The sequence below is a fragment of the Micromonospora xinjiangensis genome, from assembly GCF_056150165.1.
The window spans coordinates 468,589-525,083 of record NZ_JAXCFO010000003.1 but is presented as its reverse complement, the minus strand read 5'-3'; the positions used below and the strand labels follow the sequence as shown (position 1 = coordinate 525,083).

Genomic DNA, 56,495 nt, shown 5'->3' with positions numbered 1-56,495 from the left:
CACCCGCACCCACCGGCGAAGGAGACCCGCATGATCCTGGCCCGCGCCGACCAGGTCAGCCGCCGTTACGGCGACGTGCTGGCCCTGGACGGGGTCGACCTGACGGTGCACGCCGGTGAGCTGGTCGGCCTGCTCGGGCCGAACGGGGCCGGCAAGAGCACGCTGATGAACCTGCTCGTCGGGCTGCGCCGACCCACCTCGGGTCGGGTCGAGCTCTTCGGCGGCGATCCCCGCGATCCGGCGTACCGGCGGCAGCTCGGCATGACTCCGCAGGAGACCGGTCTGCCCGGCACGCTGCGCGTCGGTGAGGTCGTCGACTTCGTGGCCGCCCACTACCCCGACCCGCTGCCCCGCGCCGAGCTGCTCGACCGTTTCGGCCTGGCCGACCAGGTCCGGCGGCAGACCGGTGGTCTCTCCGGTGGTCAGCGCCGCCGGCTCGCGGTCGCGCTGGCCTTCGTCGGCCGGCCGAGGCTGGTGCTCCTGGACGAGCCGACGACCGGGCTGGACGTCGAGGCCCGCCGCACGCTCTGGGACGCCATCCGGGCGTTCCACGCCGACGGTGGGACGGTGCTGCTCAGCAGCCACTACCTGGAGGAGGTCGAGGCGCTGGCCCACCGGGTGGTGGTGATCGGGCACGGCCGGGTGCTGGCCGACGACACCGTGGACGCGGTTCGCTCCGTGGTCGGCGTACGCCGGGTCAGCTTCGTCGCCGGCGAGGTGCCGGCGCTGCCCGGTGTGGTGCGGACCGAGCGGATCGACGGCCGGACGCACCTGCTCACCACGGACGCCGACGCACTCGTGCGGAGCCTGGTCACGGCCGGGGTGACCTTCAGCGAGCTGGAGGTGCGCCCGACGTCGCTGGAGGAGGCGTTCCTCGCCATCACGGCCGAGGGCCGCCCCGGCGATGCCGCGCCCTCCGGTGTGGACGCGCCGCCGGGCCAGCCGGGCGGCGCCGACGACCGACCCACCACCGCCGCCGCGGGCGGCCGACCGGCCACCGCCTGAGGAGGCGATCGTGCACCTCGCCCTGGTCCACACCCGTTACCAGCTGCTGGAGATCATCCGGATCCCGGTGGCGATCTTCGGCAGCGCCTTCTTCCCCGCCGCCGCCATGCTCTTCTTCGTGGTCCCGTTCGCCGGCAAGGATCCGCTCGGCGCCACGTACGCCACCGCCTCGATGGTCACCTTCTCGGTGATGAGCGCCAACATCTTCCAGTACGGCATCGGCGTCGCCGAGGACCGCGACCAGCCCTGGAACCCGTACACCAGGACGCTGCCGGCCGGCCCGGCGCCCCGGTTCGCGGGCCGGGTGCTGGCCGGCCTGGTGCTCACCTACGCCTCGCTGATCCCGGTGGTGGTGATCGGCGCGACGCTGACCGCCGCGCAGATCACTCCGGTGGCGTTCCTGCTCGCCGCCGCCACGGTCGCCGTGGTGTCGGTGCCGTTCACGCTGATGGGGCTGGCCATCGGCTACTCGCTGCCCAGCAAGGCGGCGATCGTCGTCGCGCAGCTCGTGTTCTTCCCGCTCGCCTTCGGCGGCGGGCTGCTCTCCGCTCCGGACGAGGCGCCCGGGTTCATCGAGGTGATCGCGCCCTACCTGCCCACCCGTGGCGCGGTCGAGCTGATGTGGGCGGCGGTCGGCGACTATCCGGTGCGGCCGCTCTCGCTGGCCATGCTCGGCGTCTGGGTCGTGGTGCTGGCGACGCTGGCGGGCTGGGCGTACCGGCGGGACGAGGGTCGCCGGTTCAGCTGACGATTCGTCCGTTTTAGCCCCGTACGTCGGCTCGGCGATGCCATATTCGGCAGGAGGGCGGTGGTGGCCGCCCCGAGCCGAGAGGGGTCGACGTGAGCACCGTCCCGCCCGGTACGCCGTGCTGGGCCGACCTCGCCACACCGGGTCTGGCCGACGCGAAGCGGTTCTACCCGGAGCTGTTCGGGTGGACCGGGCGGGTGGCGCCGGAACCGGAGGCGGGCGGTTACACGGTCTTCCTGCTGAACGGGCGGGCGGTGGCCGGCGCCGGTCCGCCCGCCATCCCGGACCAGGTGCCGATCTGGTCGACCTACATCGCCACCGACGACGCCGACCTCGTGGCGGGACGGGTGGAGCGGGCCGGTGGCCAGGTCGTGGTCCCGCCGTTCGAGGTCTTCGACCGCGGGCGGATGGCCGTCTTCAGCGACCCGGCGGGCGCCTCGTTCAGCGTCTGGCAGCCGATGGCCATGCCCGGCGCCGAGGTGTTCAACGTCCCCGGCGCGATGAGCTGGAACGAGCTGGTCACCCCCGACCCCGAGGGGGCCAAGGTCTTCTACGAGCTGGTCTTCGGCTGGCAGCCGGACGACCAGGCCGTCGGGTCGATGACCTACACGGGCTGGCGGCTGGGTGCGCGGATCGTGGCGGGAATGATGCCGCCGTTCGCCGACGACTTCCCGGACGATCTGCCGGCGTACTGGACCGTCTACTTCGCGGTCGCCGACGCGGACGCCGCCGCCGCCCGCGCGGCGGCGCTGGGCGGATCCATCCTGGTGCCGCCGCGGGACATCCCGACGGGCCGCTTCGCGGCGCTCCGCGACCCGCAGGGCGCGCTCTTCTCGGTGATCGACATCGGGACCCCCGCGGAGGAGTGACCGGGCCGGGCTGCCCGCGTGATCGCGCTCGATCCAGGATGTGGTGGCCCCGACGCGACGCGGAGGGCACTACGTCCGGGATCGAGCGCGATCGAGGCCGCGCAGAGCGGGACGCGGCGAGGGTGGGTCAGCGGCGGCGGACCGGGACGACCAGCGGTCCGTGCTCGCCGTCGAGGACCCGGACGCTCGCCCGGTAGTGCTCGGCGAGCAGCGGTTCGGTGAGCACCTCGTGGGGAGTGCCGGCGGCGGCCACCCGACCACCGGACAGCAGCACCATCCGGTCGGCGTACTCGCCCGCGATGGAGAGGTCGTGCATCGTCGCGACCACGGTCAGCCCGTGCTCGCGCCGGAGCTGGTCGACGAGGTCGAGCACCTCCTGCTGGTGGCCGATGTCGAGGGCGCTGGTCGGCTCGTCGAGCAGCAGCAGCGTGGCGCCCTGGGCGAGCGCGCGGGCCAGGAAGACCCGCTGGCGTTCGCCACCGGACAGGGTGGCCAGTTCGCGTCGGACGAAGCCCGCCAGGTCCAGCCGGCCGAGCACCTCGTGCACGGCGGCCAGGTCGGCGGCCGACTCCCGACCGAGCGGCGGGATGTACGGGGTCCGCCCGAGCAGCACGTAGTCCAGCACCGACATGCCCGGCGGCACCACCGGGGACTGGGCCACGGTCGCCACGACCCGGGCCCGCTCGCGACGGCGCAGCGACTCGATCGGCGTACCGAAGAGGGCGACGGCGCCCGGCGCGGGCAGCAGGCCGCCGACGGCGCGCAGCAGGGTCGACTTGCCGGCGCCGTTCGGCCCGATCACCGTGACCCACTCACCGGCGGCCACGGTGAGGTCGACCCCGCCGAGGATCGGGGTGCCGTCCAGGGCGATGTGCAGGTCACGGACCTCGACGGCCGGTGCGGCGCTCACGTCAGCACCCGCCGGGCGGTGCGCAGGACCAGGACGAAGAACGGGCCACCGAGCAGGGCGGTCACCACGCCGATGGGGATCTCGGCGGGCGCCGCGACGGTCCGCGCCACCACGTCGGTGAGCGCCAGGAACGCGCCGCCGAAGAGCAGCGAGAGCGGCAGGATCACCCGGTAGCTCGACCCGGCGAGCAGCCGTACGGTGTGCGGCACGATGATGCCGACGAAGCCGATGAGGCCGGTGGCGGAGACGGCGGCGGCGGTGCCCAGCGAGGCCGCGGCGATCAACAGGTAGCGGGAACGCTGCGGGTGCAGCCCGAGGCTGGTGGCCTCGTCGTCCCCGACGGAGAGCACGTCCAGCTCCCGCCGGTGCAGCAGCACCACCACGGCGGTGATCACGGCGTAGGGCAGCACCAGCAGCACGTCGTGCCAACCGGCGGTGGCCAGCCGGCCGAGCAGCCAGGAGTAGACCGCCTGGATGCTGTCGGCGTTCTGTTGCAGCAGGTAGGTCTGGCCGGCGGAGAGGAACGCGGACACCGCCACCCCGGCCAGGATCAGCATCGCGGGTGAGCGGCTCCGGCCGCCCGCCGCCCCGATGAGGTAGGTCAACGCGACCGCCGCCAACGAGCCGACGAACGCGGCGAGCGGGATGGTCAGCGGAAGGTCGGTGAGGGCACCGCCGGCACCGGCGCCGCCGAGGGCGATCACGGCGGTCACCGCGAGCCCCGCCCCGGGCGCCACGCCGAGCAGGTAGGGGTCGGCCAGTGGGTTGCGGAACGCGCCCTGGTAGCAGCCGCCGGCGAGGGCCAGCGTCCCGCCGACGAGCAGGCCGAGCACCGCCCGGGGCAGCCGCAGCTCGGTCACGATGGCGATCTCCCGCTCGGTGAGCCCGCTCTCCAGGTGCACGCCGGGAAGCAGGTTGAGCAGCTCGGCGGCGACGCTGCCCGGAGGCAGGGTGACCGGGCCGAGCGACACCCCGGCCACCAGCGCGACGAGCATCGCGGCCACCCCGGCGGCCAGCCAGATCGGGCGCAGGCCGACCGGCCGGGACGCGGAGGGCGTCCCGGCCGGCCGGGCGGGCGGCGCCGCGGGGGTCACGGGAAGGACCCTGGTCACCGGCGGCGGTCCGTCACGCGGGCACCTTGGCGACCGCGTCCACGATCGCCCGCAGCAGGTCCACCACGCGCGGCCCCCAGCGCGAGGCGACGCTGTCGTCGAGCGCGACCACCTGGTTGTTCTTCACCGCGGTCAGCCCGGACCAGCCGCTGCGCGCCTTGACCGTGTCGGGGCTCTGCTGGCAGCACTTCGTGTCGGCCAGGAAGATGAAGTCCGGGTCGGCCTTGACGATGACCTCCTGGGAGAGCTGCGGGTAGCCGCCGTTCTTGCCCTCGGCGTCGGCCGGGTCCGCGATGTTCTCCAGTCCGGCCATCGCGTAGAGCGAGCCGATGAAGGTCTTGCTGGTCGCGCTGTACAGCTGCGGATTCAGCTCGTGGTAGAAGGTGAGCTTCTCCGACCGCTGCGGCAGGTCCTTGACCAGCTTGGTGATGTCGTCGCGCATCCGCCGGGTCACGTCGGCCGCCTCGGTGGCATGGCCGGTGAGGGTGCCCAGGTCGGTGATCTGCCGGTACGTGTCGTCGAGGGTGGTCGCCGCGGGGGTCACCAGCACCGGGATCTTCAGCTTGCCGAGCTGGTCGACCACCTTGTTGCGGTCGTCCGAGATCACGACCAGGTCGGGGTTGCGGCCGGCGATGGCCTCCGCGTTCGGCTGGAAGCCGGACAGGTCCGTCTTCGGCGCCTCCGCCGGGTAGTCGGAGTTGTCGTCGACCGCGATGACCTGCGGCCCGGCGCCGATGGCGTACAGCATCTCGGTGGCGCTCGGCGAGAGCGAGACGATCTTCTCGGGGCGCTTGTCGAGGGTGATGTTGCCGACCGTGGCCGGGAAGGCGGCGGTGGGCTGGCCGGTGCCGCCGGCGGCGGGCGAGTCGTCGGCCTTCTCGGCGCAGGCGCCGAGGGCGAGCGCGGCGACCGCGAGGGTCGCGGCGAGCAGCCGGGGGGTACGTCTGGACATCGGTCCTCCTGTCGGTCGAGGAGCGTGGTGCTTCGCCGACAGGGACAGGCGCCCGTCCGCGAGGCGCCCTTCCTCGAGAGCGCGGGTCGCGACCGTCCGCAGGCGACCTGGCTCGTTCACCGCCGGTGGGCCGGCGGGACATCACAGTTGCGGGACAGCGCCGGATTCGCACCGGCTTCGCTGTGGAACGGTCGGTAAGACGGTAGCGCACCCCTCCAGGAGGCTGACTGATCAAGAGGCCGATCGACGGCGGTCGACGGTACGGCCCCGCCGGTCCCGTGCCTGGTTACCGGTATGTCCTGATCGAACCGCGTGGTGGGGCCCCGCCGGGGGCGGGACGGGGCCCCACCGGCTCAGGAGGCGGTGATGGTGATGTTGTCCACAGCCGCCTCGACCAGGCTCGCGCCGGAGGCGTCCGCCGCCTGCACGAGGATCCGCACCGTCTGCCCGGCGTACGGGGTCAGGTTGAGGGTCGAGACCGCCCAGGAGCCGTTGCGGTTGGCCGCTGCGCCGGCCTGGTTGAGCAGCGTGGTGGTGCCGCCGCCGTGCACCACGCTGACGCGGAGGTAGTCGGCCGACGAGGAGTTCGAGCCGTGCGCGAGATACCAGGCCAGTGAGAGGGTCAGCGTGCCGCTCGACGGCAGCGCCACCGCGGGCGACTGCGCGCTGGTCACCCCGCCGTCGAGGTCGTAGTCACCGGCCCCGGTGCCGGCCAGCCGCCCGGTGACCAGGTCGTTGCCGCCGGCGTACGGGGTGAGCTGCTTGGCCCCGCTGGACGTGGTCGCCTGGGCGGCGCCCCGCTCCCAGGCCCCGGCGGTCGCCGTGTCGGTGCCGGACGGGTTGATCGTCCAGCCGGTCGCGGTCTCGAAGGTGTCCGACCACACCGTCGTGCCGCCACCGCCGCCGCAGTACTGCGCCTGCTTGCCGATCGCCCGGTACGGGCAGTCGGCGTACTCGCTGAGCATCAGCACCGCCTCCCGGTTGCGGGAGGTCTGCGCCGGGATCACCTCGTCGGGCGGGTAGAACCCGCCGCCGGAGGCGGAGCCCGGGTACATCTCGAAGGTGTACGCCCAGATGCCGTGCGCCGCCCACATCCAGTCGATGCTGGTGCCATCGGCGATGTAGAGGTCGCTGGACTGCTCGGGGGTGTAGCCGTTGGTGGCCGCCATCTGCTGGCCGATGGTGGCGAAGGTGTTGTACTGGTCGGCGGTCATCCCGCTCGGCGTGTTGGCGGTGGTGTAGCCGAAGGGCCAGAGCACGAGCTGCGAGTACGTGTGGAAGTCGATGTTGGCCTTGATCTGCTGGACGCCGCCGACCACCCGACTGTTCACGAAGTTGCGCAGCGCCTGCGTCTCGGGGGCGGAGAAGGCCGACGGGCCCCGGTAGGTCTCCGACGATGTCGAGCCGGACGAGCCGCCGCAGCAGCCCCACTGGTAGCTCCAGTTGCGGTTGAGGTCGGTGCCGACGTACGACGATCCGCTGTTCGGCTGCCGGTTCTTGCGCCAGGAGCGGTAGGACCCGGTGGCGATGTCGTACTCGCTGCCGTCCGGGTTGACCGTGGGCACGATCCAGATCTCCCGGCCGTTGACGATGTTGGTGATCCGGGAGTCGCTGCCGTAGCCGTCCGTGAAGAGGTTGAGCAGGTAGATCGCCATCTCGACGGTCAGGTGCTCACGGGCGTGCTGCTGGGCGTTGAAGAGGATCTCCGGTTCGTTCTCGTCGGCGGCGACGTTGTCGGAGATCTTCACCGCCATGAGGTCGCGACCCTCGTACGAGCTGCCGATGCTGAGCTTGCGAGCGATGGTCGGGTGGTCCGAGACGACCTGGTTCACGACGGCGGTCAGCTCGGCGTAGTCGTGGTAGTTCGAGTCGGCGGGCGGGAAGGCGAACGTGCCCACGTGACCGTCGCCGTGATCGGTGGACGGCGGTGCGCTGACCCGTTCCAGGCGGAAGCCGAGGCGAGTGATCGCCGCGGCCTCGGCCGTCGTGGCCGAGACGTGCAGCACGCCGTGCTCGCTGTAGTCGATGGCCGCGCCGGTGCGGGCCACCGCGTTGCGGTCGGCGAGGGTACGTGGTCCGAGCACCCGGTACTCGGCGGCGGCCGAAGCGCCGGGCTCCGGGCCGGGTCGGGCGGCGACGTGCCCGGTGGTGACGGTGACGAGGCCCAGCCCGGCGGCGACGGCGAGCGCCAGGGCACGGCGGAGACGGAGGGGTGAACGGAAGGCCATGGACAACCTCCTCGATGGCGGGAGATCCCGCTCGGTGGAGCACACTCCATCACCCGTCGCATGGTCATATCAATATGAATCACTTCCTCTTCCATGCCAGGCGGATCATCATCCCGGCAATGATTTTCCATCCATCTAGATATGGCGAAACTTCCCTGCAAGCGCGACACTGACCGGCGACGATGCCCTACTCCAGACCCGCGGAGCACCCATGGCCAGATCACGCCTGAGCGTGGCCGCCCTCGCCGGCGTCACCGCGCTCACCCTCCTCGGCACCGCCGTACCCGCGTACGCGGCGGCCCCCGTCGCGGTAAACCAGACCACCGCCGGGCCGGTCAGCCACGACGAGCAGATCACGTTCCAGGAGTGGTCCCGCTACCCGGACTGGCGGCGAGGCACCCACACCGGCACCCGGGCCGTGCCCGGCGCCCGCCCCGGGCTGACCCTGGCCCGGCCGGCCGGCACCACGGCCTTCACCGACCCGCACACCGGCACCACCCGCACCTGGGAGTACGCCACCTGGACCTCGCCGGTCACCGCGGTCGGCTTCGACGCCACCGAGCTGGTCGCCTCCTGGAACGCGAAGACGCCCGCCGGCACCTGGATCCAGGTGGAGCTCCAGGGCGCCTACAACACCGGTGACAAGACCCCGTGGTACGTGATGGGGCGCTGGGCCTCCGGCGACGCGGACGTCAAGCGGTCCACCGTCAACCGCCAGGGCGACCCGTGGTCGACGATCTGGACCGACACGTTCAGCATCGACGACGCGGCGGCCGGAGTGCTGCTGCGGTCGTACCAGCTGCGGGTGACCCTCTACCGGGCCCCCGGGCAGCAGGCCGCGCCGGTCGTGCACATGGTCGGCGCCATGAGCTCGAACGTGCCCGACCGGTTCACCGTCACGCCGAGCGCCGGGCACATCGCCTGGGGCGTCGAGCTTCCGGTGCCGCGCTACTCCCAGAACGTGCACGCCGGGCACTACCCCGAGTACGACGGCGGCGGCGAGGCGTGGTGCTCTCCCACCTCCACCGAGATGGTGATCGAGTACTGGGGACGGAAGCCGTCCGCCGCCGACACCGCCTGGGTGGACCCGACCTACCCCGACCCGACGGTCAACCACGCGGCGCGGATGACCTACGACTACGAGTACGACGGCGCGGGCAACTGGCCGTTCAACACCGCGTACGCCGCCAGCTTCCCCGGCCTCGAGGGGCGGGTGACCCGGCTGCACTCGCTGGACGAGGTGGAGCGGTTCATCGCCGCCGGCATCCCCGTCATCACCAGCCAGTCCTTCCTCGCCAGCGAGCTGGACGGCGCGAACTACGGCACCTCCGGCCACCTCTTCGTGATCGTCGGCTTCACCGCCGAGGGTGACGTGATCGTCAACGACCCGGCGTCGTCCAGCAACGACGTGGTGCGCAACGTCTACCAGCGGGAGCAGTTCGAGCAGATCTGGCTGCGGACCAAGCGGATCAACGCGAGCGGCGGCGTCTCCGGCGGCTCGGGCGGCATCGCGTACCTGATCAAGCCCGTCCACAAGCCCTGGCCCCACGTGAAGGGCTCCACCAACTGGTAGCCCCCGGCCTCCCCGGCTGAAGCCGGCTGGTCAAGAGGTTCGCGTCACCCGGAGCCCGTCCGGTGACGCGAACCTCTTGATCACCGGGACTCGTCGGTGGGGGGCGCGGCTGTGGTCTCGTCCTCGCCGGCCAGGGCCGAGCGCAGGCGCTCCTTCTCGGTCCGGCGGCGCTCCGCGGCGCTCGCCATCTCCTCGGCCATCTCGTCCCGCCAGCCCTTGAGCAGGAAGAACGAGAGCGCGGCGGAGAAGACCAGCGCCAGCATCAGCTTCAGGAAGACGTTGATGTCGACCAGCCAGAGGGCCGCCAGCACGAGGACGAACAGCCCGATCCGCCCCAGCGTGTACTTGACCGCCGCGCTCACCCGCACCACTCCGTTCTCCGCCGCCGGTCCGTCCGGCGGCACGTCAGCCCGTCCGCCGGGCCAGCCAGCGGACGCCGGCGAACCACACCACCGCGTACACGACGGTGAAGGTGACCGCCGCCAGCGCTCCCGACAGCAGCCCCGGCAGCCCGGCGGCCAGGCCGGCGACCAGCAGCCCGGCGACCACCGCGACCGCGGCGCCGAACACCCCCGCGATCACCCGGGCGGCGCCGAACTCCCAGGCGCGGAAGTCCTCCCAGAAGAGCCAGGCCGGGAGGATGATCGCCAACCACCCGTTCGCCCGCCCGAAGTCACCCGCGCCGAACGAGGCGAACGCCCAGTCGAACAGCACCAGGGCGAGCACGCCGATCAGCCAGCCGGCGAGGCTCACCCCGAGCAGGTCGCCGAGGAAACGCACCCGCCCCTCGGCGTCACGCCGGGGAAAGCCGCTCTGCTGCTCTGTCATCGCTCTACGAGGGTACGTGCCGGTCAGGCCCAGACCCGCTGCGGCTCGGCGCGCCGCTCGGCCAGCGACGGGGCGTGGTCGTACTCGCGGACCACCTGGTAGCGCGTGTCCCGCTCGACGGGCCGGAAACCGGCGTCCCAGATCAGGTCGAGCAGGTCCTCCCGGTGCATGGTGCTCGGCGTGCCGTACGAGTCGGCGTCGTGCGTGATCTTGTACTCGACGACCGAGCCGTCGAGGTCGTCCACCCCGAAGTTCAGGGAGAGCTGGGCGACCGAGAGGCCGTGCATCACCCAGAAGCACTTCAGGTGGGGCACGTTGTCGAGCATCAGCCGGGAGACCGCGAAGGTCTTCAGCGACTCGGCCGGCGAGGCCATCGTGGTGCGTGCCTGGATCCGGTTACGGATCTTGCCGTCCGCGGAGTCGACGAAGTCGTGCTGGTAGCGCAGCGGGATGAAGACCGCGAAGCCGCCGGTCTCGTCCTGCAACTCGCGCAGCCGCAGCACGTGGTCGACCCGGTGCCGGGGCTCCTCGATGTGGCCGTACAGCATGGTGGCGGGCGTCTTCATGCCCTTGCGGTGCGCCAGGGCGTGGATCCGGGACCAGTCCTCCCAGTGGCACTCGTGGTCGACGATGTGCTGGCGGACCTCCCAGTCGAAGATCTCCGCGCCGCCGCCGGTCAGCGACTCCAGGCCGGCGTCCATCAGCTCGTCGAGGATCTCGTCGGCGCTCAGGCCGCTGATCTTCTCGAACCACTGCACCTCGGTCGCGGTGAAGCACTTGAGCTTCACGTTCGGCAGCGCCGCCTTCAGCTCACGCAGCACCTTCGGGTAGTAGCGCCACGGCAGGGTGGGGTGCAGCCCGTTCACGATGTGCAGTTCGGTGAGCTGCTCGTCCTCCATCTCCTTCGCCTTGCGCACCGCCTCGTCGATGCGCATCGTGTAGGCGTCCTTCTCACCCGGCTTGCGCTGGAAGGAGCAGTACGCGCACGACGCGGAGCAGACGTTGGTCAGGTTCAGGTGCCGGTTGACGTTGAACATCACCCGGTCGCCGTTGAGCTCGGTGCGCCGGTGGTGGGCGAGCCGGCCCAGCCAGGCCAGATCGTCGCTCTCGTAGAGCGCGATCCCGTCCTCCCGGGTCAACCGCTCCCCGGCGTAGACCTTCGCCTCGAGCTCACGCTTGAGTCCGGCGTCCATGGCACGTCCCTTCCACCCGCGGTCCCGGTCGAGCGTACGTCGGGCGGGCCGGCGGGCCGCCGGCACGGTCGCGGACCGACCTGGTTCACCACATTCTCAGGCTTCCGTAACCCGACCACGCATCGACAACGCTGCGCCGCCTGAGGTAAGACAGGTGGGGGGACGACACGCTGGTAGCGTCCCCACCGCCGTCCCCACCCCGGTCGGCGGCTGCACGTGGGACGGGGAGCGGCATGGTGAACAGCGGGAACGGGCGACGGCGGCGACGGCGGAGCCCGGTGGTCTCGCCGGTGCTGCGCCCCCGGCTCTGGTCGGCCCTCCTCGGCGCCATCGCCGCCGCGGTGCTCGCCACCCCGGTCTACGCCGACCCCGCGCCACCCACCACCGTGCCGGACACGGGCGCACGCCCCGCCGTCACCGGCACGCTGCAACTGCCCGGCGGCGCGCCCGTCACCGGCACGCCGAGCCCGGGCGCGCCCGTCGGCAACCTCGGCAACGGGCCATTGGCCAGCCAGATCTACGCCGCCCAGACCCAGGTCGGCACGCTCGGCGAGACACTGCTGCAACTGCGGCAGAGACGCACCGAGGCGGAGGCGCGGCTCGCCGAGGCCGACCGGGAGCTGAGGCTCGCCCGTGACGCGCTGGTCCGGGCCCAGGAGCGGGCCGACCGCGCGGCCGCCGACGCGTTCAAGGCCGCCGCGGCGCTGCCACCCGGCGACTTCGCGGAGGATCTCGAAGGGCTCAGCCGCCTCCAGCGGATCACCCGGGGCGAGAAGGTCGAGGGCTCCACCACCGCCGCCACCGGCGAGCTGGCCCGCGCCCGCGCCGCCGAGCAGGCGGCCTACCAGGCGTACACGACGGCCGACGGCGAGCTGCGTTCCCTCCAGACCGAGTTCACGACGGGCGAGCAGGCGCTGCGCGCCGAGGAGGCGAAGCTCCTCAAGCTGCGGGAGGACAACGCCGCGCAGCTCGTCCAGATCGAGCGCCAGCAGGAGGCCGCGGAACAGCAGCTCGGCGCCGGTTACGTGCAGGGGCAGAGCGCCAACGGCCTGACCGCCCACCCGCGGGCCATGGCCGCCGTACGCTACGCGCTCGCCCAGCTCGGTGACCCGTACCTCTGGGCGGCGGAGGGTCCGAACCGGTTCGACTGCTCCGGTCTCATGTGGGCGGCCTACCGCTCCAAGGGAGCGGACTACTTCAACCTGCCGCGGGTGTCCCGCGACCAGTACTACGCGACCCGTGGCCGCACCGTCGAGCGCACCGCGCTGCTCCCCGGCGACCTGCTGTTCTTCGCCTCGGGCAGCAGCTGGACGACGATCCACCACGTGGGCATGTACATCGGCAACGGCAAGATGGTGCACGCCCCGACCACCGGCGACGTCGTCAAGATCTCGACCGTGACGTGGTCCCGCCTGTACGCGGCGACCCGGGTGATCGGCGCGGTGCCGTCGCCCACCACGACCCCGAGCCCGAGCACCACCCCGAAGCCGACCACCTCGCCCACCCCGAAGCCCACCGGCTCGCCGACGCCGAGCCCGACGGGCTCGGCCACGCCCAGCCCCACCGGTTCGGCCACCCCGACGCCGACGAAGACGCCGACGAAGACCCCGACCCCGACGCCGAGCGGCAGCACCACGCCGAGCCCGACCGGCACGCCGTCCTCGACGCCGACCAGCAAGCCGCCGTCGAGCTCCCCCGCCTCCACCAGCCCGTCCGCCACCGGCAGCTCGCAGCCGAGCAATACGCCGTCGGCGAGCGGCTCGGTGAGCCCGAGCAGCGACAGCTGAGCCACAAGCTCCGACTCCGGGTGTGCCGTCGGGGGTAAATGTGGCACCGTGACACCCAGGCACGCCCGGCCCCGGCCGGGCGCGGGTGCGAGTGTCGGGCGGAGGGCGGAGATGGCCGACCAGAAGGATCCGGCGGAGGCGGCGGCGCCCGTCGACGGCGCGGCCACGGCATCGACCGCCGAGGCGGCAGCGCCCGTCGACGGCGCGACCGCCGTGGCGAACGCCACCACCGGCGGTGACAGCAGGCCGGACGACCGGCTCGCCGCGCCGACGCCCGGGGCCACCACGGGCGACAGCCGCGAGGAGCGGGGCACCACGGTGCCGACCCCCGAGACCGCGACGGCCACCACCGGTGGCGACTCCCCGGAGGACGGGCCCACCGCCGGCGACACGCCCGACACGCCGTCGAACGGCGACCGGCCGGGCGCGGCCCCCGCGACGGCCCCGACGGTCGGGGCCGCCGACCGCGAGGTGCACCCGTCCAGCCCGGCCGGAGCCCGGTCGTCGGCGGTCCCGGTGCGTGCCCGGGCGAGCGTGCCCGGCACGGGAGGGACGCGGGGTGGGGCGAGCGCCGGCACCACCTACCGGGCGGCCGACTCCGAGAGCCCGCCCGGCGCCGCTGCGGAGCTGCCGGGCCAGCGGGACGGCTCCGCCGTGCCGGCACGGGCCAGCGCCAGCGTCCCGGGCACGAATCCGCTCGCCGGGGACGAGCCGGCCCCGGCCGCCCGGGCCAGCGCCACGGTGCCTTCGTCGGCCCGCACCACGGTCGGCGCGGCGTCGACCCGGGCCAGCGCCAGCGCGCCCACCGCGAGCCGCACCGGCACGGAGCAGGGCGTCCCGCCCCTGCGCGCCAGCGCCGCCGTGCCGTCGACGGGCCGGACCACGGCCGGCGAGGCACCGGTGCCGGGTGCGCCCTCCTCGGGCGCGGCGAGGGTCTACCGGTCGGGTCCGGTGAACCCGGAGCCACCCGAGCCGGCACAGCCGCCGGAGCCGGCGCAGCCGCCCAAGCCCCCGACTCCGGAACCGGAGCCCGCGCCCGCGCCCACGCCGCCGGTGCCCGGGCCGACCCCGCCGTCACCCGCGCCGCCGCTGCCGGAGCCCACCCCGCCGGCGCCCGCTCCACAGCCGCCCGGGCCACGCCCCACGCCGCCGCCCGGGCCACGCCCCACGCCGCCGCCCGGGCCGCGTCCCACGCCGCCGCCCGGGCCCGTGCCGCCGGTACCGGGACCGCCGGCGCCTCCCCCCGGCCCACCGGTGCCTCCGCCACCGCCACCGCCCGGCCCCATGCCGGCGCCACCGTTCCCACCGCCCCCGGCGACCTCCTGGGCGGCGACGTCCGCCCCGGCCAGCGCGCCGGTTGCTCCGCTGGCCCGTACGGCCGCCGGCGGCGTTCCGGTGGGCGGCGCCGGGGCCACCACCCCCGGCGCCCCGCGCGACGGTGGCCGGGACCTGCTCGGGACGGTCTACGGCGGCGACGGCAGCGAGGGCGCGGGCTTCACCACGGTGGCGCTACCGACCAACGCGGTCGAGAATTCCGGTTCGCTGACCGGGCACATCCTGGCCCAGGGCTGGGCGGACACGCCGGCCGAGCAGTCCCGTACGACCCGGGTGGTGATCGTCCTCGCCGCCGCCCTCGGTCTGCTCGTGGTGATCAGCGTGCTGCTCGTGCTGCTCGCCGACGACGCGGTCAGTGGTCTCGTCGGCAACGTGCTCAGCAGCTGATTCATCGAGCCGGGTGATCAAGGCGGCGGCGGCATGATCGACGTAGCCCTCCGATCGGTGGATGCTCCGGTGGCGCCCGCCCACGGGGTGGTCGGAGGTTGCTCACAGGCACGGCCGGGCGAGCGGAGACAGGTGAGCCCGCCCACTACGGTTTCCCGGCCGGGTGGCGACTCGGCGTGGTCGCCGTACACTTGACGTGATCATTCACCCGGCGCGCGTCCTGCGCGCCCATGGGCGGTCTTGCGGGCGATTCGCGCGGCGTCGAGCTGCGGCGGGCCATCGCGAAGATGCGCCCCGCTCGAAAGGCACTTCTTGACCACCTTTGCTGACCCCAGCACGTTCCCGTCCGCTTTCGACGCGAGTCCCGCCGACAGCGCCCCCACCGGGGCCGACGCGGACCGCACCGACCCGGCGGGTGCCGCCACCATCGGCGACCCGGACTTCGCGGCGCTCGGCCTGCCCCAGCCGCTGGTGCGCGCGCTCGCCCGACAGGGCATCACCAGCCCCTTCGAGATCCAGCGCGCCACGGTTCCCGACGCGCTCGCCGGCCGGGACGTGCTCGGCCGTGGGCAGACCGGGTCCGGCAAGACCCTCGCCTTCGGCCTGCCGCTGCTCGCCCGCGTCGCCGCCGGCGAGCGGGCCCGGCCGCTGCACCCGCGTGCCCTGGTCCTCGTCCCGACCCGCGAGTTGGCCATGCAGGTCAACGACGCGCTGCTGCCGCTCGGCAAGGCGGTCGGCGTGTTCCTCAAGACCGCCGTCGGCGGGGTGCCGTACGACCGGCAGATCGACGCGCTGCGCCGTGGTGTGGAGATCGTCGTGGCCACCCCGGGACGGCTCGGCGACCTGATCGAGCGGGGCGTCTGTCACCTCGACGACGTCGAGATCACCGTGCTCGACGAGGCCGACCAGATGGCCGACATGGGCTTCCTCCCCGAGGTCACCGAGCTGCTCGCCAAGACCCCCGCGAACGCTCAGCGGCTGCTCTTCTCGGCCACTCTGGACGGTGACGTCGACACGCTCGTCAAGCGCTTCATGACCGATCCCGTCACGCACTCCACCGCGCCGCCCACCGCGGCGGTCTCCACCATGGACCACCACGTGCTGCTCATCCCGCCGCACGACAAGTTCCCGGTGGCGGCGTCGATCGCGGCTCGCGAGGGCCGGACCATGGTCTTCGCCCGGACCCAGCTCGGCGTCGACCGTCTGGTCAGTCAGCTCGCCGCGGTGGGCGTACGGGCCGGCGGTCTGCACGGTGGCAAGACGCAGCGGATGCGCACCCGCACCCTCGCCGAGTTCCGTGAGGGCCGGATGAACGTGCTGGTCGCCACCGACGTGGCCGCCCGCGGCATCCACGTGGACGGGGTCTCCCTCGTCCTGCACGTCGACCCGCCGAAGGACCCGAAGGACTACCTGCACCGGGCCGGCCGGACGGCGCGCGCCGGTGAGTCCGGGGCGGTGGCCACCCTGGTCCTGCCGAAGCAGCGCCGCACCACGCTCGCCATGCTGGAGAAGGCCGGCGTCGAGCCGGCCGAGACCCGCGTGCGCGCCGGTGACCCGGCGCTCGCGGAGCTGACCGGCGCCCGGGAGCCGAGCGGCGTCCCGGTCCGGGACGAGCCGGAGCAGCCGCGCCGGCACGGTGACCGGCCGGGCGGCCCGCGCCGCTTCGGTGAGCGGGCCGACCGGCGGTACGGCGACCGGCGTGACCGCCCGCGCGAGGAGCGCTCGTTCGGCGGCCGGGACGACCGTCCGGGGCAGCGCGGCGCCGACGGCCCCCGTGGCGACCGCCGCTTCGGCGACCGCGACGAGCGCCGCTTCGGCGACCGCCCGGCGGCCGACCGCCCGTACGCCGGCCGGCGGTTCGGTGACCGTCCGCAGGGCGAGCGCCGCTTCGGCGACCGCGACGAGCGCCGGCACGCCGACCGCCCGGGGGACGAGCGGCGGTACACCGGCCGGGCCGGTGACGGCCGCGGCGACCGGCGGGGCGGCTTCCGTTCCGAGGGCCGGGGCGGCGACGAGCGCCGCGGCTTCGGCGGTCGCACGCCGACCCGCACCCACTGACGCACCGCGTCCGCACGCCCGGACGCCGCCGCCGAGCCCTCGCTCCGCGGCGGCGTCCAGCGCATGTGCTGCCGGCGACGGTCCGGTCGCGTAACGTCCGGCTCATGCCGAGCATGCCGAAGTCGCTCTTCTGGACCCGGACGGACACCGCGGGCGCCGAGCACGCCCTGCTCGACGACGGTCAGGGCCTGGCGGCCCGGGGGACGATGCTCGCCGTCGACCCGATCCCGTGGACCGCTCGCTACCAGCTCGCCACCGGGCCGGACTGGACGACCACCCGGCTCGACGTCGAGGTGGAGGGCGCGGGCTGGCTGCGCAGCGTACGCCTGGAACGCGCGGCCGACCGGTGGCGGGTGACCACCGCCGAGCAGGGTGACCTCGACGGGGCCCTGACGGCGGCGGGGTACGCCCCGGCGGGGCTGCCCGGCACCGACGACCCGGACCGGCTGGCCGACGCGCTCGACGTCGACCTCGGCGGCTCACCGCTGTTCAACGCGCTGCCGGTGCACCGGCTCGGGCTGGCGAACGCGCCGGCCGACAGCGGGCACCGGATCACCGTCGCCTGGGTGCTGGTGCCGAGCCTCGTGGTGGTCCCCGCCCAGCAGGACTACACGTCGCTCGGGCCGGGGCGCGTACGGTTCGCGAGCGACTCGTTCACCGCCGACATCGACCTGGACGCGGAGGGTTACGTGCTGCACTACCCGGGAGTCGGCCAGCGGGTCGGCCCACGCTGACCGGGCCGAGGAGCGCTCGCGGATGGCGTCGTGCCGGGCCCGTCCGACGACCCGTCGGGGCTCCCTCCGGGACCGCCCGGTCCGACCTCAGGCCGGCCAGCAGCCGCCGGCGAGGAAGCGCTCGATGACGGCGAGGTGCGGGGCCAGGTCGAGGCCCTGCGCCGCCACCCAGTCGTCGGAGTAGTACGTGTCGGCGTAGCGGTCGCCGGCGTCGCAGATGAGGGTGGCCACCGAGCCGGTCCGGCCGGCGGCGCGCATCTCGGCGATCAGCCCGAACGCGCCCCACAGGTTGGTGCCGGTCGACCCGCCCACCCGGCGACCGAGCACCGCCGAGCCGGCCCGCATCGCGGCCAGCGAGGCGGCGTCCGGCACCTGCACCATCCGGTCCACCACCGACGGCAGGAACGACGGCTCCACGACCGGCCGGCCGATCCCCTCGATCCGGGAGCCCAGGCCGGTGCGGACCGACCAGTCGGCGGCGCGGTACGCGGGGTAGAACGCCGAGTTCTCCGGGTCGACGACGCAGAGCCTCGTGGGCAGCCGGCGGTAGCGGGTGTAGCGGCCGATGGTCGCGCCGGTGCCGCCGGTGCCGGCCCCCACGACGATCCACTCGGGCACGGCGTGGCGTTCGTGGGAGAGCTGGGCGTAGATCGACTCGGCGATGTTGTTGTTGCCCCGCCAGTCGGTGGCCCGCTCGGCGTACGTGAACTGGTCCATGAAGTGCCCGCCGGTGTCGTCGGCGAGCCACCGGGCCTCCAGACACGCGCGGGCCGGGTCGTCGACGAGATGGCAGCGCCCGCCCTGGAACTCGATCTTGGCGATCTTCTCCGGCGAGGTCGAGGCCGGCATCACCGCGATGAACGGCAGGCCCAGCATCCGCGCGAAGTACGCCTCGGAGACCGCGGTCGAGCCCGAGGACGCCTCCACGATGGTGGTCCGCGGCCCGATCCAGCCGTTGCAGAGCCCGTAGAGGAAGAGCGAACGCGCCAGCCGGTGCTTGAGCGACCCGGTCGGGTGCACCGACTCGTCCTTGAGATAGAGGTCGATGCCCCACTCCCGGGGCAGCGGGAAGGGCAGCAGGTGGGTGTCGGCCGAGCGGTTGGCGTCCGCCTCGACGGCCGCGATCGCCTCGGTCACCCACGCGCGGCCGACCTCGTCACACCGGTCCAGCTGGGGCACGTCGGCAACGTATCAGGGGCCGGTGAGGTGGATCTATCCCTTCGGCCCACCGGAGGCGCCGGATCCACGCTCGTCCCGGCGACGCTGCCGGCGCTGCCCGGCCCGGCCGACCGCCCGGACCACCGGGGTCAGCCCGAGGGCGAGCCGGGGCGCCGCGTCCAGGAGCCGGACCTGCGCGCCGCGCCACCGGGGCAGCGTCACCACCGGGCGCGGTCGCCGGGCCAGCCGGACGGCGCGGGCGGCGACCCGCTCCGGGGTGAGCAGTGCCCCCGTGAACGACGCCAGGGCGCCCGGGTCGTCGAGCCGGTCGTGCAGCATGGGGGTCCAGATGCCGTCCGGACAGAGGCACGAGACGTGCAGGTCACGGTGGCCGGCCATCCGGAGGTCGGCCAGCGTGCCGAGGCTGAACGCGAGCAGGGCGTGCTTGCTGGCCGCGTAGACCGTCTCGCCGGGTGGCGCCACCAGCCCGGCGAGCGAGACGACGTTGAGCACGTGCCCACGCCCCCGGTACCGCATCACGGCCAGGGCGGCGAGCGTGCCGTTCATCGCGCCGTGCGCGTTGACGTCGAGCACCCGACGTCGGGTCGCCGCGTCCTGCTCCCAGGCGGGGCCGGTCACCAGGATCCCGGCGTTGTTCACCCAGAGCCCGAGACCGCCGCGACGCCGCGCCGCCTCGGCGGCCGCGTCCGCGCAGGCGGCCTCGTCGCGGACGTCCAGGGGTCGGGACCACCCGCCCAGGCCGGTCGCGGCGGCGGCCACCGCGTCCGCGTCGAGGTCGGTGAGGAGGACGGACCAGCCGTCGGCGTGCAGCGCCGCGGCGACGGCCCGCCCCAGGCCGCCCGCGGCCCCGGTCACGACGGCCGCGCCGGACGCTGGCGTGATCACCGGCGCACCGTACCGCCGCCGGTTCGACCGGCGCCAGGGGTGCGGAACCCGGCGGTCAGGCGGCGGGCGGGCCGACCGGCTGCGGCCGGTTCTCCCACTTCGTGGAGAGCGCGATGCCCGTGCGGGTCGAGGCGACCCCCGGGGTCCGGTTGAGCCGCACGATGAGCTGCTCCAGCTCCGCGATGGTGCCGACCCGGGCCTTGAGCAGGAACGACTCGACCCCGGCCATGAAGTAGCAGGACTCGATCTCGGGCATGGCCCGGAACGCCGCGAGGACGTCGTCGGTGTCGGCGCCGGAGTCCTCGACGATGCCGATCAGCGCGGTGACGCCGAGGCCGATCGCCTCCGGGGCCACCTCGGCCCGGTAGCCCCGCAGCACCCCACTGGCCTCGAGCTTGCCGACCCGCTCGTGCACCGCCGGTGCGGAGAGGCCCACCTGACGTGCCAGTTCGGCGTACGAGAGGCGGGCGTTGTTGCGCAGCAGCTCCACGAGGCTGAGGTCGATCGCGTCCACGGATGGTGACCCTAGCTCGTGTGGGCGTAACGCCGGGACTCGGGCATCCGTTGCATATGAGAGAAGACCACAGTTCTCGTACACGCCGTCAAGGGAGCCCGACGCCGGTACCATTGACTAACTTCCCACTCAGTGCGTTTTTCGCGTTTGGCGGACAGGCCAGGTCGCTGGTGCTGTAATTGCCATACGTCCCTCATGACGGCTCTGGGCTCGCACCGGCCGGGGGCAGTGTGTTCAGCCGGGGGCTTCGTCGACGCGAGGAGGGGGCTGTGGACACTGGAGATCGCCTGCTGACACCGGGTGAAGTCGCCGCGCTGTTTCGGGTAGACCCGAAGACTGTGACGAGATGGGCGGCGGCGGGTCGGATCGGCAGCATCCGGACTCCAGGCGGGCATCGCCGGTTTCGGGAATCCGAGGTGCGGGCCCTGCTTGAGGGGGAGGGCATGCTGGACGAGACCGATGATGCGGGCAAAGCGCGAAACGCCGGGCCAGCCGCCTCGACCGGCCCCGGTCCGGCGAACGCCGGGATGTACTGAAGTACGGATACGGAGGTCGACACGGGCCGGATGGCGGCGTCCGGTCCGCGTCCTCGACCGGGGCCCTCAGTCCCGAGCCGCGCCCAGTCGACCCGACCAGCGGCGGAACAGCGTGTGCGGCACGCCCAGCGCGTCCAGCACCTTTCCCGCGACGAAGTCGACCAGCTGTTGGGCGGACGCCGACGCACCGGCGCCGTAGAAGCCGGGGCTGGCGGGCAGCACGACCGCACCGGCGTCGTGCAACGCGATCAGGTGCTCCAGGTGGCTGCGCGTCACCGGCGTCTCCCGGGGCACCACGACCACGGGCCGCCGCTCCTTGAGGTTGACCTCCGCGGCCCGTTGCAGCAGGTCCTTGGAGAGGCCGATCGCGATGCCCGCGCACGCCGCGGTGCTCGCCGGCACGACCGCCATCCCGCGCACCCGGTACGAACCGCTGCTCGGCCCGGCGGCCAGATCGCCGGCCGGCCAGTGCCGCACGTCGGCACCGTCGAGGTCCCGGTCGAGCCAGCCGGCGAGGTCCTCGGCCCAGTGCCCGTCGCGGAACGGACGGCCGGTCTCGTCGAGCAGCGTGAGCCGGGCCGCCCGCGAGACGATCAGGTCCACCGACTCACCGGCGTCGAGCAGGCCGCGTACGACGGCCGCCGCGTACGGGGTGCCGGACGCGCCGGAGACACCGACCACCCATGGTTCGCGCATCTGGGCAGCCTGCCTGGTCAGGCCCGCAGGCCGAGCCGGACCACGAGGTCGAGCAGGGCGAACACGAACAGGGCGATACCGACGAACCCGTTGGCGGTGAAGAACGCCCGGTTGACCTTGCTGAGGTCGGTGGGGCTGACGACCAGGTGCTGGTACGCGAAGGCGATCGCGGTCAGCGCCAGGCCGATCCACCAGAGCCACCCGAAGCCGACGAGCGCGCCGAACCACAGGAACAGCGCGAACGTGACCACGTGCGCGACGGTCGAGGCGTGCAGCGCGAAGCGCAGGCCGTACCGGGCCGGGACGCTGTGCACCCCGATCCGCCGGTCGATCTCGATGTCCTGACAGGCGTAGATCAGGTCGAAGCCGCCGATCCAGAGCCCGACGGCCGCGCCGAGCAGCCAGGCCGGCCCGGAGCCGTCGAGCGTCCCGGTCACGCCCAGCCACGCGCCGACCGGCCCGACCGCCTGGGCGATCGCGAGGATCGCGTGCGGCCAGTTGGTGAACCGCTTGCCGTACGGGTAGACGACCAGCGGCACCACGGCGAGCGGGGCGAGCACCAGGCAGAGCGGGTTGAGCAGCGCGGCGGCGGCCAGGAAGACCACGAGTGCGACCACCGCGCCGGTCCAGGCCGTCCGCACGCTGACCGCCCCGGTGACCAGCTCCCGGCCGGCCGTACGCGGGTTCCGCGCGTCGATCCGGCGGTCCAGGATGCGGTTGGCCGCCATGGCGAACGTCCGCGCACCGACCATCGCGACCGTGATGAGCAGCAGGTCCAGCCAGCGCACGTGGCCACCGTTCACCTGCATCGCGGTGAACGCCGAGAGGTACGCGAAGGGCAGCGCGAAGACCGAGTGCTCGATGGTCACCAGGCGCAAGAAGGACTTCACCCGCCCCGGGCGCTCCACCGGCGCGTCGAGAACCGCCATCAGATCCCGTACTCCTTCCAGCGCTTGTCGACCAGCGACACCACCTCGGGCGACATCCGCATCTCCTCCGGCCAACCCCGGGTGTAGCCCTCCTCGGGCAGCTTGCGGGTCGCGTCGATGCCCGCCTTGCCGCCCCAGAACTGCTGGTACGACGAGTGGTCGAGGTGGTCGACCGGCCCCTCGGTGAGCAGCAGGTCCCGGGCGTAGTCGACGTTGCCGAAGGCGCGGAAGGCCACCTCGTTGTAGTCGTGCACGTCGCAGTCCTCGTCGACGATCACGATGAGCTTGGTGAGCGACATGAGGTGGGCACCCCAGATCGCGTTCATGACCTTCTGCGCGTGCTTCGGGTAGCGCTTGCGGATCGAGACGATCGCGCAGTTGTGGAAGACGCCGGCGGCCGGCAGGTCGTAGTCGACGATGTCCGGGATCAGCATCTTGAGCAGCGGCTGGAAGATCCGCTCGGTGGCCTTGCCGAGGCCGTGGTCCTCCTGCGGGGGCTTCGAGGTGATGATCGAGTGGTAGACCGGGTCGCGCTGCATGGTCATGGTCTCGACGTGCAGCACCGGGAACGGTTCGACCGGGGTGTAGAAGCCGGTGTGGTCGCCGAACGGGCCCTCGGGCAGCCGCTCGCCGGGCTCCAGGTAGCCCTCCAGCACCACCTGGGCGTGCGCCGGCACCTGGAGCGGCACGGTGAGGCAGTCCACCATCTCGACCCGCTCGCCGCGCAGGAAGCCCGCGAACAGGTACTCGTCGATGTCGCTGGGCAGCGGCGCGGAGGCCGCGTACGACACCACCGGGTCGCAGCCGATCGCCACCGCGACCGGCAGCCGCTGGCCGAGCCGCTCGGCCACCGCGTGGTGGGCGGTGGAGTCCTTGTGGATCTGCCAGTGCATGCCGAGGGTGTTGCGGGAGTGCTGCTGGAGCCGGTAGAGGCCGAGGTTGCGCTTGCCGGTCTCCGGGTGCTTGGTGTGGGTCAGCCCGAAGTTGTGGAAGACCCCGCCGTCGCCGGGCCACACCTGGAGGCCGGGCAGCCGGTTCAGGTCGACGTCGTCGCCGCGGTAGACCACCTGCTGGCAGGGCGCGGTCTTCACCCTGCGCGGTGGCAGGGACTTGAGCTGCATGACCTTGCCGAGCCCCTCGCGGATGCCCGACCAGCCGACCGGCAGCTCCGGCCTGATCATCTCGCCGATCCGGGCGCCGACCTCGTCGAGCGACTCGACCCCGAGCGCCATGGCCATCCGCTTCTCCGTGCCGAAGAGGTTGATGGCGACCGGCATCTCGCCCCGGGTCGGCCGTTCGAAGAGCAGCGCCGGGCCTCCCGCGCGGACGGTGCGGGTGACGATCTCGCTGATCTCCAGGGTCGGATCGACCGGAACGCTCACCCGCCGCAACTCGCCCGCGCGCTCCAGCGCCGCGAGGAAGTCCTTGAGGTCGGTGTACGGGAAGCCACGAGCCGCCATACCCGCCAGTCTCCCCCACCGCCACCCGGGCCCGACCGTCCGGGTGGGGGTGCGCGCCCCGCCGCGCCCCACCGTGTTGGTCGACGGGTTTGCGGGACGAATCGGATGCCGGTTCCCGCCGACCTCTTGATCGACGTCGACCTCCGGCCCGGGTCGGGGCGTGAGGTGGACCACAGGGGGTGGTCGGTGGCCTGGATCTGTCGGTGGCGGGCGGCAGTATCCGTGGGCCGTCCGCCCAGGCCGAGGAGGTCGCGATGCCCCGCCGCACGTCCGTGAGGATGAACGCCGTCGAGCACGGCACGGGTGTTCCCGTGCTGGCCCTGCACGGTTGGACGCCGGATCACCGGCTGATGCTCGGCTGCCTGGAACCGGTCTTCGCCGGGCTCCCCGGCTACCGGCGGCTGTACCCGGACCTGCCCGGCATGGGCGCGTCGCCGGCACCGCCCGAGATCGCCAGCTCGGACGACGTGCTCGACGCCGTGCAGGACCTCGTCGAGGACCGGATCGGCGACGAGCCCTTCCTGCTCGTCGGTGAGTCCTATGGTGGCTACCTCGCCCGGGCCCTCGCCCGCTCCCGTCCGGATCAGGTGCGGGGCCTGGCGCTGATCTGCCCCATCGGCACCGCCGTGGAGAACGCGGAGCGCCGGGTGCCGCAGCCGCGGGTGCTGCGTCCGGACCCGGCCCTGCTCGCGGCGACCGACCCACGCACGGCCGCGGAGTTCGCGGAGATGGCCGTCGTGCAGACCCCGGAGACGTTGCGCCGCTTCCGCGACGAGATCCTCGTCGGCCTCGAGGTCGCGGACGCCCCGGCGATGGCCCGGATCCGCCGGCGGTGGACGCTCGCGACGGACCCGGAGAGCGGGGAGCCGTTCGCGCGACCGACGCTGATCCTCACCGGCCGCCAGGATCACTCCACCGGCTACCTCGACCAGTTCGCGCTGCTGCCGCACTACCCGCGGGCGACGTTCGCGGTGCTGGACCTCGCCGGCCACAACCTTCAGATCGAGCAGCCGGTGCTGTTCGACGCGCTGCTGCGGGAGTGGGTCGACCGGGTCGCCGCCGAGAGCTGACCGCCCGTCAGGCCGCCGGCTCCCAGGCGTACGCGGCCACGGGCGGGTCGAGCGGGGCACGGGTGAGCCGGTTGGCGAAGGTGGAGATGGTGTACGCCCCGACGCCGAGCACCACGTCGAGGGCGTGCCGGGGCCGGAAGCCGGCGGTGAGGAAGGCGGCCAGGTCCTCCTCCGGCACCGCGCCCCGCCGGTCGAGCACGGCGAGCGTGAAGCGGCGCAGCGCCTCCAGCCGGTCGTCGGGCAGGGGTGTGCCGGCGCGCAGCGCGGCGATCAGCGCGGGGTCCGCCCGGTGCCGGTTCAGGGCCGCGGTGTGCATGGCGACGCAGAGGTGGCACTCGTTGCGCGTCGCCACCGTGAGCACGACCACCTCCCGCTCGACGGCGTCGAGCGCGCAGCGCTCGAAGATGGCGTTCACCGCGAGGAACCCGGTGAGCAGCTCCGGGGACTCGGCCATGAGGCCGACGGCGGCGGGCAGGTGGCCGAACGCGCGCTGTATCCCCTCGATGGCGGCGCGGGCGGCGGCGGGGGCGGTCTCGGCGGTGTGGGGCGTGAAGACGGGCACGGCGGGTCCTCTCCGGGTGGGCGAGGTGATGGGGCGGGACCGGCGGTGACGTACGATCGTCAACGTGGTTGACGAAATAGTAAACGTGGTTGTCGGACATGGCAACGGCTGATCCCGAGCGGCCCGGCTTCCTGCTGCCCCTGCTGCTGCTGGCCGGCTTCCGCACGCTCATCGACGAGCTGCACGCCGAGCTGACCCGGCAGGGGCATCCCGAGCTGCGGCCCCTGCACGGCTTCGTGCTCCAGGCCGTCGGCCCGAACGGCACCACCGCCACCGAGCTGGGACAGCGGCTGGGCGTCTCCAAGCAGGCGGCCGGCAAGACCGTGGACCGGCTGGTCGCCCTGGGCTACCTGGAGCGCGCCGACGACCCCCACGACGCGCGCCGAAAGCTCGTCCGGATGACCGGGCGGGGGCGCGACGGGCTGCGCCGCTCAGCGGTGATCTTCGAACGGCTCCGCCGTCGGTGGGTGGACACGCTCGGCGCGGAGCGGGTCGCCGCCATCGAGGACGACCTCCGCGCGGTGACCCCCGCCGACCTGTTCCGCCTCGACGTGCCCGGCTGGTTCGGCGCCTGACCCCGACTCGCGCCGCGCGCCGCGCGGATCGGCCTGGCCGACGTGCCCGAGGTGGCCTACCAGGTCACCCCGCGGGTCGACGAGCTGCCCACCCGACGCCGGGCGTCAGCTGAGGCCGCCGTACGAGTGCAGGCCCGTGAAGAAGATGTTCACGCCGAACAGGTTCATGAGCATGGTGAGGAAGCCGAGCACGGCGATCCAGGTCGCCACGTTCCGCTTCACGCTCGGGGTGGCCCGGGCGTGCAGGTAACCGGCGTACACCACCCAGGAGATGAACGCCCAGGTCTCCTTCGGGTCCCAGCCCCACGGCCGGCCCCAGGCGGCCTCCGCCCAGATCGCCCCGGCGATCACCGCGAAGGTGAAGATCGGGAACGCGAAGGCGTGCAGCACGAAGGTCAGCCGCTCCAGCGCGGCGGCCGCGGGCAGCCGCTTCGCCAGCGTGTACGGGAAGCTGCGCTTGCCCTCCTCGTAGCCGCGCCGCATCAGGAACGCGATCGCCGGCACCACGCCGAGCAGGAAGATGCCGGAGCTGAACACGATCGTCGAGACGTGGATGATGAACCAGTACGAGTTCAGGGCCGGCACGAGCGGCACCACCGGCACGTAGAGCACCAGCTCCGCGGTCGCCACCAGCAGCACCATCACGAGGGTGAGGAAGAGACCGAGCCGGCGCAGCGAAGGCCGCTTGGCGAGCACCACGAGCCACGCCGACACCCCGATGAAGGTGACCGTGAGCACGAACTCGTACATGTTGCCCCACGGCATCCGGTCGGCCGCGAGGCCGCGGGTGACCAGCGCGGCGAGGTGCAGTAGGGCGGCGACCGCGGTGACCACCACGGCGATCCGGCCGGCCAACCGTGCCCGGCCGGCGGCGCGCTCGTCCGCGACCGTCAACGGCGGCGCCGTCTCGGTCGGCGGCTCGACCACGCCGCCCGGGCCACCGACACCGGCGCCCACCAGCTCGCGGGCCGGCCGCACCGCGGCGACCCGGCGCCGGTCGTTGCCGAGGGCGTACTCGACGGCGTGGCTGATCATCGCGACCAGGTAGGCGAGGATCGCGAACGTCACCAGCTGGTCGGAGAGTGCGGACATCAGTCGGTCCCTTCCCGCGTCCCGGCCCGGTCGCTGCCGTCGCGATCCGTGCCGACCCGATCATCCGGCCGCCCGTCACCGCTCACGGCGGCGACGAGTTGCGCGAACTCGTCGGCGAACCCTGGATAGTCGGTGCGCGGCAACCCACCGGCCTCGACCAAACTACTACCGCTCGTCGGACTTCCGCTCGCGGGGTCCGCATCTCCGGGCGTCGTCACCCGGAAGAAGACGCGCCGCCGGCGGCCGAACAGCGACCCCATCAGCCCGGCGAGCAGGAACCCGCAGCTCACCAGCAGCAGGCCCGAGCCGGGGTCGTGCCGCACCGAGAGCGTCACGTACCGCTTGGTGCCGAGGAACTCGACGGTGGTGCCGTCGTCCAGCTTCCACGACTCGCCCGGCCTGAGCACCTTGTCGCCGATTTGCTTCACCTTGCCGGTACGGATCTGCCGCTCGTCCAGCTCGTAGACCGATCCGGGGATGCCGGCGTCGAGGCCCAGGTTCCCCCGGTAGGCGACGAGATTGAGCGCCGGGTTGCGCTCGGCCGGATACTGCGAGCGCACGTACGGCGGGGCTTCCGGCGCCGTCGGCAGGTAGAGCCCCGTGAAGGCGACCTGGAGGTTCGAGTCCCGCCGGCCGGTCTTCGGGTCGACGTTCGCGTCCGGGAACGCGGCCAGTCCCTCGCCCGTGAGGCCGGCGTCGCCCGTGGTGAGGAAGGGCTCGTCGCTGACCTGGCTCTTGCCGTAGCGGTCGGTGTAGCGGATGACCGGCGCGTACCCGTGGCCGAGCAGGTAGACGTTGGCGCCGTCCAGCCGCAGCGGCGAGTTCACCGAGAAGTCCGCGCTGCGTGGAGCCCTGCCCGGCTCCTCGACGGTCACCGTGGCGTTGAAGTGGTCCGGCTGCCCCGACTCGAGGAACCGGGCCTCGAACCGGTCCAGGACCAGGCAGAACCCCGGCAGGTGGGCGCTGTCCACCCGCGGGCCCAGCTTCGCCTCCGCGTACTGCTGGCGGGTGTTGCAGAAGGCGTTGTCCTCGCCGGCGACCAGCAGCCGGTTGCCGCTCCAGCCGTACCAGTGACCGAGCGCCACACCGGCCAGCACCACGACCATGGAGATGTGGAAGACCAGGTTGCCGGTCTCCTTGAGGTAGCCCTTCTCGGCCGAGACCTCGTTGCCGCGCACCGCGACCCGCCAGCGGCGCCGGCGCAGCGCCTCGGCGATCGCCGACACGCCTCCCTCGGGAAGCGCCAGCACGGCGTGCTGGGGCAGCCGGTCCAGCCGCTTCGGGGCGGCCGGCGGCGTCGACCGCAGCGCCCGGACGTGGTCGCGCAGCCGGGGCGTGATGCAGCCGATCAGCGACGTGAAGAGCAGCAGGTAGATCGCGGAGAACCAGACCGAACCGAAGACCTCGAAGGCGCCGATCCGGTCGAGCCGGGGCGCCAGGTCGGGGTGCTCGGTGAAGTACTCGTTGACCTTCTCCGGGCTGATGTTCCGCTGCGGCAGCACCGAGCCCGGGATGGCCGCGACCGCGAGCAGGAAGAGCAGGACCAGCGCAGTACGCATGCTGGTGAGCTGCCGCCACGAGTTGCGCAACAGCGCCACGAGCCGGTTGGGGCGGCGGCGCGGCGCCTCGGCCGGGGTGGTGGGCCGCTCGTCCACGACGGTCATCAGATGCTCACCTCACCCACCCCGAAGGTGGTCTGCAGCCAGATCACGACGTTCGTCCATCCGCCGCTGACCAGCGCGAGGCCGATCAGGATCAGCAGGGCGCCGCCGACGCGGGTGACCCAGCGGCTGTTGCGGCGGATGGCGCGGAAGACCCCGAGCAGGCGCTGGAAGCCCAGCCCGAAGACGACGAACGGTACCCCCAGCCCGAGGCAGTACGCCACGGCGAGCACCACCGCCCGGTCGATCTGCCCGCTCACCGTGGCCATGCCGGTCACGGCGGCCAGCGTGGGGCCGACACAGGGCACCCAGCTCAGCGCGAAGACCGCGCCGAAGACCGGCGCCCCGAGCAGGCCGGCGGCCGGCAGCCGGTGGATCCGGAACTCGCGCTGCATGCCCGGCACCAGGCCGACGAAGGCCAACCCCAGCACGATGATCAGCGAGCCGATCACGATCTCCAGCGTCCGCTCGTACGTGAAGAAGACCTTCCCCACGCTGGCGAAGAGGATCGCGGTCGCGGTGAAGACCACCGTGAAACCGGCGATGAAGAGCAGCGTCCCGGCGAGCACCCGGCCCTTGACCGCGGCGGCCGCCGTGCGCGTGGCCCGCCGCCGTACCGCGACCGCCACCCCACCGCCGGCCGCGTCCGTCGCGGCCGCCGGCTCCGGCCGCGCCCGGCCCTCCAGGTCGGCGCCGGCCAGGCCGGTGACGTACGAGAGGTAGCCGGGGACCAGCGGGAGCACGCACGGGGACAGGAAGCTCACGAGGCCGGCGAGGGCCGCCGCGCCGATGGCCAGCAGCAGCGGGCCGGAGAGGGCGACCTGCCGGAATGTCTCGCCCATCAGCGTGCACCGGACTGCTCGGCGGCGATCCGCTCGACGATGGGTTGCAGGCCCTCCTGCCGTACGGCGGCCCGGATCACCACGGCGATCCGGCCCTCCCGGTCGAGCACCACCGTCGACGGGATCGTGTTCGGCGGGATGTCCAGGGCGAGCGCCAGCCGGCTGGGCGGGTCGAAGATGCTCGGGTAGGTGACCCGGCCCTCCTCGAACGCGAGCGCCTTGTCCTTGCTGTCCTGCACGTTGATGCCGAGGAACGTGACGCCCGAGCCCTTTGTCGCCTGGTACGTGGCCTCCAGATCGTCCGCCTCCGCCCGGCAGGGCGCGCACCACGAACCCCAGAAGTTGAGGACGACCACCTGCCCGCGGGCCTGCGAGACGTCGTAGTTGCCGCCGGTCAGCAGCTCACCGGCGATCTTCGGCGGCGCGGACCGCTGGTCGGGAGCGCACTCGATCACGCCCTCCGGGGTGGTCGCGCACGTCTTCTCCTGGCTCTTCGACGTGCAACCCGCCAGCGCCACCGCGGCGACGGTGGCGAGCAGGCCGGCGGTCCACCTCCCGGCGCGCATCATCAGGCTCCCTTGGCCGTCCTGGCCGTCGGCGACATGGCGACGAGGTGGGCGGCGGGCTCGGTGTAGCCGATGCCGACCACCTTCGCCCCGTCGAAGTGGAACGAGGTCAGGCTCGCCAGGGAGCACTGGCGCCGGCGCGGGTCGTGCCAGAGCCGCTTGCGCTCGACGTACCGGCGCAGCGTCCAGATCGGCAGCTGGTGCGAGACCAGCACCGCCTCGCGGCCCTCCGCCGCGACCCGGGCGGCGTGCAGCGCCGCGAACATCCGCTCGGCGATGGCCCGGTAGGCCTCGCCCCAGGACGGGGTGACCGGGTCGCGCAGCACCCACCAGTTGCGCGGGTCACGGAACGAGCCGTCCCCCGGGGAGACCCGCTTGCCCTCGAACCAGTTGGCGCTCTCGATGAGCCGCTCGTCCACCCCGACCGGCAGCCCGAACTGCGCGGCGATCGGCTCGGCGGTCTGCTGCGCCCGCTCCAGCGGGCTGGCCACGACGTGCACCACGTCCCGGTCGGCGAGCCCCTGCGCGGCGGCCTTGGCCATCTGCACACCCAGCTCGGAGAGGCGGAAACCCGGCAGCCGCCCGTAGAGGATCTTGTCGGGGTTGTGCACCTCGCCGTGCCGGAGCACGTGAACGACCGTCTTGCTCACCGCGTCTACCCCCCGTGACCCGCCGCTGCCGCTGCCCGCGCCGCCGACGGCAGGGCCGCGGCGATCTGCTCACACGCGGCGTCGTCCAGCGCCGCCGAGACGAACCAGGACTCGAACGCGCTCGGCGGCAGGTAGACCCCGGCGGCGAGCATCGAGTGGAAGAACGCCTTGAACGCCGGCACGTGCTGCGTCCGCGCGCTGTCGTAGTCGACCACGTCGGCGTCGGTGAAGAAGATCGAGAACATGTTGCCCGCGTACGACAGCCGGTGCGGGACGCCCGCGGCGGCCAGCTCGTCGGAGGCGAGCTTGCCCACCACGGCGGCCGTCTCGTCCAGCTTGCGGTAGAGCGCCTCGTCGGCCAGCCGCAGGGTCGCCAGACCCGCGGCGCAGGCCAGCGGGTTACCGGAGAGCGTGCCGGCCTGGTAGACCGGACCGGCCGGGGCGAGCCGGGCCATGACCTCCGCACGGCCGCCGAAGGCCGCGGCCGGCAGGCCACCACCCATGACCTTGCCGTACGTCCACAGGTCGGCGTCCGAGGGGTCGAGGCCGTGCCAGCCGGAGCGGGACACCCGGAACCCGGTCATCACCTCGTCGACGATGAGCAGCGCGCCGTGCGCGTGCGCGATCCGGGCCAGCTCCTGGTTGAAGCCGTCCCGCGGCGCCACCACGCCCATGTTGCCGGCGGCCGCCTCGGTGATGATCGCGGCGATGTGCTGCCCCTCGGCGGCGAACGCCTCCTCCACCGCCCGCAGGTCGTTGTACGGCAGCACGATCGTCTCGCTCGCCGCCGCGCCCGTGACGCCGGGCGAGTCGGGCAAACCGAGGGTGGCCACACCCGAGCCGGCGGCGGCGAGAAGGGCGTCCACGTGCCCGTGGTAGCAACCGGCAAACTTCACGATCTTGGAACGGCCGGTGAAGCCGCGAGCCAGCCGGATCGCCGACATGGTGGCCTCGGTGCCGGAGTTGACCAACCGCACCTGCTCGACCGGGGTGCGGTCGACGATCTCGGCGGCCAGCTCCACCTCACCCGGCGTCGGGGTGCCGAAGCTGGTGCCCCGCGCGGCGGCGGCCTGCACGGCGGCGACCACCTCGGGGTGGGCGTGGCCGAGGATCAACGGCCCCCACGAGCAGACGAGATCGACGTACCGCCGGTCGTCGGCGTCGTAGAGCCAGGGACCCTCCCCCCGGACCATGAATCGCGGGGTGCCGCCGACCGCGCGGAAGGCGCGGACGGGCGAGTTCACCCCGCCCGGCACGATGGTGCGGGCGCGGTCGAACAGGGCCTCGGAGGCCGGCGCGTCGGCCGGGTAACGGCCGGATCCGGCGGAAACGGTATCGGTCACGATGCCGCCATTGTGTCAGCGCCGACGGGAGAACCGGCAGCCACCCCGGCCTGGGGTTACCGGGCTCACCCGCCGGTGGCGGGGCCGGCCGGGCTCCTCGGTCGCGGAAGCCGCGCTCTCGACACGGGGGCTGCGCTCCCCGGCGCGGGGCGCTGCGCTCCTCGACGGGCCGGGTCGGACAGATCGCGTTAGGCTGACCCGGTGGATCGTGCCGAACTGTCCATCACCGTACGCCGGGCCGGCGACGAGGCGGTGCTGCGCCTGGCCGGCGAGATCGACATGCTCACGGCAGCCCAGCTCTCCACCGTCGTGAACGAGGTGCTCACCGATCCGCCCGCCCGGATCGTGCTCGACCTGGCCGGGGTCACCTTCTGCGACTCGCAGGGCCTGGGCACGCTCGTCGTGCTCAGCCGCAAGGCGAGCCACTCCCAGAGCCTGCTGGTCCTGACCAACGTGGGCGATTTCCTGCTCCGCGTCCTGGACATCACGGGCCTCCGCTCGGCCCTGATGATCCGCAACGACCAGCCCGCGGGCTGACCCCGCGACTCGCGCCGGCCCGGTTCAGGCCAGGTTGCCCCAGCGGGCCTGTTCGAGGAGTTCGACGGCGCGGTCGCGGCCGTCCGGGTCGTCGCCGCGGAGCAGGGCCGTCGCCTCGTCGACGGCGTCGGTCAGCATCCGCCACTGCGCCTCCCGCTCGCGCACCAGGTCGGACTGGGCGGCGAGCTGGCGGGTCTTGACCCACAGCTCCACGAAGACGGAGACCTTGGCGCGCAGCACCCACGGGTCGAAGGGCTTGGTCAGGTAGTCGACGGCACCCACCGCGTACCCGCGCAGGGCCAGCTGGGCGTCCCGGTCGGCCGCGGTGAGGAAGATGATCGGCACGTGCCGGGTCCGCTCCCGGCGCTTGATGTGGCTGGCCGTCTCGAAACCGTCCATGTCCGGCATCTGGGCGTCGAGCAGGATCACCGCGAAGTCGTCCACCAACAGTTGCTTGAGCGCCGCCTCGCCGCTCTCCACCGCAACCGACTGGACCGGCAGGCCCTGGAGGATCGCCTCCAGGGCCATCAGGTTCTCCCGGCGGTCGTCGACGAGCAGCGCCTTGGCCATCTGGGTCACGAGTTCTCCTCGGTCCGGCTGCCGCTGATCCAGGACGACATGAGTTCGATCAACTCGTCCAGGTCGACCGGCTTGGTGATGTAGTCGCTGCCCCCGGCAGCGAGCGCGGACTCCCGGTCACCCGGCATCGCCTTCGCGGTCAGGAAGACGATGGGCAGGTCCGCGAAGCGGTGGTTGCGGCGGATCTGGCGCGTGGTCTCGTATCCGTCCTGGTCCGGCATCATGGCGTCCATCAGCACGATGTCCACCTCCGGGTGCTCGGCGAGCAGGCGGACGCCGTCCGCCCCGTTGTCCGAGTACAACACGGTCATCCCGTGCAGTTCCAACGCGCTGGTCAGGGCGAACACGTTCCGGACGTCGTCGTCGACGATCAGCACGGTCGCGCCGTCGAGCTGCCGGCTGGTCGGGCCGGTCGCCGGCTCGGGCACCTCCAGCGGCGGCATGAGCAGGGACGACGGCAGCCCGGCCCGGGCCGGCGACGGCGGCAGCGGGGCGACCACGGCGTCCGGCGCCAGCACGTCCGGGACGAACAGCGTGAAGGTGGAACCCTGCCCCGGCGCGGACGCCACGGTGATCGTGCCGCCGAGCAGCCGGGCCAGGTCACGGCTGATCGACAGACCGAGGCCCGTCCCGCCGTAGCGGCGGCTGGTCGTCCCGTCCGCCTGCTGAAACGCCTCGAAGATGATCGACAGCTTGTCGTCCGAGATGCCGATGCCCGTGTCGATCACCGTGAACGCGATCACCTGCTGGGCGTTGGTCAGCGTCGGCACGTCGAAGACCGCGCTCTCGGCCGCCGGGGCGATCCGCAGCGTGACAGCGCCGTTGTCGGTGAACTTCACCGCGTTGGAGAGCAGGTTGCGCAGGATCTGCTGCAACCGCTGGGCATCGGTGACCAGGGACGGCGGCAGGTCCCTGCTCACCCGCACCTGGAAGTCCAGGCCCTTCTCCTCGGCCTGCGGGGCGAACGCCTGCTCGACGTAGCCGCGGATCTCGGCGAACCGCACCTCGGTCGGCTCCACGTCCATCCGGCCCGCCTCGATCTTGGACAGGTCCAGGATGTCGTCGATCAGCGAGAGCAGGTCGGAGCCGGCGCTGTGGATGGTCCGCGCGAACTCGATCTGCTTCGGGGTGAGGTTCTGCTCCGAGTTCTCGGCCAGCAGCCGGGCCAGCAGGAGCAGCGAGTTCAGCGGCGTACGCAGCTCGTGGCTCATGTTGGCGAGGAACTCCGACTTGTACGCCGACGCCCGCGTGAGCTGCTGCGCCTTCTCCTCCAGGCCCAGCCGGGCCAGCTCGATCTCCCGGTTCTTGGTCTCGATGTTGCCCTTCTGCTCGGAGAGCAGGGTGGCCTTCTCCTCCAGCTCGGCGTTGGTCCGCTGCAGCTCCGCCGACTGCTCCTGGAGCTCGTGCGCCAGCCGCTGCGACTGGGCCAGCAGCTCCTCCGTACGCCGGTTGGCCTGGATGGTGTTGACCGCGATGCCGATGGTGAGCACCAGCCGCTCCAGGAACGACAGGTGCAGCTCGGAGAACGGGACCACGCTGGCGAACTCGATGACGCCGAGCAGCTCCCCCTCGAAGAGCACGGGAAGCACGACGAGGTCGGCCGGGGGCGTGCTGGCCAGGCCCGACCGGAGCGTCAGCGACGAGTCCGGGGCGGCGCTGACCCGGATGGTCCGGCGGGAGAGCGCCGCCTGGCCGACCAACCCCTCGCCGGGGCCGAAGGTGACGTCGTGCCCGCGGGCCACGTAGCCGTAGGAGGCGGTGAGCCGCAGCCGCATGCTGCCCTCGGAGTTGTCCACCAGGAAGAACGCGCCGAGCTGCGCGTCGACGAGCGGGGTCACCTCCACCATGATCATCCGGCAGACCTCGCCGAGGTCGCGCTGGCCCTGGAGGAGACCGCTGATCCGGGCGAGGTTGGAGTCCAGCCAGCCCTGCTCGGCGTTCTTCTTCGTCGTCTCCCGGAGGGTGACGATCATCTGGTTGATGTTGTCCTTCAGCTCGGCGATCTCGCCCTGTGCCTGGACGTTGATCCGCTGGGTCAGGTCGCCGCGGGTGACGGACGTGGAGACCTGGGCGATCGCGCGCAGCTGGGTGGTCAGGGTGGAGGCGAGCTGGTTGACGTTCTCGGTGAGGTCGCGCCAGGTGCCGGAGACGCCCTTCACCTGCGCCTGACCACCGAGCTGCCCCTCGATGCCGACCTCCCGGCCAACCCGGGTCACCTCGTCGGCGAACGACGACAGCTGGTCGACCATCGTGTTGATGGTGTTCTTCAGTTCGAGGATCTCGCCCTGCGCGTCGACCGTGATCTTCTGCGACAGGTCACCCTTGGCGACGGCCGTGGTGACCGAGGCGATGTTGCGCACCTGCGCCGTCAGGTTCGACGCCATCGAGTTCACGTTGTCGGTCAGGTCCCGCCAGGTGCCGGAGACGCCCTTCACCTGCGCCTGACCGCCCAGCTTGCCCTCGGTGCCCACCTCGCGGGCCACCCGGGTCACCTCGTCGGCGAAGGACGACAGCTGGTCCACCATCGTGTTGACCGTCGACTTCAGCTCCAGGATCTCGCCCTGCGCATCGACCGTGATCTTCTGCGACAGGTCGCCCTTCGCCACCGCCGTGGAGACCTGCGCGATGTTGCGCACCTGTGCCGTCAGGTTCGACGCCATCGAGTTCACGTTGTCGGTCAGGTCCCGCCAGGTGCCGGCGACGCCGCGCACCTGGGCCTGACCGCCGAGCTTGCCCTCGGTGCCCACCTCGCGGGCCACCCGGGTCACCTCGTCCGCGAACGACGACAGCTGGTCCACCATCGTGTTGACCGTCGACTTCAGCTCCAGGATCTCGCCCCGGGCGTCCACGGTGATCTTCTGCGACAGGTCACCCTTGGCGACGGCCGTGGTGACCGAGGCGATGTTCCGCACCTGGCTGGTCAGGTTCGACGCCATCGAGTTCACGTTGTCCGTCAGGTCCCGCCAGGTGCCGGAGACCCCCTTCACCTGCGCCTGACCGCCCAGCTTGCCCTCCGTGCCCACCTCGCGGGCCACCCGGGTCACCTCGTCCGCGAACGACGACAGCTGGTCCACCATCGTGTTCACGGTGTTCTTCAGCTCCAGGATCTCGCCCTGCGCGTCGACCGTGATCTTCTGCGACAGGTCGCCCTTCGCCACGGCCGTCGACACCTGCGAGATGTTCCGCACCTGCGCGGTCAGGTTGCCGGCGAGCTGGTTCACGTTCTCCGTGAGGTCCCGCCAGGTGCCGGAGACGCCGCGCACCTGGGCCTGACCGCCCAGCTTCCCCTCGATGCCCACCTCGCGGGCCACCCGGGTCACCTCGTCCGCGAACGACGACAGCTGGTCCACCATCGTGTTCACGGTGTTCTTCAGCTCCAGGATCTCGCCCTGGGCCGCGACGGTGATCTTCTGCGACAGGTCACCGCGGGCCACCGCGGTGGAGACCTGCGCGATGTTCCGCACCTGCGCCGTGAGGTTCGACGCCATCGAGTTGACGCTGTCCGTCAGGTCCTTCCAGGTGCCGGCGACGTTCGGCACGTCCGCCTGACCGCCCAGCTTCCCCTCGGTGCCCACCTCGCGGGCCACCCGGGTCACCTGCTCGGCGAAGAGCCGCAGCGTGTCGGTGAGGGAGTTCATCGTGTCGGCCAGCTCGGCGACCTCGCCCCGCGCCCCGACGGTGATCTTCTGCGACAGGTCGCCCTTGGCCACGGCCCGGGCGACCTGGGAGATCGACCGCACCTGGCCGGTCAGGTTCGACGCCATGGTGTTCACCGAGTCGGTGAGGTCCTTCCAGGTGCCGGCGACGCCCCGGACGTCGGCCTGGCCGCCCAGCTTGCCCTCGGTGCCCACCTCGCGGGCCACCCGGGTCACCTCGTCCGCGAACGACGACAGCTGGTCCACCATCGTGTTCACCGTGCGCCCGATGCGCAGGTACTCACCGCGCAGCGGCCGGCCGTCGATCTCCAGCGCCATGTGCTGGGAGAGGTCGCCGTCGGCGACGGCGACGATCACGCGGGCGATCTCGGTGGTCGGCCGGCCCAGATCGTCGATGAGCGAGTTGACCGCCCGGTGCCCCTCGGCCCAGGAGCCGTCCAGCCCCTCCTCGTCCAGCCGCTCGGTGAGCCGGCCGTCCCGGCCGACGACCCGGCTGATCCGGCGCAGGTCGAGGTACTGCCGTTCCTGGAGCGAGACCACCTCGTTGAAGGCGTCGGCGACCGCCCCGGCCCGACCGGCGCGCCGGGGCAACCGCACCTTCAGGTCGCCGCGGCGCACCCGCCGCAACGCCTCGGTCAGTTCATCGAGGAGTGCCTCGTTGTCGGGCGCGGAGGGATCCGCCACCGACTGCTTCACCGTGGTCATTCTTCCTCGTCTCCGCTCGGGGGGCACCGGCTCGCGCCGGGATGCCGGCCACCTCATATTGTGCCCGCGAGCCCGCCGTTGCCCAGGCTCCGCGCACACGCGCCACGCCTCACCGGTCCCGTTCGGCGGCCCGTTCCGCCAGCGGGTTGGCACCCGCGCCGGTTGCGGTGGAGGATATGCGGGTGTCGGCGGAGACGAGGCCCGCGGCGGCCGGGGGCCCGGACGGGCACCTCCGGCGCGTCCGCCTACCCGCTGACCGGCGTACGCCCGCGGCCGCCCGTGCGCTCGTCCGGTCCGTGCTGGCCGAGGCGCGGCTGGACGAACTGCTCAACGAGGCGCTCCTGCTCACCACCGAGCTCACCACCAACGCGGTGGAGCACGCGGGCACGGACCTGGACATCGAGGTCGTCGCGGACGATGTCGGGCTGACCGTCACCGTCTCCGACTTCGCGTCCGGGCCCGTCGACGAACTGATCGTCGGCGTACGGAACGAGGCCGACGAAATCGCCGAGGTCGCCGAGCGCGGGCGCGGCCTGCTCCTCGTCGACCACTTCGCCAGCCGCTGGGGCACCACCTACCTGCCGAGCGGCAAGGGTGTGTGGTTCCGGCTGGACCGGCACGGGGCGACCACGGCCGGGCCGGGGGCGACGGCCGCCGCCCGCGACACGCCGGGCGCCACGGGAGGCGGCGACGCCGCGCCCGGTGCCAGCTCCGCGCCGAGCGCCGCCGCGGTGAGCGAGCTGATGCAGATCGGCCCCGACCCGTACGCCGAGGATCCGCTGCCCGACCTCGCCACCGGCCTGCTGACCCGGCTGGCCGAGATGGTGGGCGCGGCCGGCGGGCTGATCCGGCTGGACCGGGGCGACGGCACGGGCCCGCAGATCCTGGCCCGCTACGGCCGGCAGCCCCGCTCCGGCAACGAACTGCTCCGGGTGCCCCTGACCGTGCACCGCCCGTACACCGGCGAGCTGGAGCTGGACGCCGCGCCGTCGGCGTACGCCCGGCCGCTGGCCGTGCTCGCGGCCGAGCGGCTCTCCCTGCACCTGGAGAACGACCGGCTCCGCCGGGCGGACGTCCGGCGGCAGGCCTGGCTGACGTTCCTCGCCGAGGCGAGCGAGCTGCTCGCCCAGTCGCTCGACGTCGAGCTGACCATGGCGCTCATCCCGCAGCTGGTGGTGCCCCGCCTCGGCCAGTGGTGCGCGGTGCACACCACCGACGAGTGGGGCCGGCTCCGGCTCGCGGCGGCGAGCCACGCCGACGAGTCGGTCCTGCCGCAGCTGCACAAGGTGCTCGCCGAGACCGGCCCCGACTCGGTCCAGGCCCGCCTGCGGGAGGCGTCGCGCAGCGCCGCGCAGGTGCCGCTCGGCGGGCCGATGGAGGGCTTCGCCGTCCCCCTGATCGCGCGCGGCCAGCGGCTGGGCACGCTGGCCGTCGGGCGGCACCAGCGGCACCGGCACGACCCGGACGAGGTCGCGGTGCTCGAGGACGTGGCGCGCCGGGCCGCGCTGGCGATCGAGAACGCGCGGATCCACGCCGAGCGCCGCCGCGTGGCGCAGACGCTCCAGCAGTCGCTGCTGCCTCCGGTGCTGCCCGTCGTCGAGGGCATCGGCTTCGCCGCCGAGTACGTCCCGACGGGTGGCGACGCCGACGTCGGCGGCGACTTCTACGACGTGATGCCGTTGCCCGACGGGCGCTGGCTGGTGGTGATCGGGGATGTCTCCGGCAAGGGGGTGCAGGCGGCCGCGGTCACCGGGCTGGTCCGCGACGTGATCCGGGTGCTCGTCGGCGACGGCAAGCCGCTGCCCGAGGTGCTGACCCGGCTCAACGAGACGCTGGTGGAGCGGGGCAGCGGCCGGTACTGCACGTTGGCGCTGGCGGCGGTCGGCCCGGGCGACGGCGACCGCCTGGACGTGTCCCTGCACCTCGCCGGGCACGACCGGCCACTGCTGCTGCGCGGCCGGGGCGGCGGCGCGTTCGTCGGCACCGGGGGCACGGCGCTCGGCCTGCTCGACGCCATCACCACGCCCACCGCGCAGGTGCCTCTCGCTCCGGGCGACGCGTTGGTCTTCTACACCGACGGGGTGACCGAGCGGCGGCGCGGGCGGGAACTCTTCGGCTCCGACCGGCTCCGCGAGGCGGCCACCCCGCTGGCCGGCTACTCGGCCGACGTGGTCGCCGCGCGGCTGCGCTCCACGGCGCTCAACTTCTCGGTCGAGGCACCCCGCGACGACATCGCGATCCTGGTGCTGCGCAACGACGCCGCCTGAGGTCGGAGCGGCGGGCGGCCGCCGCCGCCCGCAGCACATCGACCACGGCGAGCCGGGCCGGTAGGTTGAGCGAATGTCGACCGCTGTGGATGCCGTCGCCGGAGCGCCCCGCCTGGTGCGTACGGTGCTGGTCACCCAGTTCGCCGTGATCGCCGCCTTCGTGGCGGTGACCACGCTCTACGTCGGCCGGATGCTGACCGCGGGGGTCGGACCGGCCGAGATGGCGACCGGGGCGTACGACCCGAAGGACCTCGTGCCGTTCGGCATGGACGGCGCGAATCCCTTCTTCTGGCTCTACGCCGTCGTCTCGGTCCTCTACCTGATGGGCGTCGTGCTCACCGCGCCGATGGCGGTCTACGCCGTGGCGGTGGCCGCTCGGGATGTCGACCGCCTCTCCCGCCGGAGGCGGACCCTGCTGCTGGTGGGTGCCGGCATCGCCGTGCTCCTCCTGCTGGCCCGGTTCACCCCGGTCGCCGCCGACATGCACCGCTGGTGGCTCGACTGAGCGGGCCCAGCCGTCCCTGACCGCTCCCGCCGGGGGGCGCCGAAGCCGTCGACGAGGATCCGGCCGCGGCGCAAGCGGCGTCGTCGCCCGGCGGGCGACGGGGTTCACCCGCCGCCGGGAAGGCGGCCCGGGGCGAGCCGGTGGTGCGGATCAAGGTGGGCCTTGGCCGCGCGCAGCCGGGGCAGGCCGGTCAACTCGCCCCACAGGTCGACCTCCCGGCGCACCGTCGCGGGCGCGGAGAGGACCACGCACCGGCCCCGACGGGCCAGCAGCACGCCACGGACGGCGGCCAGGATCGAGGCGACCCGGTCGGCGGGCAGTGACCCGGGCAGGGCGGCGTGCACCACGCCCAGGCCGGCGGAGCCGCGCAGCGGCAGCGGGGCTCCGGCCGCGTCACGCAGCGCGTAGACGGCCGCGTGCAGGTCGGTGATCGGGACCTCGATGCGGAGCGCGGTGTCGCCCGGGGCGAACGGGTAGCGCCGCCACCACGTCGGCGGCGAGTGGGTGACGGTCGCCTCCCCGTCGAGAAGCGACACGAGGCGCTCGGCGCGTTCGACGGCATCGGCGGGACCGCCCTCGAGCAGCACCACGAGACTGCCGGCCCGGGACGGGACGCCGGCCCGCCCGGCCATCGACGGATGGCGCGCCCGGGCCCACGCCGCCGGGTCATCCGCACGCAACGGGCGTCGTTGCCGGGGCAGGGCGGGGAGGTCCAGCTCGATCGCGGCCGGGTCGAGCCGCGCGGCGAGGACCGTCCGCACCAGGTCGTGCACCTCCAGCGGCGTCCACACGGGACGAGAGACCCACAACCGGCTGGCCGGCGCGGGCTGCACCCGCAGCGTGGCGGAGACCAGGACGCCGAGCGCGCCCTGCGAGCCGCAGAGCAGCCGGGCCAGATCCAGCCCGGGCGCCCCGCCGCCGGCGCTGACCAGTTCGCCCTCGGCGGTCAGGTAACGGAGGCCGACGAGTTGGTCGCAGGGGGCGCCGTGCCGGTGCCGCAACGGACCGGCCTCGCCCGCGGCGAGCACCCCGCCCACGGTGGCTCCCGGCGAGGGCGCGTCGACGGCGAGTCGCTGCCCGGTGCGCTCCAACGTGGCCTGCACGGCGCGCAGCGGTGTGCCGGCGCCGACCTCGGCCACCGCGGCGCCGACGGGCTGGTGGCCGATCCCGGCCAGCCGGCCGGTGTCGAGCAGGATGTCGACCTGCTCGGGCGCCGCACCCCAATCGATCTTCGTGCCGGCGCCGCGGGGCACGACCGTGAGGTCGTGCCGGGCGGCGAGCCGGAGCACCTCGGCCGCCGCCTGCGGGCTGCCGGGGACGGCGACCCAGCGGGCGGCGCGGCCGGCCACCTCGTCGGCGGGCCCGGCGAACCGCGCGAAGGGCGGGCCGCAGATCTCCGTCAACCGTTGCGTGATCTCGAGGGCCCCTGGTCGATCGGTGGAACGCGCTGCTGCCGCCATGCCGGCCATCGTACACATGTTCGAAAGCGGCGGGAGCGGATTCGCCGACCCCACCTCCGCCCGGAGCACGGCGGAGGTGGGGGCCGGGGCGGGCGCGGACGCGTACAGCAGGCGAGGCGGCACGACCGGTCGGGCGAGCACCGATTGCCTCCGCATCCGGAACGCGCAACCGCAGGGCCGGTAACGTGGCGCCGTGACCACCGAGACTTCCCCGCCCGTCGCCAAGCGGGTGCCCGCCGAGCGCACGCACCACGGCGACACCGTCGTCGACGAGTACGCCTGGCTGGCCACCAAGGACGACCCGGACACGATCGCCTACCTGACCGCCGAGAACGAGTACACCGAGGCGCGCACCGCGCACCTGGCCGAGCTGCGGGAGCGGCTGTTCGAGGAGACCCGCCGCCGCACCCGGGAGACCGACCTGTCGGTGCCCACCCGCAAGGGCGGCCACTGGTACTACACGCGCACGGTCGAGGGGCAGCAGTACGGCGTGCACTGCCGGCGGGCCGTACGCGACGGCGAGACCGAGCCGCCGGTCAGCGTGGACGGCGCCCCGCTCGACGGGGAGGAGGTGCTGCTCGACGGCAACCAGCTCGCCGAGGGGCACGACTTCTTCTCCCTCGGCGCGTTCGACGTGAGCCCCGACGGGCGCTGGCTCGCGTACTCCACCGACTTCTCCGGCGACGAGCGGTTCACCCTGCGGGTCAAGGACCTCACCACCGGGGAGTTGCTCCCCGACGAGGTGCCCGGCACGTTCTACGGCACCGCCTGGTCCGCCGACGCGTCCGTGCTCTTCTACGTCACCGTCGACGAGGCCTGGCGGCCCTACCGGGTGTGGCGACACACCATCGGCACGCCGGCCGGCGACGACGTCGTGGTGCACCAGGAGGACGACGAGCGGTTCTGGGTCGGCGTCGAGCTGACCCGCTCGGAGAAGTTCGTCGTCATCGACATCCACAGCAAGGTCACCAGCGAGGTCCAGGTGATCCCGGCCGGCAACCCGACCGGGGAGCCGGCCGTGATCGCGCCCCGCCGGCAGGGCGTCGAGTACACGGTGGAGCACCACGGCCACCGCTTCCTGATCCTGCACAACGACGGCGCGGAGGACTTCGCGCTCGCGTACACCTCGGCCGACGCGCCGGGCGACTGGGTGCCGCTCATCGACCACTCCCCGGGCACCCGGCTGGAGGCGGTGGACGCGTTCGCCGACCACCTGGTCGTGTCGCTGCGCACCAACGGGCTGACCGGGCTGCGGGTGCTGCCGATCGGCGGCGGCGACCCGTACGACATCGACTTCCCGGAGCCGCTCTACAGCGTGGGGCTGGACGCCAACCCGGAGTACCGGACCGGGCGGATCCGCCTGCGCTACTCGTCGCTGGTCACCCCGGACTCCGTCTACGACTACGACCTGGTGACGCGGCAGATGGTGCTGCGGAAGCAGAAGCCGGTGCTGCCCGGGCCGGACGGGCGGCCGTACGACCCGGAGGCGTACGATCAGCAGCGCGACTGGGCGCTCGCCGACGACGGCACCCGCGTGCCGATCTCACTGGTCTTCCGCAAGGGCACCCCGCAGGACGGCTCCGCGCCCTGCGAGCTCTACGGCTACGGCTCGTACGAGGCCAGCATGGACCCGTGGTTCTCGGTGGCCCGGCTCTCGCTGCTGGACCGGGGCGTGATCTTCGCGGTGGCGCACACCCGCGGCGGCGGTGAGCTGGGCCGGCGCTGGTACGAGCAGGGCAAGCTGCTGGCCAAGAAGAACACCTTCACCGACTTCGTGGCCTGCGCCCGGCACCTGGTCAAGGCCGGCTGGACGGCGAGCGACCGGTTGGTGGCGCGGGGCGCGTCGGCCGGTGGCCTCCTCATGGGCGCGGTGGCGAACATCGCCCCGGACGCCTTCGCCGGGATCGTGGCGCAGGTGCCGTTCGTGGACGCGCTGTCCTCCATCCTCGACCCGTCGCTCCCGCTGACCGTGACCGAGTGGGAGGAGTGGGGCAATCCGCTCGACGACCCCGAGGTGTACGCGTACATGAAGTCGTACACCCCGTACGAGAACGTGACCGCCGCCGACTACCCGGCGATCCTCGCGGTGACCAGCCTCAACGACACGCGGGTGCTCTACCACGAGCCGGCGAAGTGGATCGCGCGGCTGCGGGCGACCGCGCCCGACGGCGACTACCTGCTGAAGACCGAGATGGGCGCCGGCCACGGCGGGCCGAGCGGCCGGTACGACGCCTGGCGGGAGGAGGCGTTCATCAACGCCTGGATCCTGGACCGCCTGGGCCGGGCCTGAGGCCGAGGGAGGCCCCCATCGCCGCCGCACGCGTTCCCCGTCCGGCGGCGCGGGGCCTCCCCCACCCGGCGCTGCTCAGGCCAGCACGCCGGCCAGCACGGACGGCGCCACGTTGCCGCCGCTGAGCACGGCGACCGTCGGCCCCTCGGGCAGCTCGTCGCCCCGGAACAGCCGGGCCGCCACGGCCACCGCGCCGCTCGGCTCGACCACCAGCCGGGCGTCGCGGGCCAGCCGGCCCATCGCGTGGGCGATCTCCTCCTCGGTCACCGTCACGATGCCGTCGAGCCGCTTCCGCAGGTGCGCGAGGGTCAGCTCGGACAGGTGCGTACGCAGGCCGTCGGCGCTCGTCCGGTAGGTCCGCTCCACGTCCCAGACCACCACCTCACCCGCGGCGAGGGAGTCCCGGGCGTCGGCGGCGAGCACGGGCTCCACGCCGATCACCGCGGCGGACGGTCGCAGGGCCTTCACGGCCGTGGCCACCCCGGAGGAGAGCCCTCCGCCACCCACCGGCACCAGCACGACCGCCACCTCGGGCAGGTCGTCGACGATCTCCAGCCCGACGGTGCCCTGCCCGGCGATGACGCGCGGGTGGTCGAACGGCGGCACCAGCGTCGCCCCGCTTCCCGCCGCGATCCGCTCGGCCTCGACGAGCCGCCGCTCCGGTCGGACGAGCACCACCTCGGCGCCGTGGGAACGGATCCGGTCGACCTTGACCGCCGGTGCGCCCTCCGGCACCACCACCGTGCACGGCACGCCGAACGCACGGGCCGCGTACGCCAGCGCCTGCCCGTGGTTGCCCGACGAGTGGGTGACCACGCCGCGGGCGCGGACCTCCGGATCGAGTCGCGCCACGGCGTGGGTCGCGCCGCGCAGCTTGAACGACCCGACGGGTTGCAGACTCTCCGGCTTGAGCCACAGCCGCGCGTCCCACGACGTCGGCAGCAGCGGCGTACGGATCACCGTGCCGGCGATGTCGTCGGCGGCGGCCCGGACGTCCTCGATCGAGATCAGCTCCATGGCACCATGCTGCCCCCGGAGGGTCCGGGGCGTCGCCCCCCGAACGCGCGACCGTCGGGCTGCCGGGCCGCACCCATCCGTCGCCGGCGTGCCCCGGCCGCCCGGCCCCTACACTGCCGGGGTGAGCGAGGCCGACGAGGAGCCGGACGCCGGGGAGGACCGGCCGGGCGACGACGCGCCCCGACGCCGCCCCGCGCTGGTCGTCCTCGCCGTGGTGGTCGCCGCCCTGCTGGTCTGCTGCTGCTCGGCGGTGGTCGGCCTGCTCATCGCCTGGTCCGCGGGCCTCTTCCACCCGCCGGCCTGACGCGGCCGGTATGCCGACGACGACCGGGCCGGGCCGACCTCAGACCGGGCGGCCGGCGGCGACCAGGGCCGCCGCCTCGCCGGTACGGGTCATCCGGTGCCAGCGCAGCCGGTTGCCGATGACCGCGGTGACCACCGACTGGACGACCACCAGATACATCACCTGGCGGTAGACCACTTGCTGCAACGGCAGCGCCCAGAGCGGGCCCAGACGTTCCCCGTCCAGCCGCAGCGCGTAGCCGGCCGTCAACGCCTGGAGCAGCAGCAGCCCACACCAGGCGAGCGCGAGCGCCGACCAGGGCAGGAAGAGCAGGCCGTAGAGCGCGAACACGTCGACCGCCGGCGCGGTGAGCGGCAGCAGGATCTGGAACACCGTGAGGTACGGCAGGCCGCGCCGCCCCAGTTTTCCGCCCGCACCCGGTTCCCGCAGCGCGTGGCGGTGCTTCCACATCGCCTGCATGGTGCCGTAGCACCAGCGGTAGCGCTGCCGCCAGAGCTGCCGCAGCGTCGAGGGCGCCTCGGTCCAGGCGATCGCCGCCTCCTCGTACACCACCCGCCAGCCGGCCCGGAGCACCATCATCGTGAGGTCGGTGTCCTCGGCGAGGGTGTCCCCCGGCACCCCACCCACGCCGAGCAGCACCTGGCGGCGGAACGCGCCGATCGCGCCGGGGATCGTCGGCATGCACTCCAGCACGTCGTACATGCGGCGGTCGAGGTTGAAGCCGATCACGTACTCCAGGTGCTGCCAGCGCCCGAGCAGCCGCCGGCGGTTCGCGACCCGGGTGTTGCCGGAGATGGCGCCGACCGACGCGTCGCCGAAGCCCTGCACCAGCCGGTGGACGGTGTCCGGCTGGAACACGGTGTCCCCGTCGACGAGCACCAGCAGCTCGGCCCGGGCGGCGCGGATACCGGTGTTCAACGCCGCCGGCTTGCCCGCGTTCGGCTGGCGGATGACCCGTACCCCGCGAAGCCGCATCCGCTCCACGATCTCGGCGGTGCCGTCGGTGGACCCGTCGTCCACGACGATCACCTCCAGCGCCGGGTAGTCGCTGTTCACCAACGACCGGACCGTCGCGGCGATGTTCGCGGCCTCGTTGTACGCCGGCACGATCACGGAGACCGGCGTGCGGACCTCGGGACGGTGCCGGGTACGCCGACGTACCCGACGGACGTGCCGCTGGGCGCAGACCACCTGGACCGCCAGCCGCGCCACGCCGAGCACCAGCGCGATGCCGAGCAGGAGATTCATGCCGCCGGCCACCCAGCCCGCACCGAGCTGGGACCAGCGCAGGGCGAGGCCGCTGAGGCGGGTGCCGGTGCTGGCCGGGACGGTCGACTCCGGGGCGCCGATCCCCGCCGACACGGTGGTGAACCGGTACCCCTGCGCTGTCAGGTCCGGCAGCAGCCGGTCCAGGGCGGCGACGGTCTGCTCACGGTCGCCGCCGCCGTCGTGCAGCAGCACCACCGCGCCGCGGCCGGCGCGCGGGGTGGCCGCCTCGACGATCGGGGCGACACCGGGGCGCTGCCAGTCGCGGGTGTCGAGGTCGGCGAGCACGGCGACGTGGCCGGTGCCGGCGGCGGCGCGCAGCGCGTCGTACTCGGGCCCGTTCAGCGCGGACGGCAGGGACGAGAACGGCGGGCGCAGCAGGGTGACCTCGCGCCCGGTCGCCGCGGCAACGGCCTTGCGGGTCAACGACAGCTCCAGGTCGCGCCGCCAGGCGGGCACGGCGGCGAGATCGGTGTGCGTGAACGTGTGGGAGCCGATCTCGTGCCCTTCGGCGAGGATCCGCCGCACCAGCTCGGGGTGCTCGTTGACCCGGGCGCCCACCACGAAGAACGTGGCGTGGGCGCGGTGCCGGCGCAGCACGTCGAGCACCTGCGGCGTCCACCGCGGGTCCGGCCCGTCGTCGAAGGTGAGCGCGATCGTCCGCGCCGGCATGGCCCGGCTGACCGGTTCGCCCCCGTCCAGCCGGAGCACCGGCCCGCCGGCCGTGACCTGCTTCGGGGCGGCGGCAGGGTGCGCGCCGCCCGTGGCGCCGGCGGCCGGGCCGGAGCCACCGCCGATCCCGGTCACCAGTCCGTGCGCGGTGAGCGTGGCGAGCAGCAGCACCAGGCCCAGCAGGAGGAGGAGCCAGTGTGCCCGGGGCTCACGCCGGGCGACGTGACGGGCGGGCGTCACCTCGGCTTGCCCGGGGACCTGCTCGGCTTCGGCGTGGAGCGTCGCTCGTCGCCCTGCCCCGGATGGTCGGTCCGGGCCGGCTGGGCCGTCGAGGGGCTGGCGGGGGCCGTACGGGACGCGGTGGGGCTCACCGACGACGGCGTCGGGGCGGTCGTGGTGCCGCGGGTGACCGGGGTGGGAGCCGTGGAGGGCGAGCTGCCGAGGTCGTGCCGACCGTCCAGCCCCGCCTCCACCGGCTGCGCCGGCCGGGAGTCCGGCCAACCGGGCACCGGAACGGGCGCTTCGAAGAAGAGGCCGGCGAGGATCAGCCCGATGCTGGTGAGCAGGCCCAACCCCATGGCGGTGCCCGCGACCACCGTCAGGCGTCGCCGGCGACCGGTCCGGTCGACGAACACCGGCGGTGACGCGCCCGGCTGGTGATGCATCTGGTGAACTCCCACGCTGGCGTACCAGGGCCCACAGGGTCCTCGGCGGAGACCCGTCCGGGCCCCCGAGGCTCACAGCGCACCGGCCGCCGGCCGCGTTACACCGTTCACCCCGCCCTAAGCTGCTCCGTTCCGACGCTCACCGGGCGCCGTGCCCCGACCGGCACGGCGGGGGCACGGCAGGGCCCGCCGACCGCGCCGGCAACGGCGGCCGACGGGCCCGGTGGGACGGAGGTCAGCGGGTGGCCGACCAGGCGGGGTCGCGGCCGGTGAGGCCGAGCAGCCGGTCCAGGTCGGGCACGGTGGGCCCGGTCGGCACCGGCTCGGCGAAGACGCCCATCTTCCGAGCCGTCGGGCCGAGCTGTTCGGCGAGGTCGTGCAGGGCGGCGGTCGCCTCGGGCGCCGGAGTGTACGGCTGGCCGGTGGCCACGGCGAGGTCCCAGCCGTGCACCGTCAGGTCCAGCAGGGCCATCCCGCCCACGACGGTCTGCGGCATCCCCATGCCCGGCGAGACGCCCTCCAGGCTGGCCGGGTCGGACCAGGCCACGATCAGCCGGCCGGTCTCCTCCTCGAACCGGTCCCGCCAGCCGTCGGTGAGGAAGTCGGGCTTCTCCGCCCACTCCACCGACCGTTTCCCGGCCAGGTCCTGGAAGTTGACCACTACCTGGAAGAGGTGGTTGAGCAGATCGCGGACCGCGTAGTCCTGGCACGGCGTGGTCAGGTGGAGCTGGTCGTCGCCGATGCCACGCACCACCGCGACCGTCGGTGCCGCCGCGGCCGCCAACAGATCGCTAGTCTGAGTAGCCATGGGCCCAGCCTAAGAGGGGGGTCTTGAAAAAATGCGACAGCGACCACGCGCCGACAGTCGGGGCATTCTGGATCCCGGCCGGCTGCGCCGCCAGGTCCGGTTCCGGCGGCACCTGCCGGTCCCGGCGCTGCGTCCGTGGGTCGAGCACTACTGGCTCGTCGACTGGGATCTCCGCGAGCCCTTCGAGCAGCACGTCGTGCCGCACCCGGCGGTGAACGTCGTCTTCCGGCGTGACGGCGACGGCCCGGAGACCGGCGAGGTGGCCGGTGTGGGCCAGGAACTCTTCTCGATCGTCCTCACCGGGTCCGGCCGGGTCAGCGGCGTCCAGTTCCGTCCGGCCGGGTTCCGTCCGTTCTGGCGGCGGTCGGTCGCCGAGCTGACCGGCCGGCGCCTGCCGCTCGCCGACCTCGCCGACCGCTGGCCGCCGGCCCGTGACCACACCGGCGGCGCCTGCGAGGGTACGGACGCCGAACGCTGCCGCGCCCTCGACGACCTGCTCACCGGCTGGAAACCGCAGGCGGACCCGGTGACCGACGAGATGATCCGGCTGGTCGAGGAGATCCGCGCCGACCGCACGGTGCTGCGGGTGGAGGAGTTCGCCCGGCGGCACGGCGTCTCGACTCGCCGGCTGCAACGCCTCTTCCTGGAACGGGTCGGCGTCGGGCCGAAGTGGGTGATCCGCACCTACCGGATCCAGGAGGTCATCGAGCAGGCCGCCGGAGGGTCGCCACCGGACTGGCCCCGGCTCGCCGCCGACCTCGGCTACAGCGACCAGGCGCACCTGATCCGGGAGTTCTCGGCCGTCACCGGCACCACTCCCACCGCGTACGCCCGCTCGCTGACCCGGCCGACGACGAGCCCGGCGGTCCCCGCCGCCCGCTGAGCACCGCCCCGCGGCGACCCGAGCGGCCCGTGCCGCTCAGCGGCGCCGCAGCGCGACCACCGCGACGTCGTCGTTGATCTCCGGGGGCGCGAGCTCCACCAGCAGGCGCTCGCAGAACCGGTCCAGGTTGTCGTCGACCTGCACGGCGGCGGCGGCCAGCGCGCTCAGCCCGTCGTCGATGGTGGCGTCCCGCCGCTCGATCAGGCCGTCGGTGTAGAAGACCAGGGTCGCCCCGGCGGGCAGCACGAACTCCAGATCCTCCGGGCGGTCGGCCCGTACCCCGAGCAGCGGCGCCGCGTGCTGGATGAACTCGACCTTGCCGTCCAGGCTGAGCAGCGGCGGCAGGTGGCCCGCGCTGGCCAGCCGGACCCGACCCGACTGGGGGTGCAGCAGCAGCACGCAGAGGGTCGCCAGCTCGTTCGGGAGCAGCGTCCGCATCAGCTCGTTCACCCGGTGCACGATCGCGCCCGGCTGGTGCCCCTCCACCGCGTACGCCCGCACGGCGTGCCGGAGCTCGGCCATCACCGTCGCCGCGTGCAGCGAGTGGCCCGCCACGTCACCCACCGCCAGCAGCAGGTGCCCGTCGAGCATCACCAGCTCGTAGAAGTCCCCCCCGACCTCGGTGCGGGCGCTCGCCGGCTCGTAGCGCACCGCGAGGTCCAACCCGTTGATCTCCGGGATGCGGCGCGGCAGCAGGCTCCGCTGGAGGGTGACGGCGATGCGGTGCTCCTCGTCGAACGAGCGCTGCGCCTCCACGGCCGCCGCCACCGCCTGCGCGAGCTGCACCAGCACCGGCGTACGCGCGGTCTGGGTGCTGGTCGGCACCACGACGTAGAGCGGCGGCCGGTCCTCGCGCAGCCGGGTCGCGGCCACCGTCACCGTGTCGTCGGCCGGCCAGTCCAGCAGCGCCCACGCGGACGGGTCGGTGACCTGGACCGTCGTGCCGATCGGCACCACCGTCTCGTCGAGCCGCCACGGCACGACTGTGGCCTCCGCGCCGGGGCCGGCGGAGATCCCGGCGAGGCAGTCGCCCTCGGAGGTCTCCGCCACCAGCGCGGCCGGGCTCTTGAAGATCCGCGCCGCGCCGGCCACCGCCGCCTGGAGCATCCCGGTGAACGTCGACGCGGCGTGCACCGCGACCGTGGTGTCGGCGAGCGCGAGCAACCGCTCGGCGAGCAGCTCCGCCCGCTGCCGAGCCTGGTAGTAACGCAGCACCGCGTGCACGGTCGCCACCAGCTCGTCCGGCTCGATCGGCTCCGCCAGGTAGGCGTCCGCGCCCCGGGTGAGCCCCTGTGCCCGGTCCGTCACGTCCACCGCGTGCGCCGACACGTGGATCACCGGCATGGCCGGGTGCGCGTCCTTGATCCGTTCGCAGACCTCGAAGCCGCTCATGTCGGGCAACCGGACGTCGAGCACCACCAGCTCGATCGGGTCCCTGTCGACCCGGGCCAGCGCCTCGGCGCCGCTCTCCGCCTCGACCACCTGGAACCCGGCCCGGGTCAGCCAGCTGACCAGCAGGTACCGCTTGGTGCGACTGTCGTCCACCACCAGCACGGTCGGCTGGGCGGCCACCTCAGGCCCCGTCCACCGGCAGGACGACGGTGAAGGTGCTGCCGCGGCCCGGCTCGCTGCTCAGCTCCAGGTTCCCGCCGAGCAGCGTCACCACCCGCCGCGCGTACGGCAGGCCGAGGCCCGTGCCGCCCACCCGGGTCGTCCCCGGCACCTGGTAGAACTCCTCGAAGATCCGCTCGTGCAGCTCGGGCGCGATGCCCGGGCCGGTGTCCGTGACGGTCAGCGCCCAGTGGCCGTCCCGCCGCTGCGCGCGCAGCCGCACCTGCCCCTGCTCGGTGAACTTCAGCCCGTTGTGCAGCAGGTTGCGCAGCACCTGGCCGAGCAGCACCTCGTCGGTGCGTACGGTGGCCGGGCTCGGCGGCTCCTCCACCACGAGCTCCACACCCGGGCGGGTGGCCAGCGCGCGCAGGGTGCCCCGCAGCTGCCCGAAGATCGGCCGGAGGTCCACCTCCGCCCACTTCGGCTCGATCCGGCCCGACTCGGCCTTCGCCAGGTCGAGCAGCTCGTTCACCAGGTTGAGCAGGTCCGCCGCGGAGGAGCGGATCAGTTCCACCTGCTCGGCCTGCTCGGCGGTGAGCGGATCGGACGAGGAGTCGGCGAGCAGCCGACCGAGCCCGATGATCGCCGTCACGGGGGCCCGCAGCTCGTGGCTGACATTCGCCAGGAAGCGGCTCTTCGACTCGCTGGCCGCCCGCAACTGGGCCGACTTCTCGTCCAACTCGGCGTAGAGCGCCACGACGCCGCGGTTGGTCTCCTCCAACTCCTCCGACAGCTGCCCGTAGAGCGCCAGCACTCCCCGGTTGGTCTCCTGGAGCTCCGCGTTCAGCACGGCCAGCTCGTCGCGCTGGCTGCGCACCTCGTCGAGGGCGGCGATCAGCTGCTGGTTCTGTGCCGCCAACTCGTCCAGGGCGCTGCCCGGGGCGCTCTCGCCCAGCTCGGCACGGAGCTCGGCGAGACGCTCCGGGGTCAGCGCCTGCGCGGTGACCGGGACGCGTCGGGACATCCTCACGACCGTATCCCGCCCGGCACCGGCCACACCCAGCCTGTCGACGAGCCGCGCCACCGCGCCGGACTCCGGCTCGTACCGCCCGTCCGGCAGCGGCCGGACCGGGACGAGGTCCACCCGCAGGTGGAAGCGGCCGTCGGCGCCGCTGTCGACGTGGAAGGCGACGTCCGCGCCGGCGACCAGGCGCAGCAGGTCCCGGGCCACCTCGCTGAGCGCCGTGGCGAGCCGCACCTGGTCCTGGTGCTCCAGGCCCACCGCGGCGGCGACCTCCCGGCCCCGCTGGCGCACCACGAAGATGTCGTGCTCGACCCGCAGCGCCATCCGGAGCAGCGGCGAGCGGTCGGGCACGGTGGTCATACCGCCCTCGCCACCAGCACGCAGGCGTCGTCACGCCGGGTGCCGGCGTCCCGCAGCACCGTCGCGGCCACCACCAGCGGGGAGCGCTCGGCCAGGCCCGGATAGTCGTCGAACTGCCACCGGTCCACCACACCGTCGCTGTGCATCACGAGCAGGTCGCCCGGCTCGAAGGGGTAGTCGTACTCGCGTACCGTCGGGCGCTGGTGCCCGGCGATCCCCGGCAGCGACACCAGTCCCCGGCGCCGCCCGTGTGGGGTGACCACCTGCGCGGCGATGTTGCCCAGGCCCGCGTACCGCAGCACGCCGGCCCGCGGGTCCAGCTCCGCCACCGCGAGAGCGGCACCCCGGGTGTGCGACATGGCGCGGTGCAGGTGCTCGACCACCGTCGACGGTGACGCGGCCGGCGCGGCGTGGAACGCGGTGATCGCCGCGTCGCTGGCGGCGGAGGCCAGCGGGCCGTGCCCCAGGCCGTCGCTGACCAGCACCTGCCGGCGGCCCTCCGCCACCCGGACGGCGTACCCGTCGCCGCTGACCGCCTCGCCGCTCAACGGACGGGTCAGCCCGCCGACCCACGGCTCCTCCGCCGCCTCCGACGGCCAGACCTGCACGGCGAGGACCGTGCCCCGGCCCGGCAGCGAGTACCCGTCGAACCAGCTGGCCTGCCGGACGATCGCGCCGAGGCCGATGCCCAGGGTGCCGACGGTGGAGTGCCCGTCCCGGGAGGAGACAGACAGGTCGGCCATCCCCGGCCCCGAGTCGACGGCCACCAGCTCCACGCCCGCCTCGCGCTCGCGGCGCACCGGGCGGAGCAGCAGCACCCCGTCCTCGGCGTGCTTCGCGAGGTTGCTGGTCAGCTCGGCGACGACGATGGCCAGGTCCGCCCGGCGCGCCTCGCCCAGCTCCAGCTGGTCGCCGAGTCGCTCGGCGGCCCGGCGTACGACGCTGCCCGTGCTTCCAGCCTCCATCCGGAACCAGACGCCACGGTCGGCCACGCGGTCCTCATTCACCGGGCCCACTTGGTGACCGTAACCCGGGTGCCCTTGCCCGGTCCGGTGTCGATGTCGAACTCGTCGACCAGCCGGCGGGCGCCGCTCAACCCCAACCCGAGGCCGCCACCGGTGGTGTAGCCGTCGGTGAGCGCCAGGTCGAGATCGGCGATCCCCGGGCCGGAGTCGGCGAAGACGATCCGCACCCCCCGGCGGAGCCCGTTGTCCACGGTCGCCACCTCGACGAGGCCGCCCCCGCCGTAGACCAGGGTGTTGCGGGCCAGCTCACTGGCCGCGGTGACCAGCTTCGTCTGGTCGACCAGCGACAGCTTCGCGGCCACCGCCACCGTACGCACCAGCTGCCGGACGCGCACGACGTCCTCGTCGCTGCGGATCGCCTGCGCCTGCGGTTGGCCCAGGTCGATGCTGGCGGTCATGGTGACGCCGTCGTCTCGGCGTCGCCCTCGTCGTCGGACTCGCCGTCCGCTTCACGATCGTCGGCCCGCGCGGCGGCGATCAGCTCCATGCCCCGCTCCACGTTCAGCGCGGTCCGGATGCCGTTGAGCGACAGGCCCAGCTCGACCAGGGTGATGGCCACGGCCGGGCGCATGCCGACCACGACGGTCTCGGCGTCGAGCACCTTGGAGATCGAGGCGATGGTCGAGAGCATCCGCCCGACGAACGAGTCGACGATGTCGAGCGCCGTGATGTCGATGATCACGCCGTGGCTGCCGGTCGCCACGATCCGCTCGGCCAGGTCCTCCTGGAGCTGGAGCGCCGTCTGGTCGGACATGTCGACCTGGATCGAGACCAGCAGGATGTCGCCGATCTTGAGGATCGGCACGCGTTCCATCAGGACTCCCGGCGCGACTGGCGCCGCGTCGTCTCGACACCCGAGAGACGCAGCACGTGACGCAGCGCGTCCGCGAGGCTCGCCTTGGTGGCGATGTCGCCGAACTCGATGCCGAGCGCCACGATGGTCTGCGCGATCTGCGGTCGGATGCCGGAGATGATGCAGTCGGCGCCCATCAGCCGGGCGGCCACCACGGTCTTCAGGATGTGCTGGGCGACCTGGGTGTCCACCGCCGGCACGCCGGTGATGTCGATGATCGCGTACGGGGAGCTGGTGTCGACCAGCGTCTGGAGCAGCCGCTCCATCACCACCTGGGCCCGCGCCGAGTCGAGGGTGCCGACCAGCGGCACGGCGACGACGCCCTCCCAGAGCTTGACCACCGGCGTGGAGAGCTCCAACAGCTGCTCGGCCTGGTCGGCGATCAGGCTCTCGCGGGTGCGGACGTAGCTCTCGAAGGTGAACAGGCCCATCTGGTCGACCAGGCCGGAGAACGCGACGTAGTCGCGGAGGGTGCCCTCCCCACCCTGCTTCTCCAGCAGCTCCAGGAGCACGTCCTTGAGGGCGAAGACGCTGATCGCCGTCTCGGTGGCGGAGAAGCCCTGGCGGGCACGGCCGCGGGACAGCTCGGCGAGCACCGCGCGCAGCTCGGCGGCGTGCTCGGCCTCGAAGTCGATGGCGCCCTGCTCGCCCGCGGTGACCAGGGCCCGGTGCAGTTCCTGGAGCTGACGCCGCAGCTCGGCCTGGCTCAGGCGGCCACGCAGGGACGCCGCGACGGCCTCGGTCCAGCGCTTCGTGACCTGCTCGGCGTGATCGCTCAGCAGGGCCGCGAACCGGCCGCTCTCCTCGGCGCTCAACGCCATCTCCGAACCCCCCTCGACCTGGACGGGGCGGACTCTATCACCGGGTACCCGTCAACTACTTGCCACGGAGCAACGGAAATGACGAGGACCACCGGATGACCGCTCCCGTTCTGCGTACGAGCCGGATCGTGGGATACCGTTCCACCGATAACAGGAGGTCTGGCGAATGTCCTTGACGGTGCACACGGAACAACGCGGCGACATGGTCGTCGTGTCGGTCGCGGGCGAGCTGGACATGGCGACCGCACCGCAGCTCCAGGACCAGATCACCGACCTGCTCGACAAGGGGCGCAGCCGCCTGGTGTTCGACCTGGCGGAGGTCTCGTTCTGCGACTCCACCGGGCTGTCGGTGTTCGTACGGGCCAAGAACAGCTGCGACGAGGCGGGTGGCGTGGTGCGGCTGGCCGCGCCGCAGCGGGGTGTCCTGCGGATCCTCGAGGTCAGCGGCCTGGTCGAGGTGCTCCAGACGTACCCGACGGTCGAGCAGGCGGTCGCCGGCGACCCGACTCCCGCCTCCTCCTGACCGTCTCCGATCACTGCTCGTCCTCGATGTGGCGGGGACGAGCGATCACCATGCCCGAGGCCGTCTGCGCGGCGAGCGCGACCGCCAGGAAGCCGATCGGCACCGTCCAGCCACCGGTCGCCTGGTAGAGCACGCCGACCAGCAGCGGCCCGATGGCCGCGATCAGGTAGCCGGTGCTCTGGGTGAACGCGGAGAGCGCCACCGTCCCCTCCGTCGTGCGGGCCCGCAGCCCGATGACCGCCAGCGCGAGCGGGAACGCGCTCTGCCCGATGGCGAGCAGCACCACCCACAGCACGGCCCCACGGTGCGGCGCCAGTGCCACCCCGAGGTAGGCGATCGCCATCGCGGCGGAGAGCGTCAGCACGAGCGGCTGTAGCGAGCGCAGCCGGGCGGCGAAGGTCGGCATGAGCAGCGCGATCGGCACGCCCAGGGCGGTCACACCGGC

Annotated in this window: 52 protein-coding genes and 1 riboswitch (1 of these 53 running past the window's edge); of the genes, 18 read left to right on the top strand and 34 right to left on the bottom strand. The window is 73.3% G+C overall.

The features are described 5' to 3' along the window. Positions 1 to 30: 30 nt before the first annotated feature. From SM573_RS14370 to SM573_RS14360, 3 genes are all read left to right on the top strand, one after another. A complete protein-coding gene (locus SM573_RS14370; RefSeq protein ID WP_474612670.1) occupies positions 31 to 1,005 on the top strand; it encodes an ABC transporter ATP-binding protein in 975 nt (324 codons plus the stop codon). 10 nt (positions 1,006 to 1,015) lie between these two features. After that, the gene (locus SM573_RS14365; RefSeq protein WP_474612669.1) at positions 1,016 to 1,753 is read left to right on the top strand and encodes an ABC transporter permease; all 738 of its coding nucleotides are present in this window, start codon (positions 1,016 to 1,018) and stop codon (positions 1,751 to 1,753) included. 92 nt (positions 1,754 to 1,845) lie between these two features. Next, the gene (locus SM573_RS14360; RefSeq protein WP_474612668.1) at positions 1,846 to 2,622 is read left to right on the top strand and encodes a VOC family protein; all 777 of its coding nucleotides are present in this window, start codon (positions 1,846 to 1,848) and stop codon (positions 2,620 to 2,622) included. A gap of 127 nt (positions 2,623 to 2,749) precedes the next feature. Here the strand turns inward: SM573_RS14360 and SM573_RS14355 are convergent, their stop codons facing one another. The 4 genes from SM573_RS14355 to SM573_RS14340 form a co-directional block, all read right to left on the bottom strand. After that, on the bottom strand, positions 2,750 to 3,532 hold the full coding sequence (locus SM573_RS14355; protein WP_474612667.1) for an ABC transporter ATP-binding protein: 783 nt from the start codon (positions 3,530 to 3,532) through the stop codon (positions 2,750 to 2,752). After that, entirely contained in the window at positions 3,529 to 4,527 is a 999-nt protein-coding gene (locus SM573_RS14350; RefSeq protein ID WP_474612895.1) for a FecCD family ABC transporter permease, read from the bottom strand. The genes SM573_RS14355 and SM573_RS14350 overlap by 4 nt, the downstream gene beginning before the upstream one ends. 130 nt (positions 4,528 to 4,657) lie before the next feature. After that, positions 4,658 to 5,596 carry an ABC transporter substrate-binding protein gene (locus SM573_RS14345; RefSeq protein ID WP_474612666.1) on the bottom strand — a complete coding sequence of 313 codons (939 nt, stop codon included), beginning with the start codon at positions 5,594 to 5,596 and terminating at the stop codon, positions 4,658 to 4,660. Positions 5,597 to 5,676: 80 nt separating this feature from the next. Beyond that, positions 5,677 to 5,804: riboswitch (cobalamin riboswitch) on the bottom strand. Between the two features lie 145 nt (positions 5,805 to 5,949). Next, complete coding sequence (locus tag SM573_RS14340) at positions 5,950 to 7,824, bottom strand: M14 family metallopeptidase (protein ID WP_474612665.1); 1,875 nt, start codon at positions 7,822 to 7,824, stop codon at positions 5,950 to 5,952. A 211-nt stretch (positions 7,825 to 8,035) separates the two neighbouring features. Here SM573_RS14340 and SM573_RS14335 point away from each other — a divergent pair, with 211 nt between their 5' ends. Further along, a complete protein-coding gene (locus tag SM573_RS14335) occupies positions 8,036 to 9,397 on the top strand; it encodes a C39 family peptidase (protein WP_474612664.1) in 1,362 nt (453 codons plus the stop codon). An 80-nt stretch (positions 9,398 to 9,477) separates the two neighbouring features. Here the strand turns inward: SM573_RS14335 and SM573_RS14330 are convergent, their stop codons facing one another. From SM573_RS14330 to mqnE, 3 genes are read right to left on the bottom strand one after another with little or no spacing between them, the layout of a single operon-like run. After that, positions 9,478 to 9,759 (bottom strand): DUF4229 domain-containing protein, encoded by a 282-nt coding sequence (locus SM573_RS14330; RefSeq protein ID WP_474612663.1) that lies wholly within the window; start codon positions 9,757 to 9,759, stop codon positions 9,478 to 9,480. Positions 9,760 to 9,802: 43 nt separating this feature from the next. Next, positions 9,803 to 10,225 (bottom strand): hypothetical protein, encoded by a 423-nt coding sequence (locus tag SM573_RS14325; RefSeq protein ID WP_474616272.1) that lies wholly within the window; start codon positions 10,223 to 10,225, stop codon positions 9,803 to 9,805. 23 nt (positions 10,226 to 10,248) lie between these two features. Then, positions 10,249 to 11,418, bottom strand: a complete 1,170-nt coding sequence (gene mqnE / locus SM573_RS14320; RefSeq protein WP_474612661.1) for an aminofutalosine synthase MqnE — start codon at positions 11,416 to 11,418, stop codon at positions 10,249 to 10,251. Between the two features lie 233 nt (positions 11,419 to 11,651). On the opposite strand from mqnE, the gene SM573_RS14315 reads away from it, so the two are divergent. From SM573_RS14315 to SM573_RS14300, 4 genes are all read left to right on the top strand, one after another. After that, the gene (locus SM573_RS14315; RefSeq protein ID WP_474612660.1) at positions 11,652 to 13,205 is read left to right on the top strand and encodes a C40 family peptidase; all 1,554 of its coding nucleotides are present in this window, start codon (positions 11,652 to 11,654) and stop codon (positions 13,203 to 13,205) included. Positions 13,206 to 13,316: 111 nt separating this feature from the next. After that, positions 13,317 to 14,927, top strand: coding sequence for a hypothetical protein (locus SM573_RS14310; protein WP_474612659.1), 1,611 nt, complete (start codon positions 13,317 to 13,319; stop codon positions 14,925 to 14,927). A 426-nt stretch (positions 14,928 to 15,353) separates the two neighbouring features. Then, complete coding sequence (locus SM573_RS14305) at positions 15,354 to 16,985, top strand: DEAD/DEAH box helicase (RefSeq protein WP_474612894.1); 1,632 nt, start codon at positions 15,354 to 15,356, stop codon at positions 16,983 to 16,985. 104 nt (positions 16,986 to 17,089) lie between these two features. After that, a complete protein-coding gene (locus SM573_RS14300; RefSeq protein WP_474612658.1) occupies positions 17,090 to 17,719 on the top strand; it encodes a putative glycolipid-binding domain-containing protein in 630 nt (209 codons plus the stop codon). Between the two features lie 87 nt (positions 17,720 to 17,806). Here SM573_RS14300 and cds1 read toward each other — a convergent pair whose 3' ends face one another. Genes cds1 through SM573_RS14285 form a run of 3 tightly spaced genes read right to left on the bottom strand, consistent with a single transcriptional unit; the run spans position 17,807 to position 20,297 of the window. After that, the gene (gene cds1 / locus SM573_RS14295) at positions 17,807 to 18,898 is read right to left on the bottom strand and encodes an L-cysteine desulfhydrase Cds1 (protein ID WP_474612657.1); all 1,092 of its coding nucleotides are present in this window, start codon (positions 18,896 to 18,898) and stop codon (positions 17,807 to 17,809) included. Between the two features lie 33 nt (positions 18,899 to 18,931). Beyond that, complete coding sequence (locus SM573_RS14290) at positions 18,932 to 19,783, bottom strand: SDR family NAD(P)-dependent oxidoreductase (RefSeq protein ID WP_474616271.1); 852 nt, start codon at positions 19,781 to 19,783, stop codon at positions 18,932 to 18,934. Between the two features lie 55 nt (positions 19,784 to 19,838). Then, positions 19,839 to 20,297: an Lrp/AsnC family transcriptional regulator gene (locus SM573_RS14285; protein WP_474612655.1), complete on the bottom strand. Its 459-nt coding sequence runs from the start codon at positions 20,295 to 20,297 to the stop codon at positions 19,839 to 19,841. A 269-nt stretch (positions 20,298 to 20,566) separates the two neighbouring features. On the opposite strand from SM573_RS14285, the gene SM573_RS14280 reads away from it, so the two are divergent. Beyond that, positions 20,567 to 20,833, top strand: a complete 267-nt coding sequence (locus tag SM573_RS14280) for a BldC family transcriptional regulator (protein ID WP_474612654.1) — start codon at positions 20,567 to 20,569, stop codon at positions 20,831 to 20,833. Between the two features lie 66 nt (positions 20,834 to 20,899). Here the strand turns inward: SM573_RS14280 and SM573_RS14275 are convergent, their stop codons facing one another. The 3 genes from SM573_RS14275 to SM573_RS14265 are packed head-to-tail and all read right to left on the bottom strand — an operon-like array spanning position 20,900 to position 23,918. Beyond that, positions 20,900 to 21,529 (bottom strand): UbiX family flavin prenyltransferase, encoded by a 630-nt coding sequence (locus SM573_RS14275; RefSeq protein ID WP_474612653.1) that lies wholly within the window; start codon positions 21,527 to 21,529, stop codon positions 20,900 to 20,902. A gap of 17 nt (positions 21,530 to 21,546) precedes the next feature. Continuing rightward, the gene (gene mqnP, locus SM573_RS14270) at positions 21,547 to 22,458 is read right to left on the bottom strand and encodes a menaquinone biosynthesis prenyltransferase MqnP (protein WP_474612652.1); all 912 of its coding nucleotides are present in this window, start codon (positions 22,456 to 22,458) and stop codon (positions 21,547 to 21,549) included. Then, a complete protein-coding gene (locus SM573_RS14265) occupies positions 22,458 to 23,918 on the bottom strand; it encodes a menaquinone biosynthesis decarboxylase (protein ID WP_474616270.1) in 1,461 nt (486 codons plus the stop codon). Before SM573_RS14265 ends, mqnP begins: the two co-directional genes overlap by 1 nt. 254 nt (positions 23,919 to 24,172) lie before the next feature. Here SM573_RS14265 and SM573_RS14260 point away from each other — a divergent pair, with 254 nt between their 5' ends. After that, the gene (locus SM573_RS14260; protein ID WP_474616269.1) at positions 24,173 to 24,988 is read left to right on the top strand and encodes an alpha/beta fold hydrolase; all 816 of its coding nucleotides are present in this window, start codon (positions 24,173 to 24,175) and stop codon (positions 24,986 to 24,988) included. A 7-nt stretch (positions 24,989 to 24,995) separates the two neighbouring features. Here the strand turns inward: SM573_RS14260 and SM573_RS14255 are convergent, their stop codons facing one another. Further along, a complete protein-coding gene (locus tag SM573_RS14255; protein WP_474616268.1) occupies positions 24,996 to 25,550 on the bottom strand; it encodes a carboxymuconolactone decarboxylase family protein in 555 nt (184 codons plus the stop codon). Positions 25,551 to 25,648: 98 nt separating this feature from the next. Between SM573_RS14255 and SM573_RS14250 the strand changes: the two genes are divergently transcribed. Then, on the top strand, positions 25,649 to 26,125 hold the full coding sequence (locus tag SM573_RS14250) for a MarR family winged helix-turn-helix transcriptional regulator (RefSeq protein WP_474616267.1): 477 nt from the start codon (positions 25,649 to 25,651) through the stop codon (positions 26,123 to 26,125). A gap of 105 nt (positions 26,126 to 26,230) precedes the next feature. Here SM573_RS14250 and ccsB read toward each other — a convergent pair whose 3' ends face one another. Genes ccsB through hemL form a run of 6 tightly spaced genes read right to left on the bottom strand, consistent with a single transcriptional unit; the run spans position 26,231 to position 32,279 of the window. Next, positions 26,231 to 27,217: a c-type cytochrome biogenesis protein CcsB gene (gene ccsB / locus SM573_RS14245; RefSeq protein WP_474616266.1), complete on the bottom strand. Its 987-nt coding sequence runs from the start codon at positions 27,215 to 27,217 to the stop codon at positions 26,231 to 26,233. Beyond that, positions 27,217 to 28,881 carry a cytochrome c biogenesis protein ResB gene (resB, locus tag SM573_RS14240; protein ID WP_474612646.1) on the bottom strand — a complete coding sequence of 555 codons (1,665 nt, stop codon included), beginning with the start codon at positions 28,879 to 28,881 and terminating at the stop codon, positions 27,217 to 27,219. Before resB ends, ccsB begins: the two co-directional genes overlap by 1 nt. After that, entirely contained in the window at positions 28,881 to 29,720 is an 840-nt protein-coding gene (locus SM573_RS14235) for a cytochrome c biogenesis CcdA family protein (protein ID WP_474612645.1), read from the bottom strand. The genes resB and SM573_RS14235 overlap by 1 nt, the downstream gene beginning before the upstream one ends. Continuing rightward, positions 29,720 to 30,286, bottom strand: coding sequence for a TlpA family protein disulfide reductase (locus SM573_RS14230; protein WP_474612644.1), 567 nt, complete (start codon positions 30,284 to 30,286; stop codon positions 29,720 to 29,722). Before SM573_RS14230 ends, SM573_RS14235 begins: the two co-directional genes overlap by 1 nt. A gap of 2 nt (positions 30,287 to 30,288) precedes the next feature. Next, a complete protein-coding gene (locus tag SM573_RS14225; RefSeq protein ID WP_474612643.1) occupies positions 30,289 to 30,936 on the bottom strand; it encodes a histidine phosphatase family protein in 648 nt (215 codons plus the stop codon). A 5-nt stretch (positions 30,937 to 30,941) separates the two neighbouring features. After that, positions 30,942 to 32,279: a glutamate-1-semialdehyde 2,1-aminomutase gene (gene hemL, locus SM573_RS14220; protein WP_474616265.1), complete on the bottom strand. Its 1,338-nt coding sequence runs from the start codon at positions 32,277 to 32,279 to the stop codon at positions 30,942 to 30,944. A 201-nt stretch (positions 32,280 to 32,480) separates the two neighbouring features. Between hemL and SM573_RS14215 the strand changes: the two genes are divergently transcribed. Next, on the top strand, positions 32,481 to 32,816 hold the full coding sequence (locus SM573_RS14215) for an STAS domain-containing protein (protein WP_474612641.1): 336 nt from the start codon (positions 32,481 to 32,483) through the stop codon (positions 32,814 to 32,816). A gap of 24 nt (positions 32,817 to 32,840) precedes the next feature. On the opposite strand, the gene SM573_RS14210 is transcribed toward SM573_RS14215, so the two are convergent. Further along, complete coding sequence (locus SM573_RS14210) at positions 32,841 to 33,395, bottom strand: response regulator (protein WP_474612640.1); 555 nt, start codon at positions 33,393 to 33,395, stop codon at positions 32,841 to 32,843. Continuing rightward, positions 33,392 to 37,756 (bottom strand): HAMP domain-containing protein, encoded by a 4,365-nt coding sequence (locus SM573_RS14205; protein ID WP_474616264.1) that lies wholly within the window; start codon positions 37,754 to 37,756, stop codon positions 33,392 to 33,394. Before SM573_RS14205 ends, SM573_RS14210 begins: the two co-directional genes overlap by 4 nt. Before the next feature lie 182 nt (positions 37,757 to 37,938). Between SM573_RS14205 and SM573_RS14200 the strand changes: the two genes are divergently transcribed. Continuing rightward, a complete protein-coding gene (locus SM573_RS14200) occupies positions 37,939 to 40,023 on the top strand; it encodes a SpoIIE family protein phosphatase (protein WP_474616263.1) in 2,085 nt (694 codons plus the stop codon). Between the two features lie 73 nt (positions 40,024 to 40,096). Next, positions 40,097 to 40,528, top strand: coding sequence for a hypothetical protein (locus SM573_RS14195; RefSeq protein ID WP_474616262.1), 432 nt, complete (start codon positions 40,097 to 40,099; stop codon positions 40,526 to 40,528). A gap of 104 nt (positions 40,529 to 40,632) precedes the next feature. Here SM573_RS14195 and SM573_RS14190 read toward each other — a convergent pair whose 3' ends face one another. Beyond that, positions 40,633 to 41,988 carry an FAD-binding oxidoreductase gene (locus SM573_RS14190; protein ID WP_474616261.1) on the bottom strand — a complete coding sequence of 452 codons (1,356 nt, stop codon included), beginning with the start codon at positions 41,986 to 41,988 and terminating at the stop codon, positions 40,633 to 40,635. A gap of 193 nt (positions 41,989 to 42,181) precedes the next feature. Between SM573_RS14190 and SM573_RS14185 the strand changes: the two genes are divergently transcribed. Beyond that, positions 42,182 to 44,278, top strand: coding sequence for a S9 family peptidase (locus tag SM573_RS14185; protein WP_474616260.1), 2,097 nt, complete (start codon positions 42,182 to 42,184; stop codon positions 44,276 to 44,278). Positions 44,279 to 44,353: 75 nt separating this feature from the next. Here the strand turns inward: SM573_RS14185 and SM573_RS14180 are convergent, their stop codons facing one another. Then, a complete protein-coding gene (locus SM573_RS14180) occupies positions 44,354 to 45,295 on the bottom strand; it encodes a threonine ammonia-lyase (RefSeq protein WP_474616259.1) in 942 nt (313 codons plus the stop codon). A gap of 121 nt (positions 45,296 to 45,416) precedes the next feature. Here SM573_RS14180 and SM573_RS14175 point away from each other — a divergent pair, with 121 nt between their 5' ends. Next, positions 45,417 to 45,599 (top strand): hypothetical protein, encoded by a 183-nt coding sequence (locus tag SM573_RS14175; RefSeq protein WP_474612632.1) that lies wholly within the window; start codon positions 45,417 to 45,419, stop codon positions 45,597 to 45,599. A gap of 39 nt (positions 45,600 to 45,638) precedes the next feature. Here the strand turns inward: SM573_RS14175 and SM573_RS14170 are convergent, their stop codons facing one another. The 3 genes from SM573_RS14170 to SM573_RS14160 form a co-directional block, all read right to left on the bottom strand. Next, positions 45,639 to 47,777, bottom strand: coding sequence for a bifunctional polysaccharide deacetylase/glycosyltransferase family 2 protein (locus tag SM573_RS14170; RefSeq protein WP_474616258.1), 2,139 nt, complete (start codon positions 47,775 to 47,777; stop codon positions 45,639 to 45,641). Then, positions 47,774 to 48,202, bottom strand: coding sequence for a hypothetical protein (locus SM573_RS14165; RefSeq protein ID WP_474616257.1), 429 nt, complete (start codon positions 48,200 to 48,202; stop codon positions 47,774 to 47,776). The genes SM573_RS14170 and SM573_RS14165 overlap by 4 nt, the downstream gene beginning before the upstream one ends. Before the next feature lie 235 nt (positions 48,203 to 48,437). Next, on the bottom strand, positions 48,438 to 49,010 hold the full coding sequence (locus tag SM573_RS14160) for a TIGR03086 family metal-binding protein (RefSeq protein WP_474616256.1): 573 nt from the start codon (positions 49,008 to 49,010) through the stop codon (positions 48,438 to 48,440). A gap of 31 nt (positions 49,011 to 49,041) precedes the next feature. On the opposite strand from SM573_RS14160, the gene SM573_RS14155 reads away from it, so the two are divergent. Beyond that, positions 49,042 to 49,893: a DUF6597 domain-containing transcriptional factor gene (locus SM573_RS14155; protein ID WP_474616255.1), complete on the top strand. Its 852-nt coding sequence runs from the start codon at positions 49,042 to 49,044 to the stop codon at positions 49,891 to 49,893. A 36-nt stretch (positions 49,894 to 49,929) separates the two neighbouring features. On the opposite strand, the gene SM573_RS14150 is transcribed toward SM573_RS14155, so the two are convergent. The 6 genes from SM573_RS14150 to SM573_RS14125 are packed head-to-tail and all read right to left on the bottom strand — an operon-like array spanning position 49,930 to position 55,527. Beyond that, on the bottom strand, positions 49,930 to 51,465 hold the full coding sequence (locus SM573_RS14150) for a SpoIIE family protein phosphatase (protein WP_474612629.1): 1,536 nt from the start codon (positions 51,463 to 51,465) through the stop codon (positions 49,930 to 49,932). Between the two features lies 1 nt (position 51,466). Next, the gene (locus SM573_RS14145) at positions 51,467 to 52,828 is read right to left on the bottom strand and encodes a sensor histidine kinase (RefSeq protein WP_474612628.1); all 1,362 of its coding nucleotides are present in this window, start codon (positions 52,826 to 52,828) and stop codon (positions 51,467 to 51,469) included. Next, positions 52,825 to 53,793 carry an ATP-binding SpoIIE family protein phosphatase gene (locus tag SM573_RS14140; protein ID WP_474616362.1) on the bottom strand — a complete coding sequence of 323 codons (969 nt, stop codon included), beginning with the start codon at positions 53,791 to 53,793 and terminating at the stop codon, positions 52,825 to 52,827. The genes SM573_RS14145 and SM573_RS14140 overlap by 4 nt, the downstream gene beginning before the upstream one ends. A 38-nt stretch (positions 53,794 to 53,831) precedes the next feature. Then, positions 53,832 to 54,251, bottom strand: a complete 420-nt coding sequence (locus SM573_RS14135; RefSeq protein WP_474612627.1) for an ATP-binding protein — start codon at positions 54,249 to 54,251, stop codon at positions 53,832 to 53,834. After that, entirely contained in the window at positions 54,248 to 54,667 is a 420-nt protein-coding gene (locus SM573_RS14130) for an STAS domain-containing protein (protein ID WP_474612626.1), read from the bottom strand. The genes SM573_RS14135 and SM573_RS14130 overlap by 4 nt, the downstream gene beginning before the upstream one ends. Further along, the gene (locus SM573_RS14125) at positions 54,667 to 55,527 is read right to left on the bottom strand and encodes an STAS domain-containing protein (protein ID WP_474612625.1); all 861 of its coding nucleotides are present in this window, start codon (positions 55,525 to 55,527) and stop codon (positions 54,667 to 54,669) included. Before SM573_RS14125 ends, SM573_RS14130 begins: the two co-directional genes overlap by 1 nt. Positions 55,528 to 55,693: 166 nt before the next feature. Here SM573_RS14125 and SM573_RS14120 point away from each other — a divergent pair, with 166 nt between their 5' ends. After that, on the top strand, positions 55,694 to 56,050 hold the full coding sequence (locus tag SM573_RS14120) for an STAS domain-containing protein (protein WP_120779018.1): 357 nt from the start codon (positions 55,694 to 55,696) through the stop codon (positions 56,048 to 56,050). Between the two features lie 10 nt (positions 56,051 to 56,060). Here SM573_RS14120 and SM573_RS14115 read toward each other — a convergent pair whose 3' ends face one another. Further along, positions 56,061 to 56,495: the 3' end of an MFS transporter gene (locus tag SM573_RS14115; RefSeq protein ID WP_474616254.1), read on the bottom strand. 855 nt of this gene lie beyond the right edge of the window; 435 of the gene's 1,290 nt are visible here — the last part of the coding sequence; its start codon lies off the right edge, out of view — the gene reads right to left on this strand; the stop codon is at positions 56,061 to 56,063.

Excerpts from the sequence above, each read along its gene's own strand:
- SM573_RS14250 (WP_474616267.1), top strand. The coding sequence starts at position 25,649 with ATGGCAACGGCTGATCCCGAGCGGCCCGGCTTCCTGCTGCCCCTGCTG.
- SM573_RS14370 (WP_474612670.1), top strand. The coding sequence starts at position 31 with ATGATCCTGGCCCGCGCCGACCAGGTCAGCCGCCGTTACGGCGACGTG.
- SM573_RS14160 (WP_474616256.1), bottom strand. The coding sequence starts at position 49,010 with ATGGCTACTCAGACTAGCGATCTGTTGGCGGCCGCGGCGGCACCGACG.
- SM573_RS14145 (WP_474612628.1), bottom strand. The coding sequence starts at position 52,828 with ATGACCACCGTGCCCGACCGCTCGCCGCTGCTCCGGATGGCGCTGCGG.
- SM573_RS14205 (WP_474616264.1), bottom strand. The coding sequence starts at position 37,756 with ATGACCACGGTGAAGCAGTCGGTGGCGGATCCCTCCGCGCCCGACAAC.
- SM573_RS14260 (WP_474616269.1), top strand. The coding sequence starts at position 24,173 with ATGCCCCGCCGCACGTCCGTGAGGATGAACGCCGTCGAGCACGGCACG.
- SM573_RS14345 (WP_474612666.1), bottom strand. The coding sequence starts at position 5,596 with ATGTCCAGACGTACCCCCCGGCTGCTCGCCGCGACCCTCGCGGTCGCC.
- SM573_RS14325 (WP_474616272.1), bottom strand. The coding sequence starts at position 10,225 with ATGACAGAGCAGCAGAGCGGCTTTCCCCGGCGTGACGCCGAGGGGCGG.
- ccsB (WP_474616266.1), bottom strand. The coding sequence starts at position 27,217 with ATGTCCGCACTCTCCGACCAGCTGGTGACGTTCGCGATCCTCGCCTAC.
- SM573_RS14230 (WP_474612644.1), bottom strand. The coding sequence starts at position 30,286 with ATGCGCGCCGGGAGGTGGACCGCCGGCCTGCTCGCCACCGTCGCCGCG.
- SM573_RS14340 (WP_474612665.1), bottom strand. The coding sequence starts at position 7,824 with ATGGCCTTCCGTTCACCCCTCCGTCTCCGCCGTGCCCTGGCGCTCGCC.
- SM573_RS14315 (WP_474612660.1), top strand. The coding sequence starts at position 11,652 with ATGGTGAACAGCGGGAACGGGCGACGGCGGCGACGGCGGAGCCCGGTG.
- SM573_RS14135 (WP_474612627.1), bottom strand. The coding sequence starts at position 54,251 with ATGACCGCCAGCATCGACCTGGGCCAACCGCAGGCGCAGGCGATCCGC.
- SM573_RS14165 (WP_474616257.1), bottom strand. The coding sequence starts at position 48,202 with ATGCATCACCAGCCGGGCGCGTCACCGCCGGTGTTCGTCGACCGGACC.
- SM573_RS14275 (WP_474612653.1), bottom strand. The coding sequence starts at position 21,529 with ATGCGCGAACCATGGGTGGTCGGTGTCTCCGGCGCGTCCGGCACCCCG.
- SM573_RS14155 (WP_474616255.1), top strand. The coding sequence starts at position 49,042 with ATGCGACAGCGACCACGCGCCGACAGTCGGGGCATTCTGGATCCCGGC.
- SM573_RS14310 (WP_474612659.1), top strand. The coding sequence starts at position 13,317 with ATGGCCGACCAGAAGGATCCGGCGGAGGCGGCGGCGCCCGTCGACGGC.
- SM573_RS14350 (WP_474612895.1), bottom strand. The coding sequence starts at position 4,527 with ATGCTCGTCGCGCTGGTGGCCGGGGTGTCGCTCGGCCCGGTCACCCTG.
- SM573_RS14235 (WP_474612645.1), bottom strand. The coding sequence starts at position 29,720 with ATGGGCGAGACATTCCGGCAGGTCGCCCTCTCCGGCCCGCTGCTGCTG.
- SM573_RS14265 (WP_474616270.1), bottom strand. The coding sequence starts at position 23,918 with ATGGCGGCTCGTGGCTTCCCGTACACCGACCTCAAGGACTTCCTCGCG.
- SM573_RS14125 (WP_474612625.1), bottom strand. The coding sequence starts at position 55,527 with ATGGCGTTGAGCGCCGAGGAGAGCGGCCGGTTCGCGGCCCTGCTGAGC.
- SM573_RS14195 (WP_474616262.1), top strand. The coding sequence starts at position 40,097 with ATGTCGACCGCTGTGGATGCCGTCGCCGGAGCGCCCCGCCTGGTGCGT.
- SM573_RS14190 (WP_474616261.1), bottom strand. The coding sequence starts at position 41,988 with ATGGCGGCAGCAGCGCGTTCCACCGATCGACCAGGGGCCCTCGAGATC.
- resB (WP_474612646.1), bottom strand. The coding sequence starts at position 28,881 with ATGACCGTCGTGGACGAGCGGCCCACCACCCCGGCCGAGGCGCCGCGC.
- mqnE (WP_474612661.1), bottom strand. The coding sequence starts at position 11,418 with ATGGACGCCGGACTCAAGCGTGAGCTCGAGGCGAAGGTCTACGCCGGG.
- mqnP (WP_474612652.1), bottom strand. The coding sequence starts at position 22,458 with ATGGCGGTTCTCGACGCGCCGGTGGAGCGCCCGGGGCGGGTGAAGTCC.
- SM573_RS14120 (WP_120779018.1), top strand. The coding sequence starts at position 55,694 with ATGTCCTTGACGGTGCACACGGAACAACGCGGCGACATGGTCGTCGTG.
- SM573_RS14335 (WP_474612664.1), top strand. The coding sequence starts at position 8,036 with ATGGCCAGATCACGCCTGAGCGTGGCCGCCCTCGCCGGCGTCACCGCG.
- SM573_RS14130 (WP_474612626.1), bottom strand. The coding sequence starts at position 54,667 with ATGGAACGCGTGCCGATCCTCAAGATCGGCGACATCCTGCTGGTCTCG.
- SM573_RS14140 (WP_474616362.1), bottom strand. The coding sequence starts at position 53,793 with ATGGAGGCTGGAAGCACGGGCAGCGTCGTACGCCGGGCCGCCGAGCGA.
- SM573_RS14300 (WP_474612658.1), top strand. The coding sequence starts at position 17,090 with ATGCCGAGCATGCCGAAGTCGCTCTTCTGGACCCGGACGGACACCGCG.
- SM573_RS14180 (WP_474616259.1), bottom strand. The coding sequence starts at position 45,295 with ATGGAGCTGATCTCGATCGAGGACGTCCGGGCCGCCGCCGACGACATC.